Origin of the sequence: Flavobacterium sp. UGB4466 (assembly GCF_903469665.1) — a bacterium.
GTDB lineage: Bacteria > Bacteroidota > Bacteroidia > Flavobacteriales > Flavobacteriaceae > Flavobacterium > Flavobacterium lipolyticum.
Genome location: NZ_CAGKLC010000002.1, coordinates 57,672 through 115,342, shown reverse-complemented (window position 1 = coordinate 115,342; position 57,671 = coordinate 57,672). Strand labels below are relative to the sequence as shown.

47 protein-coding genes and 1 riboswitch (1 of these 48 only partly in view) are annotated in these 57,671 nt (G+C 35.6%); of the genes, 19 read left to right on the top strand and 28 right to left on the bottom strand.

Annotated features, from left to right (window positions below):
- The 5 genes from JO950_RS01205 to JO950_RS01185 form a co-directional block, all read right to left on the bottom strand.
- Positions 1-961, bottom strand: partial view of a HEPN domain-containing protein gene (locus JO950_RS01205; protein ID WP_202700683.1) — the 5' end (the start) only. 1,130 nt of this gene lie to the left of the window's left edge; 961 of the gene's 2,091 nt are visible here — the first part of the coding sequence; it begins with the start codon at positions 959-961; its stop codon lies off the left edge, out of view.
- Between the two features lie 85 nt (positions 962-1,046).
- Complete coding sequence (locus JO950_RS01200) at positions 1,047-2,291, bottom strand: sulfate adenylyltransferase subunit 1 (protein WP_202700682.1); 1,245 nt, start codon at positions 2,289-2,291, stop codon at positions 1,047-1,049.
- A 137-nt stretch (positions 2,292-2,428) separates the two neighbouring features.
- A complete protein-coding gene (cysD, locus tag JO950_RS01195) occupies positions 2,429-3,346 on the bottom strand; it encodes a sulfate adenylyltransferase subunit CysD (protein WP_202700681.1) in 918 nt (305 codons plus the stop codon).
- Between the two features lie 328 nt (positions 3,347-3,674).
- Positions 3,675-4,385, bottom strand: coding sequence for a phosphoadenylyl-sulfate reductase (locus JO950_RS01190; protein WP_070905880.1), 711 nt, complete (start codon positions 4,383-4,385; stop codon positions 3,675-3,677).
- Positions 4,386-4,412: 27 nt separating this feature from the next.
- Positions 4,413-5,315 (bottom strand): sulfite exporter TauE/SafE family protein, encoded by a 903-nt coding sequence (locus tag JO950_RS01185; protein ID WP_202700680.1) that lies wholly within the window; start codon positions 5,313-5,315, stop codon positions 4,413-4,415.
- Positions 5,316-5,625: 310 nt separating this feature from the next.
- Between JO950_RS01185 and JO950_RS01180 the strand changes: the two genes are divergently transcribed.
- Positions 5,626-6,408, top strand: a complete 783-nt coding sequence (locus JO950_RS01180) for a sulfite exporter TauE/SafE family protein (RefSeq protein ID WP_202700679.1) — start codon at positions 5,626-5,628, stop codon at positions 6,406-6,408.
- A gap of 106 nt (positions 6,409-6,514) precedes the next feature.
- Here the strand turns inward: JO950_RS01180 and JO950_RS01175 are convergent, their stop codons facing one another.
- From JO950_RS01175 to JO950_RS01125, 11 genes are all read right to left on the bottom strand, one after another.
- Entirely contained in the window at positions 6,515-6,925 is a 411-nt protein-coding gene (locus JO950_RS01175) for an Rrf2 family transcriptional regulator (protein WP_008466594.1), read from the bottom strand.
- Positions 6,926-7,132: 207 nt separating this feature from the next.
- Positions 7,133-7,660: an alpha/beta hydrolase gene (locus JO950_RS01170; RefSeq protein ID WP_202700678.1), complete on the bottom strand. Its 528-nt coding sequence runs from the start codon at positions 7,658-7,660 to the stop codon at positions 7,133-7,135.
- A gap of 67 nt (positions 7,661-7,727) precedes the next feature.
- A complete protein-coding gene (locus JO950_RS01165; protein ID WP_202700677.1) occupies positions 7,728-8,900 on the bottom strand; it encodes a PLP-dependent aspartate aminotransferase family protein in 1,173 nt (390 codons plus the stop codon).
- 290 nt (positions 8,901-9,190) lie between these two features.
- Positions 9,191-9,619 (bottom strand): OsmC family protein, encoded by a 429-nt coding sequence (locus JO950_RS01160; protein ID WP_202700676.1) that lies wholly within the window; start codon positions 9,617-9,619, stop codon positions 9,191-9,193.
- A gap of 218 nt (positions 9,620-9,837) precedes the next feature.
- Positions 9,838-12,252, bottom strand: a complete 2,415-nt coding sequence (gene thrA, locus JO950_RS01155; RefSeq protein WP_202700675.1) for a bifunctional aspartate kinase/homoserine dehydrogenase I — start codon at positions 12,250-12,252, stop codon at positions 9,838-9,840.
- Position 12,253: 1 nt separating this feature from the next.
- Positions 12,254-13,243, bottom strand: a complete 990-nt coding sequence (locus JO950_RS01150; protein WP_202700674.1) for an alpha/beta fold hydrolase — start codon at positions 13,241-13,243, stop codon at positions 12,254-12,256.
- Positions 13,244-13,314: 71 nt separating this feature from the next.
- Positions 13,315-13,423, bottom strand: a riboswitch (SAM riboswitch).
- Positions 13,424-13,611: 188 nt separating this feature from the next.
- Positions 13,612-13,812, bottom strand: coding sequence for a hypothetical protein (locus JO950_RS01145; RefSeq protein WP_026110069.1), 201 nt, complete (start codon positions 13,810-13,812; stop codon positions 13,612-13,614).
- Between the two features lie 603 nt (positions 13,813-14,415).
- Positions 14,416-15,504 (bottom strand): aspartate kinase, encoded by a 1,089-nt coding sequence (locus JO950_RS01140; RefSeq protein ID WP_202700673.1) that lies wholly within the window; start codon positions 15,502-15,504, stop codon positions 14,416-14,418.
- Positions 15,505-15,682: 178 nt separating this feature from the next.
- Entirely contained in the window at positions 15,683-16,987 is a 1,305-nt protein-coding gene (locus JO950_RS01135; protein ID WP_202700672.1) for an O-acetylhomoserine aminocarboxypropyltransferase/cysteine synthase family protein, read from the bottom strand.
- 70 nt (positions 16,988-17,057) lie between these two features.
- Complete coding sequence (locus tag JO950_RS01130) at positions 17,058-17,246, bottom strand: hypothetical protein (protein ID WP_202700671.1); 189 nt, start codon at positions 17,244-17,246, stop codon at positions 17,058-17,060.
- Between the two features lie 406 nt (positions 17,247-17,652).
- Positions 17,653-20,499 carry a TonB-dependent siderophore receptor gene (locus JO950_RS01125; RefSeq protein ID WP_202700670.1) on the bottom strand — a complete coding sequence of 949 codons (2,847 nt, stop codon included), beginning with the start codon at positions 20,497-20,499 and terminating at the stop codon, positions 17,653-17,655.
- 543 nt (positions 20,500-21,042) lie between these two features.
- Between JO950_RS01125 and metK the strand changes: the two genes are divergently transcribed.
- Positions 21,043-22,293, top strand: a complete 1,251-nt coding sequence (gene metK, locus JO950_RS01120; RefSeq protein WP_173966537.1) for a methionine adenosyltransferase — start codon at positions 21,043-21,045, stop codon at positions 22,291-22,293.
- 457 nt (positions 22,294-22,750) lie between these two features.
- Here metK and JO950_RS01115 read toward each other — a convergent pair whose 3' ends face one another.
- A complete protein-coding gene (locus tag JO950_RS01115; RefSeq protein WP_202700669.1) occupies positions 22,751-24,217 on the bottom strand; it encodes a M28 family metallopeptidase in 1,467 nt (488 codons plus the stop codon).
- A 288-nt stretch (positions 24,218-24,505) separates the two neighbouring features.
- Between JO950_RS01115 and JO950_RS01110 the strand changes: the two genes are divergently transcribed.
- Entirely contained in the window at positions 24,506-26,272 is a 1,767-nt protein-coding gene (locus tag JO950_RS01110; protein WP_202700668.1) for a DUF4153 domain-containing protein, read from the top strand.
- Positions 26,273-26,333: 61 nt separating this feature from the next.
- Here JO950_RS01110 and JO950_RS01105 read toward each other — a convergent pair whose 3' ends face one another.
- The 3 genes from JO950_RS01105 to JO950_RS01095 form a co-directional block, all read right to left on the bottom strand.
- Positions 26,334-28,559: a CDC27 family protein gene (locus JO950_RS01105; RefSeq protein ID WP_237732251.1), complete on the bottom strand. Its 2,226-nt coding sequence runs from the start codon at positions 28,557-28,559 to the stop codon at positions 26,334-26,336.
- A gap of 91 nt (positions 28,560-28,650) precedes the next feature.
- On the bottom strand, positions 28,651-31,338 hold the full coding sequence (locus tag JO950_RS01100) for a carboxypeptidase-like regulatory domain-containing protein (protein ID WP_202700667.1): 2,688 nt from the start codon (positions 31,336-31,338) through the stop codon (positions 28,651-28,653).
- Between the two features lie 30 nt (positions 31,339-31,368).
- Positions 31,369-32,268, bottom strand: a complete 900-nt coding sequence (locus JO950_RS01095) for a GLPGLI family protein (protein WP_202700666.1) — start codon at positions 32,266-32,268, stop codon at positions 31,369-31,371.
- A gap of 223 nt (positions 32,269-32,491) precedes the next feature.
- On the opposite strand from JO950_RS01095, the gene JO950_RS01090 reads away from it, so the two are divergent.
- The 4 genes from JO950_RS01090 (at position 32,492) to JO950_RS01075 (ending at position 34,770) form a co-directional block, all read left to right on the top strand.
- Positions 32,492-33,310 (top strand): hypothetical protein, encoded by an 819-nt coding sequence (locus JO950_RS01090; protein WP_202700665.1) that lies wholly within the window; start codon positions 32,492-32,494, stop codon positions 33,308-33,310.
- Entirely contained in the window at positions 33,310-33,924 is a 615-nt protein-coding gene (locus JO950_RS01085; protein WP_017498354.1) for a deoxynucleoside kinase, read from the top strand. The genes JO950_RS01090 and JO950_RS01085 overlap by 1 nt, the downstream gene beginning before the upstream one ends.
- A 175-nt stretch (positions 33,925-34,099) precedes the next feature.
- Positions 34,100-34,396: a type II toxin-antitoxin system HigB family toxin gene (locus JO950_RS01080; RefSeq protein ID WP_202700664.1), complete on the top strand. Its 297-nt coding sequence runs from the start codon at positions 34,100-34,102 to the stop codon at positions 34,394-34,396.
- A 5-nt stretch (positions 34,397-34,401) separates the two neighbouring features.
- Positions 34,402-34,770 carry a type II toxin-antitoxin system HigA family antitoxin gene (locus tag JO950_RS01075; RefSeq protein ID WP_202700663.1) on the top strand — a complete coding sequence of 123 codons (369 nt, stop codon included), beginning with the start codon at positions 34,402-34,404 and terminating at the stop codon, positions 34,768-34,770.
- Between the two features lie 238 nt (positions 34,771-35,008).
- Here JO950_RS01075 and JO950_RS01070 read toward each other — a convergent pair whose 3' ends face one another.
- The 6 genes from JO950_RS01070 to JO950_RS01045 form a co-directional block, all read right to left on the bottom strand.
- The gene (locus tag JO950_RS01070; RefSeq protein ID WP_202700662.1) at positions 35,009-37,561 is read right to left on the bottom strand and encodes a sodium-translocating pyrophosphatase; all 2,553 of its coding nucleotides are present in this window, start codon (positions 37,559-37,561) and stop codon (positions 35,009-35,011) included.
- A 122-nt stretch (positions 37,562-37,683) separates the two neighbouring features.
- Positions 37,684-38,214: an inorganic diphosphatase gene (locus tag JO950_RS01065; protein ID WP_017498356.1), complete on the bottom strand. Its 531-nt coding sequence runs from the start codon at positions 38,212-38,214 to the stop codon at positions 37,684-37,686.
- 110 nt (positions 38,215-38,324) lie between these two features.
- Positions 38,325-38,924, bottom strand: a complete 600-nt coding sequence (locus tag JO950_RS01060) for a DNA-3-methyladenine glycosylase (protein WP_202700661.1) — start codon at positions 38,922-38,924, stop codon at positions 38,325-38,327.
- Between the two features lie 47 nt (positions 38,925-38,971).
- On the bottom strand, positions 38,972-40,024 hold the full coding sequence (locus JO950_RS01055; protein WP_202700660.1) for an acyltransferase: 1,053 nt from the start codon (positions 40,022-40,024) through the stop codon (positions 38,972-38,974).
- 34 nt (positions 40,025-40,058) lie between these two features.
- Positions 40,059-42,560 (bottom strand): DUF5686 and carboxypeptidase-like regulatory domain-containing protein, encoded by a 2,502-nt coding sequence (locus JO950_RS01050; protein ID WP_202700659.1) that lies wholly within the window; start codon positions 42,558-42,560, stop codon positions 40,059-40,061.
- 67 nt (positions 42,561-42,627) lie between these two features.
- On the bottom strand, positions 42,628-43,605 hold the full coding sequence (locus tag JO950_RS01045) for a pyruvate dehydrogenase complex E1 component subunit beta (RefSeq protein ID WP_202700658.1): 978 nt from the start codon (positions 43,603-43,605) through the stop codon (positions 42,628-42,630).
- Between the two features lie 492 nt (positions 43,606-44,097).
- Between JO950_RS01045 and JO950_RS01040 the strand changes: the two genes are divergently transcribed.
- The 4 genes from JO950_RS01040 (at position 44,098) to JO950_RS01025 (ending at position 47,714) form a co-directional block, all read left to right on the top strand.
- On the top strand, positions 44,098-44,844 hold the full coding sequence (locus tag JO950_RS01040) for an electron transfer flavoprotein subunit beta/FixA family protein (RefSeq protein ID WP_017498361.1): 747 nt from the start codon (positions 44,098-44,100) through the stop codon (positions 44,842-44,844).
- A 145-nt stretch (positions 44,845-44,989) separates the two neighbouring features.
- Complete coding sequence (locus tag JO950_RS01035; protein ID WP_202700657.1) at positions 44,990-45,958, top strand: electron transfer flavoprotein subunit alpha/FixB family protein; 969 nt, start codon at positions 44,990-44,992, stop codon at positions 45,956-45,958.
- Between the two features lie 165 nt (positions 45,959-46,123).
- Complete coding sequence (locus JO950_RS01030) at positions 46,124-46,747, top strand: bifunctional nuclease family protein (protein WP_202700656.1); 624 nt, start codon at positions 46,124-46,126, stop codon at positions 46,745-46,747.
- A gap of 115 nt (positions 46,748-46,862) precedes the next feature.
- Positions 46,863-47,714 (top strand): thymidylate synthase, encoded by an 852-nt coding sequence (locus tag JO950_RS01025; protein WP_017498364.1) that lies wholly within the window; start codon positions 46,863-46,865, stop codon positions 47,712-47,714.
- 39 nt (positions 47,715-47,753) lie between these two features.
- Here the strand turns inward: JO950_RS01025 and JO950_RS01020 are convergent, their stop codons facing one another.
- Positions 47,754-48,050 carry an isoamylase early set domain-containing protein gene (locus tag JO950_RS01020; RefSeq protein ID WP_202700655.1) on the bottom strand — a complete coding sequence of 99 codons (297 nt, stop codon included), beginning with the start codon at positions 48,048-48,050 and terminating at the stop codon, positions 47,754-47,756.
- A gap of 236 nt (positions 48,051-48,286) precedes the next feature.
- Between JO950_RS01020 and JO950_RS01015 the strand changes: the two genes are divergently transcribed.
- The 4 genes from JO950_RS01015 to JO950_RS01000 all read left to right on the top strand — a co-directional run bounded on the left by JO950_RS01015 (position 48,287) and on the right by JO950_RS01000 (position 51,139).
- On the top strand, positions 48,287-48,631 hold the full coding sequence (locus tag JO950_RS01015; protein ID WP_202700654.1) for a 2TM domain-containing protein: 345 nt from the start codon (positions 48,287-48,289) through the stop codon (positions 48,629-48,631).
- An 11-nt stretch (positions 48,632-48,642) separates the two neighbouring features.
- Positions 48,643-49,125 carry a dihydrofolate reductase gene (locus tag JO950_RS01010; RefSeq protein WP_202700653.1) on the top strand — a complete coding sequence of 161 codons (483 nt, stop codon included), beginning with the start codon at positions 48,643-48,645 and terminating at the stop codon, positions 49,123-49,125.
- A gap of 570 nt (positions 49,126-49,695) precedes the next feature.
- Positions 49,696-50,427 (top strand): bifunctional demethylmenaquinone methyltransferase/2-methoxy-6-polyprenyl-1,4-benzoquinol methylase UbiE, encoded by a 732-nt coding sequence (gene ubiE, locus JO950_RS01005; protein WP_202700652.1) that lies wholly within the window; start codon positions 49,696-49,698, stop codon positions 50,425-50,427.
- Position 50,428: 1 nt separating this feature from the next.
- Complete coding sequence (locus JO950_RS01000) at positions 50,429-51,139, top strand: porin family protein (protein ID WP_202700651.1); 711 nt, start codon at positions 50,429-50,431, stop codon at positions 51,137-51,139.
- Positions 51,140-51,148: 9 nt separating this feature from the next.
- On the opposite strand, the gene JO950_RS00995 is transcribed toward JO950_RS01000, so the two are convergent.
- Positions 51,149-51,877, bottom strand: coding sequence for an RNA methyltransferase (locus tag JO950_RS00995; protein WP_202700650.1), 729 nt, complete (start codon positions 51,875-51,877; stop codon positions 51,149-51,151).
- 37 nt (positions 51,878-51,914) lie between these two features.
- Between JO950_RS00995 and JO950_RS00990 the strand changes: the two genes are divergently transcribed.
- The 4 genes from JO950_RS00990 to JO950_RS00975 all read left to right on the top strand — a co-directional run bounded on the left by JO950_RS00990 (position 51,915) and on the right by JO950_RS00975 (position 57,654).
- Positions 51,915-54,476, top strand: a complete 2,562-nt coding sequence (locus JO950_RS00990; RefSeq protein ID WP_202700649.1) for a BamA/TamA family outer membrane protein — start codon at positions 51,915-51,917, stop codon at positions 54,474-54,476.
- 59 nt (positions 54,477-54,535) lie between these two features.
- Entirely contained in the window at positions 54,536-55,603 is a 1,068-nt protein-coding gene (gene fbaA / locus JO950_RS00985) for a class II fructose-bisphosphate aldolase (protein ID WP_017498372.1), read from the top strand.
- 83 nt (positions 55,604-55,686) lie between these two features.
- Positions 55,687-56,541 (top strand): acetyl-CoA carboxylase, carboxyltransferase subunit beta, encoded by an 855-nt coding sequence (gene accD / locus JO950_RS00980; protein WP_070905905.1) that lies wholly within the window; start codon positions 55,687-55,689, stop codon positions 56,539-56,541.
- A gap of 714 nt (positions 56,542-57,255) precedes the next feature.
- Entirely contained in the window at positions 57,256-57,654 is a 399-nt protein-coding gene (locus JO950_RS00975; protein WP_202700648.1) for a helix-turn-helix domain-containing protein, read from the top strand.
- Positions 57,655-57,671: the final 17 nt, after the last annotated feature.

The window sequence follows — 57,671 nt, the reverse complement described above, 5'->3', positions numbered from 1 at the left end:
GAGCAATTACATTTGATTTTTTCCAGGCTTCGTATGCTGCCTGATCTTCAATGGCAACTTGTGGCACTTCTAATAACGGTTCCGGAATTGATCCGTCAAAAGCTGTGGTGTCAATTTCGTACGTTTCAAAAGCGATTGCTTTTTTCTCTTTTTCAACCAGATCAAGGAAAACATCTCTTCCCATTTCTTTGATCAGGAATTTCATACGGGCTTTCATTCTTTTAGCACGTTCACCGTATCGATCAAAAATACGAACGATTCCTTCTGCTGTTGGAATGATCTGATTTGCCGGAACGAATTCGGAAAGTAATTCGGCATGAGCAGGCTGAGAACCTAAACCTCCACCAAACATGATTTTGAAACCACGCTCACCATTTACAATTTTTGGAATAAATCCTAAATCATGTAAATAACTCAAAGCGGTATCTTCATCAGAGGACGAGAACGAAATTTTAAATTTACGTCCCATTTCCTGACAGATAGGGTTTCTTAAAAGATATTGAAATAGAGCATGTGCATAAGGCGAAACGTCAAACGGTTCGTTTACATCCACACCTGCCAATTCGCTTCCTGTAATATTTCGAACAGTGTTACCACAAGCTTCACGCAAAGTAACATCGTCTTTGGCCAGATTTGCCCAAAGTTCCGGAGTTCTGTCCAGACTTACATAGTGAATCTGAATGTCCTGACGTGTTGTAATGTGGAGACGCCCTGTAGAATATTCATCAGAAACTTTTGTAATACGGATCAATTGTTCGCTGGTTACTTTACCATAAGGCAATTTAATACGAATCATTTGAACACCTTCCTGACGTTGTCCATAGATTCCACGTGCTAAACGAAGACTACGAAAACGCTCATCATCAATTTTTCCTCCACGGAACAAATGAATCTTTTTTTCTAAATCGATAATCTCTTTCTGAACTACCGGATTTTCTATTTCTGTTCTAAAACTTTCCATTTCTCTTAGTTTGTAGTTTATTGTTGGTTGTTTATAGTTAGGTTGTTGACAGCAGAACTATCAACTAAAAACCACAAACTCTCAACTATCTGATGAATCCTACTCCTGCTGTTGTATTCGTTGCGGTATCAATTAAGATGAATGCACCGTTTGATTTATTGTCATTATAGGCATCAAAATATAAAGGCTTGCTTAATTTAATGCTTACTTCTCCTATCTCGTTAATTGCTAACTGTGATGCCGGTGTTGTTCCTGAATAATCTGTTGCAATTGTATTTTTAATACTTTCTACTTTTGCTAAAACCGAATTGGTATTGTGCTGAACGATATATTTTGTACCCGGAACCAGTTTTTTACTGTCCATCCAGCATACTGTTGTGTGTATTTCTTTTTCAATTTTTGGAAGCTCTGATGATTTTACAATCATATCACCTCTTGTCACATTGATATCATTTTCTAATTCGATGGTGATCGAAGAACCTGCAACGGCTTCATCAAATTGTTTGTCGAAAAAGTGAATTTTTGAAACTTTTGATTCTGTCAATGAAGGAAGTACTGTTACAGCATCTCCTACTTTTATTGAGTTTCCGTATAATTTACCGGCATAACCTCTAAAGTCGTGGTATTCTTCAGTCTTTGGACGAATAACGGTTTGAACCGGAAAACGTGCTTTCCCTGGCTCGTAAACATCATGAGAATGTAATCCTTCTAAATGCTCCAACACCGTTTGTCCATCGTACCACTTCATGTTTTCTGATTTGTCCACAACATTTCCTCCGTTGATGGCACTTAACGGAATGTAACTTACGTTTTGCTCCTTGAAAGTACTTTTGGCATTTAGAGCTTGGAAATCGGCTTTGATTTTATTGAAAACGTCTTCTGAATAATCCACTAAATCCATTTTATTGATCGCCACAATCACCTCTTTTACTCTCAATAAATTATTGATAAAAAAGTGACGGTACGTTTGTTCGATTACGCCTTTTCTCGCATCAATTAAGATAATGGAAACCTGAGAAGTTGAAGCTCCCGTTACCATATTTCTGGTATATTCTACGTGACCCGGAGTATCGGCAATAATGTAACTTTTCTTTGCAGTCGAGAAATAAATATGTGCCACATCAATTGTGATTCCTTGTTCTCTCTCCGCCACTAATCCGTCAGTTGCCAGTGAAAAATCAAGATAATCGTATCCTTTTTGCTTGCTGCTTTTCTCGATCGCTTCGATTTTATCTGTCGTCAATGATTTGGTATCGTACAGTAATCTTCCGATCAAAGTACTTTTCCCGTCATCTACACTTCCTGCTGTTGCTATTTTTAAAACGTCCATTCTATGTTATTTTGTTTCAGGTTTAAAAATTTAGTTTCAGGTTTCAAGTTGATTTCCTTTGAACTAAAGTTTCAAGCTGTATGTTTTTTTTTTGTTTTCTTGATTCTACTTTTTAATTATCAATTGTCAATTATCAATTAAAAATACCCTTGTTGTTTTCTCTTTTCCATTGCGGCCTCAGAACGTTTGTCGTCAATTCTGGCTCCTCTTTCAGAAATCGTAGAGCTTCTGATTTCTCCTACTACTTCTTCGATAGTTGCTGCATAAGATTCAACAGCTGCTGTACAGCTCATATCTCCAACGGTTCTAAAACGAACAATTCTTTCTTCGATTTGTTCGTCTTCTTCCTGGTACACAAAAGGAGAATGTGACCAGATCAAACCGTCTCTCAAAAAAACTTTTCTTTTATGTGAGAAATAAATAGATGGAATTTCGATATGTTCTTTCTCGATATAACTCCATACATCTAATTCTGTCCAATTTGAAATTGGGAAAACACGAACGTTTTGACCATTCTCTATTTTTCCGTTCAAAATGTCAAATAATTCCGGACGCTGATTTTTTTCATCCCATTGACCGAAATCGTCACGAACTGAAAAAATACGCTCTTTCGCTCTTGCCTTCTCTTCATCACGACGCGCTCCTCCGATACAGGCATCAAACTTAAATTCTTCAATTGCATCTAAAAGTGTGGTCGTCTGTAAACTGTTTCTACTGGAATATTTACCGGTTTCTTCTACCACTTTTCCTTCGTCGATAGCATCCTGAACATTACGTACGATTAATTCTAACCCTAACTCTTCTACCAATTTGTCTCTGAAAGCAATAGTTTCCGGAAAATTATGTCCGGTATCTACATGCAAAAGAGGAAACGGGATTTTGGCAGGGAAGAATGCTTTTTGTGCCAAACGCACTAAGGTTATCGAATCTTTTCCTCCAGAAAAAAGTAAAACCGGTTTATCAAACTGTGAAATTACTTCTCTGAAAATATATATTGCTTCGCTCTCTAAAGCGTTTGTTTTTAATACTGAACTCATTTTGTTTTTTTGTTTCAAGTTTAAAGTTTCAGGTTGTTGTTTATCGTGAGTTTCCTAAAACTTTCTACTATTATTCTTTACTTTCTTTACTCTCCATCGGGTTAAACTCCGACGATATATTCTAAATCTTCTTCTTCCATTCCCATCGGATTAAAATCCGACGCTACAATATGGGTCGTTCCTTCCTCTTCATCGGGTTGAAACCCGACGCTATAATACTGGGACGTTCCTTCGTCTTCATCGGGTTGAAACCCGACGCTACAATATGAGTCGTTCCTTCGGAACTCAAAAATCTATATTCTTTATTCTTTAATCTATTCTCTTGCCTCTAGCTTCTTTCTTCTACTTACTCTTTTTTAGCGCTATGCAATCCACATTCTTTATGACTGGATTCCCACCACCATCTTCCGGCTCTGATATCTTCACCCGGAAAAATTGCTCTCGTACAGGGTGCGCATCCGATGCTTACAAAACCTTGTTTGTGCAAAGCATTTTGAGGAACATTGTTTTCGGACAAATAAGTTTCAACCTCTTCTAATGTCCATTTCAGCAAGGGATTGAACTTTATAATTTCAAAACCCCCGTCGTATTCAAACAATTGTAAATCGTTTCTATTCTCGGATTGCTCTGCTCTTAAACCTGTAATCCAAACCGAATTTCCTGCTAAAGCTTTTCGTAACGGAACTACTTTTCGAATAAAACAGCATTCTTTTCTGTTCTCAACCGAATCATAAAAACTATTCGGCCCCTTTGACTGAAGTAAACTCTCTATGGCTGCTGCTTCCGGGAAATAAACCTCAATTGGCTTTTTGTATTTTTTTAATGTTTTATGAAAAACATCATAGGTTTCCTGAAATAATCTTCCGGTATCTAGTGTAAAAATGGCTATATCCTGATTGCTTTTGGCTATGAAATCAGTAATAACCTGATCTTCCTGTCCAAAAGATGTCGAAAAAATTACTTTTCCCGGATATTCATTTGCTAAGAAAGCCAATGTTTCGTCAAGTGAAAAATCTTTCGTTTTATCTAATAATGATTGTATAATCGTCGCACTCATATTCTCTTTCTTTCCTTCTAAAAAATGTTACAATAATTTAGATAATGTTTTTAAACTCAATAGTATAATTAAAACTCCAACTGCAATCATCATTGGTTTTCTTTTGATTTTATTTAAAAGATAAGCTCCCAATGGCGCTGCAATTACACCTCCTAAAATCAAACCTATAATAACCTGCCAACCGTGGATTCCACCAAAAAGCATAAAGGTTATACCGCTTGCGAATGAAATTGCAAATTCAGCTGCATTTACAGAACCTATAGTGTATCTCGGGTTTCTGCCTCTTCCTAATAATGTTGAAGTCACAATCGGCCCCCAGCCTCCGCCTCCAACAGAATCCATAAAACCTCCAAAGATGGCCAGAAATCCTAATTTTTTAGTTTTCTTTTTGATGATCTTTTTAACTAAAGCTTTTCGAATAATTATAATAGCCAAAACAATCATATAAACTGCAATAAAAGGCTTTATAATATCTCCGTTAATAACATCCGATAGTAAATAAGCTCCCATTATTGAACCTAAAACCCCTGGAATTAATAAATGTTTGACCAATTTTTTATTGATATTTCCAAATCGGTGGTGAGAAAGTGCCGATGCTCCCGTGGTAAACATTTCAGAAACGTGAACCGCTGTACTGCTAATAACCGGCGGAACTCCGTATGCTAATAAAAATGATGTAGAAGTTGCTCCATATCCCATTCCTAAAGTCCCATCCACCAACTGTGCAAAAACTCCAATGGCAAAAAATACTAAAAATTCCTGATTAAAACCGTCAACAAATGCATTCCATGAAAATTCCGAATGGTGATTGTAGATCAAAGTCGTCAACAAACCTATCAGTAAAACTGCCGGTACCAAAACCCACAATCTTTCTTTAATTGTGACATCAGCCTTAATTGCTGCGGTATTTATTTTAAGTTCCTTTTCCATTCCTTTGACTTGTTTTAGCTTTAAAACCTATTACCCTATCGGGTTAGTAGATTGAATGGCAAAATTACTACTTATTTCTAAATATCAAAACAATATTTGATTTTTTTACATCCTCCATATTTTAATAGTTACGAAAAGGAATCTATATCAATTTCCATCAATCGTCAAACGGCTAAAAAAAACATACGGAACTGTATTACAGAACTATAAGAGCGAAAATTTCTTCATTTTTAAAATATCACTTTTAAAGTCTACCACATCCATAGGATAATTATAAAAATGTTGTTATTTTTACGACAAATATTTATCCATGGATTTCCAAATAGGTCTTATAATTGCAGGTTTAGCAGTAGGTTTTATAGTGGGGTTAACAGGTGTTGGAGGCGGTTCTTTGATGACTCCAATTTTGTTGTGGTTTGGTATACCACCAACAACAGCGGTTGGTACCGATTTACTTTATGCTGCTTTTACTAAAGCCGGAGGAGTCTTCGTTCACAACAAAAAAGGCAACATCAACTGGAAAATCACGGGCTGGCTGACTCTCGGAAGTGTTCCTGCCGCTTTGATTACTTTATGGATTCTGAACAGTATCAAAACCGACATTGAAACTATAAATCATGTTATCAAATACAGTTTAGGCTGGGCATTGTTATTTACTTCAGTTGCTATTATCTTTAAAAAGAAACTTTTAGAATTCTCTCAAAAACATGCCGGAGATAAATTTCACAGCGAAAGTACTACTCAAAACACACTAACTATTGCTATAGGTGTTCTATTAGGCGCTACTGTAACTCTAACTTCAATTGGTGCGGGAGCTTTAGGAACTGTCACTTTATTTTTTCTTTATCCCTTACTGCCAACCCCTCGTTTAGTCGGGACTGAAATTGCGCATGCCGTTCCCTTGACACTAGTTGCCGGAATCGGACACGCTTCAATGGGAAATTTAGATCTTGTCTTACTAGGACAATTATTGATGGGCTCGCTTCCGGGAATTTATATGGGAAGTATGCTGAGTGGAAAAGTTCCGGATCAATTCCTTAGAAATGCGATTGCTGTAATGCTTTTTATGGCAGGATATAAATTAATTTTCTAAACGTATTATATTCTTTAAAATACAATCTGAATCTAAAAAGAAAAGACCATTTCATTAAAATATTGAAATGGTCTTTTTTATAGGAAATCGCAAAATAGAGATCTTATTAAAATGCAATATCTGCTAACGAGTTACTCTCCAGTATCTTAAGTGTATTATCTCTCACTTCGGTCATTAATCGGCGTGCAGCGCAGGTAGATTCATCATCGCAGTCGTCACATCTTTCATAAAAATTATGACTGGCACAAGGCAACAACGCAATTGGCCCTTCCAGAATACGATAGACTTTAGCCATACTGATATCTTTAGGATCCTTTATCAGATAATAACCTCCGCCTTTTCCTTTTTTAGCCCCAAGAAATCCTGAGTTCCTAAGCAACAGCAAAATACTTTCCAAAAACTTAATCGAAATATGTTCACTTTTCGCAATTTCAGCAATTTGTACTGGCTCATTGTTTTCACGTCTGGCCAGGTAGGTTAAAGCTTTGATTCCGTATTTTGTTTTCTTTGAAAGCACGTTTTATCTATTTTAATTGCTGATTGCCTATTTTAGACTTCTAACCTAAAACAACAATCGTCTTGTTTTTCTGCCACAAAAATAAACTTTTTAAATGAGAATAGTAATAGAACGAAAATTTAAATTCTACTAAATTAGTATAGTTTAAATAAAACCCAATAAAAAATGGCCTTTAACTGTTTTTTTTTCCAGTTAAGGGCCATCATCTTAATAAAATTTCAAAATATCATTGCAAACCAAGAACGCATTATTTTCCGTTCTGTATAGCTGATGATTCTCTTTTTTAATCATTTTATGGACCACATTCAATTCAAAAAACCATTGTGAATCCGGTCTGTTTGAATCTTCTTCTCCAAAATATAATTTTATACTACAATTTGGGGCTTCAGTTTCGTATCTCAATCTTGTTGAAGAAACAGCAAATAGACAAACAATCTTCAATCCTTGTAAAGAAGCTTTCCAGGCGATTGTTCCTCCAATGCTAAATCCTAAAACCGCTACTTTACCATTTTCTAATTTCAATAAAGCTTCAATTGCCCTATCTATTCCCCCACTAAGAAGCTGATTATGAACATCGCTTTCCACAAGGTTATCAGCATTAATACCAGCTAGTTCAAGCACATCGTAATACTGAATTTCAAATTCAGATTTTAATAAATCGACATAGATTTTTAACCACTCGGGATCTTTGCCTCCAAATAAATCTGATAAAATGATTAGTCTTTGTTTAGCCATATATAAAAGATACGATTTTAGATATCCGTTTTCAAAAATCTAATATCTAAAATCTGCAATCTAAAATTTAACTAAGCGCCTGCTTCAAATCGGCAATTACATCTTCAACCGTTTCTAAACCTACAGAAACACGCACAAGACCTTGTGTAATTCCGACTGCCAATTGATCTTCTTCAGACAGCTTGCTGTGTGTTGTTGAAGCAGGATGCGTTACGATCGATCTCGTATCGCCAATATTTGCCGATAGGGAACACAGTTTTATTTTATCTAAAAATTTTCTTCCTGCTTCAATTCCGCCTTTAATTTCAAAAGCGATAATATTTCCTCCCAATTTCATTTGCTTTTTGGCAATTTCATATTGTGGATGCGATTTCAGAAACGGATATTTTATACTATTCACATTTGGATGCGCCTCTAAAAACTCTGCTACTTTTAAAGCATTTTCACAGTGTTTTTCAACGCGAACGGCCAATGTCTCTAAACTTTTTGACAAAACCCACGCATTAAACGGAGACAAAGCCGGTCCCGTATTTCTGGAGAACAAGTAAATCTGCCTGATTAAATCTTCGCTTCCAACCGTAACTCCTCCTAAAACTCTTCCCTGACCATCAATCAATTTGGTTGCCGAATGCACTACCAAATGCGCTCCAAACTTTATAGGCTGTTGAAGGTAAGGCGTAGCAAAACAGTTATCGATAATTAAAATCAGGTTGTGCTTTTTAGCAAGGTCCCCCAATAATTGTAAATCAATCACATCAACACCCGGATTTGTAGGCGACTCAGCGTATAAAATTTTTGTATTCGGTTTAATGAAGCTTTCGATTGTTTCCGGCTTCGTTATATCAAAATAAGAGGTTTCGATGTTCCATTTTGGAAAATACGTCATAAACAAAGCATGTGTAGAACCAAAAACACTGCTCGCAGACACAATATGATCACCTGAATTCAATAAGGCCGCAAAAGTAGAATATACCGCTGCCATTCCGGTGGCAAAAGCATAGCCCGCCTCTGCACCTTCCATTTTACAAATTTTGTCCACAAACTCTGTGGTATTCGGATTGCTGAAACGGCTGTAAATGTTTCTTTCTTTTTCTTCTGTAAAAGAAGCTCGCATGTCTTCTGCATCTTCAAATACAAAACTTGATGATAAGTATAATGGCACCGAATGCTCTAAATACTGACTTCTTTCTAATTGTGTTCTAATGGCCTGTGTTTCAAAACCAAATTCTTCTGTGTTCATTTTTTTTGTTTTTCTTGTTTCAAGTTTCAAGTTTTCAGCATTATTTAAAACAAAAACTTAAAATTTAAACGGTATAACGTTATTAATTAATCTTCATTTTGAAAGTTATCTAATTCTCAAATTGGCTAAAACACGAATTACACTGATTAGCACAAATTCGCTTTCTTTTATAAAATTTCACAAAGATTCACAAAGCAAAACACAGCGTTTCGCCATAAGTTCAATGTGAATTTTGATTATATAAAAATGGTCCAAAAATTATCAAATTATCAAATTGACTAATTATCCAATTACTTTAATTCTTCGTCGTTCAATACAACTTTATATTTTATGGTAGCTGTAGGCTCAATTGTTTTAGAAACGGAGCAATATTTCTCAAAAGAAAGCTGGGCTGCGCGTTGTGCTTTTTCAGGGTTAATATCTCCCTCTAAATAAAAAACCACATTGATTTCTTTAAAAGGCTTTGCTTCACCAACTTGTACACGCTCTCCTTCTACCTCAGCGTTAAAGGAAGTGATTTCCTGACGTTGTTTTTTTAGGATCGAAATCATATCAATAGCACTGCATCCCGCAACCCCCATCAATACTAATTCCATTGGGCTTGGACCTAAATCACTTCCGCCAAATTCGGCTCTGCTGTCAACATCCACTATATGACCACGTTCGTTTTTAAGTTTAAAATGAAACGCGTCATTTACTCTGTTCAAAGTTACTTTCATTGTGTTGTTATTTTTTTTTTATTTTTTATTCTTTATAATCTTGTCATTTCGACTTAAGAAGACTCGAGCGATAGCGAACAGACGAAGTAAATCACATTAGATTGTCGACAAAGATTAGAATGTTTCGTTGCGGAGTTCCTGGTGTAATTTCTCCCTTCGGTCGAAATGACAAACTGGACCTATAAATCTGCAATCTCAAATCTACAATCTCAAATTCTTTACCCTTTATCTGACAATCTCAAAATATCACCAAATACTCCTCTCGCTGTTACCGCAGAGCCTGCACCTGCTCCCTGGATTACGATTGGACGGTCTCCGTAAGACTCTGTATAAATTTCAAAGAAAGAATCAGATCCTTTTAATCCGCCCAAAGCGGTATCAGAAGGCACTGAAACTAGCTTTACTTCCAAAATTCCTTTGTCGTTTTGCAAATCTCCCGACAATTCACCAATGTATCTCAATACGTGGTTTGGCTTTTGATCGGCTTTTATTTTTTCATAAATTGGATCAAACTCTTTTAATTTCGTTAAGAAATCACCAACGTTTCCTTCACGCAAATGTTCCGGAATTAAATTCTGAATCGAGATTTCTTCAAATTCATTCTGCAAGTCTAATTCTCTTGCCAGAATCAATAATTTTCTTCCCACATCATTTCCGCATAAATCTTCACGCGGATCCGGTTCTGTGTATCCATTATCAATCGCTTCCTGCAAAATCTCACTAAACGGAGCATCTTTTGCCGAAAAATTATTGAATAAATAACTTAGTGTTCCGGAGAACACTCCTTTTATTTTTGTGATGTTTTCTCCTGAAAGGTGTAATAATTTTATCGTATCAATTAATGGCAATCCGGCACCAACATTGGTTTCGTACAAATAATTCTTCTGATTTTCGGCTAAAGATTTTCTCAATTCTTTATAAAAACCATAACTGAGTGTATTCGCTACTTTGTTAGAAGAGATCAGATCGAAACTACTCTCCACCAACGGAATATAATTCTCAACAAATTTTGCACTGGCTGTATTATCAATCGCAATCAGGTTTTCTAAATGATGTTGATTCGCATAAGCAATAATATCTTGAATGGTATAGGCAAGTCCTTCCTTTTCAATGTCTGTTTTCCAGTTCGAACTTACTCCGTTTTTATCTAAAAGTACTTTTTTGGAATTCGCAATTGCAAAAACATTCAGTCTCACGTCTTTTCGTTTTTCGATAGCGTCAGTCGATTCTAAAATCTGATTGATTAAAGTTCCTCCCACTAGTCCGTGACCAATAATAGCAATATTGATTTTTTTGGAAACTCCAAAAATCTCTCCGTGAATTACGTTTAAGGCTTTATGAAGCTCTGATTTTTTAACAACCAGACTCACGTTTTTACCCGTAACGGTGTTATTGAACAAAATCGGAACAATTTTATTTTTGATTAATGCTGTGTATGGTTTATGAAAAGTACTCAAATCCTGACCGATAATCGAAATTACCGAAACATTATCGGTTACCGTAATTTGATTTACATCTTTAGAATAGAAGTCATTTTCGAACTCTTTTTCTAATTCAACCATTGCCAATGTAGCCTTATCGGTCGCCACCACAAGACCAATGCCTCGCTCTGAAGAACCCTGCGAGATAATACTCACACTGATATTATGATCGCCCATTACTTTAAAAATTCGGGCATCTACACCCGATTTCCCCAATAATCCGCGGCCTTCCAGATTCACCAGCGACACATTCTCTAAAACAGAAAGCGTTTTAATTCCTTCTTTGGCTGAATCAGAGGTAATTAAAGTCCCACGATTTTCGTGATTAAAGGTATTTAAAATACGAAGCGGGATATTTTTTTCCAGTAACGGAATGATTGTTTTCGCATGCAAAATGGTAGCGCCAAAATTGGCTAGTTCATTGGCTTCATTAAACGATAGAAATTCAATTTTTTTCGCATCGGCAACCAAATCAGGGTTTGCTGTGTAAATTCCGTCAACATGCGTAAAATTCTGCAATTCTTCAGCATTCAGGTAATTTGCAATTAGCGACGCGGTATAGTTACTGCCATTTCTACCTAAAGTAGTGGTATCGTTATTATTGTTAGACCCAATAAAACCGGTCACGATGTTAACCGTTGATCCGTTGTGTTCTTTAAAATAATTGATCACATTTTTCTTAGAGAGCTGCTCCAAAGGCTGTGCGTCACCAAATTTAGAATCGGTTTTCAACAATTCTCTTGAATCTACAAAATTTGCAGGAACACCTTTTTCGATTAAAATGGCCGTCAGCAATTTAGCCGAAAGTAATTCTCCTTTTGATAAAATCTGATCTTTAATTTTATTGCTGTAATCACCAATCAGGCTTACTCCTTCAAAAAGTTTCTCGAGCACATTAAATTCTTCCGATAAATCGACCTGAGGATAATCTGAAACCTGATACGCTTTAAAATTCTCAAATAAGGGTTTATAATTACCGTTTTTCGCAGCAATTTTTAAAATGTATTCTAACTCGTCTGTTGCATTTCCGCGGGCCGAAACCACAACAGCTATTTTTTCATTCTGCTGTACTTTATCCGTAATAATTGAAACTACTTTATTAAGTCCTTCTCCGTTTGATAACGATTTACCGCCAAATTTTAATATTTTCATTTTATTTTTCTATTGTTTCTGCCTTAAAAATATCGGCAAGTAAATGATCTAATTGTTTGTACTCGATTAAAAAAGCGTCATGTCCGTGAACCGAATCTATTTCGCTATAAGAAACATTGTCTTTGAACTTTTTTAATTCCTGAAAAGTCTCCCGATTTTCTTTGGGTATAAAAAACAAATCCGAATTGATTCCGATAATATGAATCGCAGCGTCTGTTTTGGATAACAAAGTCTCGAAATCCTCTCTGTTTCTGGTGATGTCTATGGTTTTAAGCAATTGGTTCATCAATTTATACGAAGCCAATTGATATCTTTTCTGTAGTTTTTCACCATGATGGGCCAACCAGCTTTCAATGTTAAAAACAGGACGGTTGGTATTGATGGTACGTTGAAATTTCTCTTTAAATGATTCCGGAGACCTGTAACACAACATAGCATGAATTCTGGCATCTTCGATAGGTTTTGAAGAATTGTTCAAAATTTGCTCTTGTAAATAGCAATTGGCGATCATCCAGTCGGTCGACTTCCAATCCGTTGCAATGGGAATCAGGTTTTGAGTAATGTTAGGTTCTAATGCAAGGATTTCCCAGGCGATGCCTCCTCCAACAGAACCACCAATAATAGTATGTAGTTGGCTAATATTTAGAAGTTCTAAACCTTTTATAAAAATACGGGCAATATCTCTGGTAGTGAAATCCTGATAATTTTCGATAATAAAAGAATCATTCCCGTTTCCTGGTACATTAAAAGCCAGTACGGTAAATTTATGGGTATCGATTGTTTTCTCTTCCCCAATAAGGTCATTCCACCAGCCGTTTGCTCCGGTGACCTCTGCATTTCCTGTCAAAGCATGATTAACGAGAACAATAGGCGCACTATACAATGGTAAACCGGAAAGTGTAAAACTTAAGGGTAATGATGAGTAGGACACACCACTTTCGGTGATGAATTCCTGAATTATAATGGGACTTGGTATATTTTCCAATTTCAAATCTTTTTAATTTTGATTTGTATGTGGAAATATTAGAAAGAAAGTCTAGAGTGAAACCAGAAAATTTCTTGTTGTTATCTTTCCACGTTTAGGGGTGGTAGAATGCAGCACCTTCTTCGATTTAACGAAGGGTTGCTAAGGATTCATCGGGTCTAATCCCTCGTCCTTTCTTTATAACATTTCAATACGTTTTTGAACTTAAAGGTGCAAATTAACTACTAATTTCTCAAACAAACAAATTTTATCGAAACTGATTCCTCAATTTCTTAAACATAATTCAAACAAAAACTAGTGTACGCAAAAAATTACCGAACAATTTGCCCAGTAAAATTAAGCAGGTTTCCCTCTATTTTATGATGCTTTTAGATTTAAATAAAAAGCGTTTCATTTTCTTTTGAATACATCAAAAACAATAATGAATCCGGATTTTTTTTCTCCGCTTTTTTATTTGTTTCAGTCACCCCGAATCTTGAATCGGTCAATTCATTTGTTGGCGGTGCATTGTTTCTTTTAGCTCTAATGTTTTTCAATGTTGAAAAAGTCTTTGTTAGGTAGTTTATTGTGCTCATGACATTTAAGTTTATGTTAGTTTGCGTGTTATTATCTTTATTTTATGTTTATTTCTTTGTTATCGTAACCAAATGGAATAAAAAAACCCTTTTGGATTTGTAATACCAAAAGGGTTCAAGTTTTTTACAACTCATATATACTTTTAGTATCAACAGACGCATACACAAATACGTGCGACGTTAAACATCTTGTTCATCTGTAGGGACTTATTCATCTGGGACTTAATTACTATTTTAAAAAATTCTTGCATTTTTTCTATTTTAATAAACTTCTTTAAACTTTAGAAATATTTCTATTTTACTCTTCTTTAAATCAACAGAGTACAAAACTTTTGCCTCAATCGATGTAACTTTCATTCAGAATACTAAATTATTTCTTCTTTAGTTTTGAAGTCTTACAAATTTGCGAATATTTTATCAATTATGCAAGTGAGACTCAATAAATTAATCCCAAAAAACGTTAAAAAGCGACCTTTTTAGGTTAAAAAACATCTTACAAAATTAACATATCAATATTTAAAAGATAAATCTTACAAAAAATAACTTAAAAAACTTTCCTGTTTCATTATATCAAAGAACAACTTACTAGTATTTCGACACCACTTACAACCAGACTGCCTCTTTATTTTTGATCTTTTCAGCTACTTTCAAAATATCTGTAATTACCCCCCTTGAAATGGCTTGCTTACAGGCCGAAGCACTTTGAATCACAATTGGAACAGCTGCATACGATTGTGTATAAATTTCGAAAATAGTATCTGATCCTTTCAGCTGACCTATTGCTGAAGTAATAGGTTCTGAAACCAGTTTGACTTCTAATGTGTTTTTTACAACATCAAATTCTCCCACGTATCGCAGTACATGATCATCTGCCTGACTAATTTTAGCAATCTTAAACGATCGATCAATTGCTTCTTTATTCAGAATGCCGTTTTGCTCCAGATGCTCTTCATTAATAAGGGAATTAATTTTTATATCTGACAGCTCAAAATCTTTTCCAATTTCTCTCGTGAGAATCAGTAATTTTCTGGCTGTATCATTTCCGGATAAATCTTCTTTAAAGGTGGAACGCATTAAACCGAGTAAACTCGCATCTTTTAATAAAGAAGAGAAGGTGGCTTCTTCGGCAGCAAAGCGATTAAAAACATAACTCAGATTATCTGAAAAAACACCACGAATCTTTGTGATTTTTTCGCCTGAATAATACAAGTCTCTCAAAGTTTGTAAAACCGGGAATCCGGTATCTACTGAGGTTTCATACAAAAACTCTTTGTCGTACTTTTTAAGGTTTGACCTGATCTCTTTGTATAAATCAATCGGCAATGTATTGGCTTTTTTATTTACCGCTACAATATTAAACCCGTTTTCGATCAATGTATTGTAGTGATGTATTAATTCATCGCTCGCAGTGGCATCTACAGCGATTAAATTTTCAAATTCATTTTCTTTGGCAAATTCAATAATATCCTGAACCTTAAAAGGAACGGCCAATTCCAGAAAATTGGTTTCCCAAGCATATCCTACGCCTTCTTTCTCGAAAAAAGCTACAGTTGAATTGGTGATAATTGGAAAGTGAAAATCGATATTCTTACTTTTGAGAAAAAACTCCTGACTTTCAATAATTTGATTGATCAAAGTACTCCCTATATTTCCAATTCCAAAAAGGATGATATTTATTTTAAGCTTTGACATAATTTTACTTTTTAATTTTTAAACCTTATAACTATTTTAAGTACACTGTAGCACTCTACATTAAACCTCAACACCTATAAGGTTTAAAACTTTTATACTGATTTGCTTTTTATAAAAAATCACCTCTAGCAGAACTCACGCTGCTAAAGGCAATTTTTCAAACAAAAAACAAAAAAACCTAGTTTTTATTAATGCTGTATTGTGACTCGGTCACGCTTGCAAAAACTGTTTGCAAGTCAGCAATTAAATCTTCTATATCTTCCAATCCAACGGAAAGTCGAACCAGATCTTTTGAAACTCCCGTTTCTAATTGTTCGGCATCAGACAATTGCTGATGCGTTGTACTTGCAGGATGAATGATTAATGACTTGGTATCACCAATGTTGGCCAGAAGCGAGAAGAGCTGGGTTTCATCTACCACTTTTTTGGCTGCTTCAAAACCTCCTTTTAATCCAAAGGTAACAACACCACTTTGCCCTTTTGGCAAGTACTGCTGTGACAAGTCATAATACTTATTGTTTTTTAAGCCCGGATAGTTCACCCAGGCTACTTCTTCCTGTTTTTCTAACCAGGAAGCCAAAGCCAAAGCATTTTCGCTGTGTTTTTGAATTCGAATTGGCAGGGTTTCTAATCCCTGAATGATCTGGAAAGCATTAAACGGACTCAAAGCTGCTCCAAAATCACGTAATCCTTCGATTCTGGCTTTAGCAATGAAAGCGGCATTTCCTAAAGCTTCGTGATACACTAAACCATGATATCCCGGTGAAGGCTCTGTGAACTCAGGAAATTTACCATTCGCCCAGTCAAAAGTTCCGGCGTCGATAATGGCCCCTCCTAATGAGGTTCCGTTTCCTGAAATATATTTGGTAAGGGAGTGAATGACAATATCTGCTCCGTAAGCAATCGGATTTAATAAATAAGGAGTAGCTACTGTATTGTCTACAATAAAAGGAACCTTAAATTTTTTAGCCTCCACTGCAATCGCTTTCAGATCGAGTACATCTAATTTTGGGTTTCCTAAAGATTCAACAAAAAATGCCCGTGTGTTTTCTTTGGCAGCTTTAGTGAAATTTTCGGGTTTTGAAGGATCTACAAAGGTAGTTGTGATCCCTAAACGCGGTAAAGTTACGCTCAATAAATTATACGTTCCTCCGTACAAACTATTAGAAGCCACTATATGATCTCCTGCTTTTAGCAAAGTCAATAAAGATGTGGAAATTGCAGAGGCTCCTGAGGCTGTAACTACTGCCCCAATTCCACCTTCAAGCGCCGCAAGGCGTTGTTCCAAAACATCATTTGTAGGGTTGTTTAATCGGGTGTAAATGAATCCGGCTTCAGCAAGACCAAATAAATTAGCTGCATGATCTGAATTGTTAAAAACATACGATGATGTCTGGTAAATTGGAACTGCTCTGGTTCCTGCATTTTTAGTAACATCGTGTCCCGCGTGTAGCGCATTTGTGGCAAATTTTTGTGTGCTCATGATTTCTTAGTTTTAGGTATTGTTTATAGCTTTTGGTTTATTCTTTAATTATTACAGTCGTTTTTATATCTCAAATAAAAAGATCTTCTTCTTCGTGCAGGTACATTTGGAAAAGCAGAGAATTTGATTCACTCGAATAAAGCTCTCCTTTTATTTTAGCGGTATTCACTTTTCTATTTTTAACTGCAGCTGTAAATCGTTTATAATCGGTTTTCAATCGGTATAAAATCTCTCTTACTATAATATGTAGTGTTTTCATGATACTTGTTTTAGTTTTGGAATTAAAAAAGCCCTTTCGGATGGCGACCAAAAGGGCTTATAGTTCTAACTATAACAAAGATTTACTCTTTCACTTTTGGTAACAGCAATTTGGGATGCACATTTGCATCATCTCACAACACATCATCATACTATTTGCTATTGTTTTCATTTTTATTTGATTTAAAATTAATGCTTTTTTAATTCGACTAATTCTATAGAGTAAATGTAATAAGTATTTTCCTAACTACCAAATTAAATATCAATATTTAATGTAAAATTTTTATTACTCCTTGTAAATGCAGGCTTTACGCTAGAAAAAACAGCCACAGATTAAGGGATTAATATGATTATCAGATCAACGTAAATCCGTTTAATCCTTATAATCTGTGGCCAATATTATGGTCTTAGAACTTAAAACTCAATCTGGCGAAACCAAATCTTCCGTTTAATCCAAATTGTGATACTGCTCTGGAATAAGCAAACTGATTGGCGTTGCTTAAATCTGTACTTGGTGCAGGCGACAAGGTTGGCGTTGTATTGGTAAAGGCAGGTGTTGCCGGATTATTTCGGTCCGGATAAACATCTCCTATATTATTAAACCCAACGGTGAATCTGAATTTCTCGTTAATCTGATATCCGAAAGACAAATCGGTAACCAATTTTGCGCTGTATTCAGGATGTTCGTAAACAGAAGATGATCCGTCTAAATTTACATCAGTCGCTCCCGGGTCTGTCACTGCTCCGAAATAACTGTTTCTCAAATAAATGTCCAGTTTTTTGATACTAAACGTAGTCATCAAATTGGCTTTCAATTTTGGAATGGCTTCTTCTAAATAAATTCGGCTTGACTCCGGAAAGAATGAATATTTAAAAGGCTCTCCACCTGCATTGATAATGGATTGAGGAACATTTAATTCTCCCACTCTTTTGGTAGTATTATAACTCAATGCAAAATCATTTCTGATGGTGAAATCGGGGATAACATTGTATTTATGCGAAATTACAACATCAATACCTTTGGTCTCCGAGTTGATTCCGTTGGTCCAGAACGAAGCTCTTTCCACACCTTTTAAATCAAAGGCCTGTTGAAATAAGGTTAAAGCATCTTTTTGTTGCGGCGACGTTGCTGCATTGATCTGTGCATCTGTTGGTCTTGCATACTGCCCGGTTAATACCACTCTGTCGTCGATTCTGGTAAAATAAGCATCTGTTGCAATAGTAATATTGGCTTCAGGAATCTTGAATGTAAATCCGGTACTGATACTTTTTGATTTCTCTGGTTTTAAATTTTCAACCCCAATACTTTTGGCAGCCTGTGAATCATTTGTAAAATATCCAACCTGATATGGCGAACCGTTTATGAACTGAGTGGAACTGCTTTCAAAATATTTTTGCTGTAAGGAAGGAGCTCTAAAACCTGTTTGTCCTGAAATCCTCCAGTTGATATTGCCTGTTAATTTCAAAAGAGATGCCAGTTTAAAGGTAACGGTACTTCCAAAATCAGAATAGTTCTCGTAACGCGCTGCTCCGTTTAGAAGCCAGTTTTCTGTTGCATTTAATTCTAAATCTACATAAGCTGCGCCACTTTTTCTGTCCTTAACTTTAGCATCTGAAGGCTGAAACCCTGAGAATCCTTGTGCTCCGGCTCCACGTTTATTCCCGAAAAAGTCGGTTACGATTAAAGGTGAATTGCTTGGTAAAATTCCAGGAACCAAATTTCCGTTGGTATCATACAATCCGTAAGAAGCTTCTTCTCCCTGTTGAATCTGGTACTTTTCATATCTGAATTCTCCACCAAAGGCAACGTTCAGGCCGTTTAAAACATCGTACTTCTTACTTAAATCCAAGTTGGTTGTACTTTGCAAGAACGAAACTTTACCGGCATAAAAACTTGAAGCCGAATTGGTTCCCAAAGTAGCATTAATAGTATTGTTCACATCATATTTAAAAGAGTTTGTCCCGAGGTTTGTACTAATATCGGTGTCAAAACCGAATAATTCTGTTGTAGCTCCAACTGCTGCAGAAGCATCTAAGATTGAAGATTCTATTTCCGGTAAAAATCCATTTTGGTATACCTGTGTAAAAGTTCCTGAACCGTTTGGAAGCCTGTTAAAAGCATACGATCTACCATTTCTATACGAGAGACCTCCAAATGAATATAGAGATGTTGTTTCTGTTAACGGATACTTTGTATTGTAATATAATTGTCCAGATGCTAATTCAGACTGGCCCACACTCATATTATAGTCGCTTCTTTCCTGACCTCTGTACGCCAACTCATTGTTGGTTACATCAAAATTCAAAGCAGTCTGCATTTGCGCAATAGTACCTGCCGAAGCGATAGCACTTTGCTGTGCCGGTGTAAAGTAACCCACTTGTGGTGCATACTGTTTCAGCGAATTCAAAATTTGCGCTGAATTTGAGGTATTATTAATATTACTGAAAAATGAATTAATGTTCACACCGTTCTGAGCTGCTCTGTTCTCGACAGCATTGTAGGCATTAAAAATTGCGTTGCTTCTAATTCCCGCGCGGCTTGTTGCCTGTCTGGTCACAGCACTACCGGTAACATTTAAAAAACTACCTGCTTTACCCAAAGAGGTCCCGTAATTTAAATCAACTTGCAGATTCTGCCCGTCGGCTCCTCCTTTAAAATTATTCGATCCCGAAGATAAGTTAGTACCATACTGTATGTCTCCTGAAAGATAGTTGGCATTCTTTTTCAATACGATATTAATAACTCCCGCAATCGCATCTGAGCCGTACTGAGCGGCTGCACCGTCGCGTAAAACCTCGATTCTTTCAATGGCAAATGAAGGTATAGCATTTAAATCTGTTCCTACCGATCCTCTTCCCGGCGATCCATTAATGTTGACTAATGAACTTGTATGTCTTCGTTTTCCGTTTACCAAAATCAAAACCTGATCCGGCCCTAAACCTCTTAACTGTGCCGGATCAACGTGATCTGTCGCATCTGCCGTAGAAGTTGCATTACTGGTAAAAGAAGGTGCCACATAATTTAAAATTTGAGTTACGCTGGTTTGCGGCGCTCCTTTTGTTATTTCTGAAATATTAAAAACGTCAACCGGAACCGGTACATCTGTTTTTACTCTGTTTTTACTGCGCGACCCTACAATGGTCACTTCGGTCAATTCATTATTTTTTAAACTGTCCTGTTCTTTTTTATTCTCCTGCGCATAAATGCCTGAAAAGGTCAAAAGACTTAAAGCTACTACTACATTCTTTTTCATTACTTTTTTCTGGTTTTATATTGTTTTCTGACTTAAAAAATGATTTACAATCCGGTTTCTTTTTGGTACAAAAAAACCCCTGCGAGCGGCAGAGGTTCTATATGTATATTTCTTAAAAAAAACTACAACAGTGTCTCTGCGGAAGGCTCCGGCATCATACATGACATATTGCAAATCGTTAATTTCATCTTTTGTTTTATTTTGATGGGGCAAATTTGCGAACTATTTTCCAATCAGCCAAACAAAAACCAAAATAATTTCTATTACCCTATCAAAATAGTATGATATGTTAAATTTCTGCTTCTAAAATCAAAAAAATGAAAAGTTTAATTTGCAAATCAAAATGGTTTTATACCTTTGCACGCGAATACAAGAGGAAAAATTTGAACTGATTGCAACCTCTTCATAATGAAACGGTTCGTTATGGGTACTGAAACATTACTTTCGGTAGTAAAAAATGCTAAAGCAGAAATTCTCCTTTAGCCCTTTTTAGCAATTATTTTTTCTCGCTTAATTTTAATTTAATAAATTATATAAATTATTATGGCTTATTTATTTACGTCAGAATCTGTTAGTGAAGGGCATCCAGACAAAGTTGCAGATCAAATTTCGGATGCATTAATTGATAACTTTTTGGCATTTGATGCTGACTCAAAAGTAGCTTGTGAAACTCTGGTTACTACAGGTCAGGTAATTTTAGCTGGTGAAGTAAAATCGAATACTTATCTTGATGTGCAGCAAATTGCCCGCGAAGTAATCCGTAAAATTGGATATACTAAAAGCGAATATATGTTTGAGGCAAATTCTTGCGGGATTCTTTCAGCAATTCATGAGCAATCAGCAGATATTAATCAAGGTGTTGACAGGGCTAAGCCGGAAGAGCAAGGTGCTGGAGACCAGGGAATGATGTTTGGTTACGCTACAAACGAAACCGAAAACTTCATGCCATTGGCACTTGATTTGTCTCATAAATTATTACAGGAGTTAGCTATCTTAAGACGTGAAAATAAGGAAATCACTTATTTACGTCCTGATGCAAAATCACAGGTAACTTTAGAGTACAGTGACGATAATAAACCAACTCGTATTGATGCGATCGTAATCTCAACTCAACACGATGATTTTGACGAAGAAGCTACAATGCTGGCTAAAATCAAAAAAGATATTATCGAAATTTTGATTCCAAGAATCATTGCTAAAAATCCAGCTCACGCGCATTTATTCAATGATAAAATCAACTACCATATCAATCCAACAGGGAAATTCGTTATTGGAGGACCTCACGGAGATACTGGTTTAACAGGAAGAAAAATTATTGTGGATACTTACGGTGGAAAAGGTGCTCACGGTGGTGGTGCATTCTCTGGAAAAGATCCAAGTAAAGTAGACAGAAGTGCAGCTTATGCAACACGTCATATCGCTAAAAACTTAGTAGCAGCAGGTGTTGCTGACGAGATTTTAGTACAAGTTTCTTATGCAATTGGAGTTGCTGAACCAATGGGTATTTTTATTGATACTTACGGAACTTCTAAAGTAAACTTAACCAACGGTGAAATCGCTAAGAAAGTAGAAGCTATCTTTGATATGCGTCCTTACTTTATCGAGCAGCGTTTGAAATTGAGAAACCCTATTTACAGTGAAACTGCCGCTTACGGACACATGGGACGTAAACCGGAAACTGTAACTAAAACTTTCTCTGCTCCGGGTGGAAACGAAAAAACAGTTACTGTGGAATTGTTTACCTGGGAAAAACTTGATTTTGTTGACCAGGTAAAAGCGGCTTTCGGATTATAGATCTTAGATTATCAGACTAAATAGATTATCAGACTAAATAGATTATTAGACTAGCTTGGATTTTTTTAGATTGTTAGACAATAACTATTTATTCTTAAACATAAAAAAACCGGTTTCTATTTTTAGAAATCGGTTTTTTTATGTTACTCCCTGATGGCCTGCATTATTCGGCGAAATCCAGATTTTATTTCAACACGGATGACGCGGATTTACTTCGTAAAAACGCAGATAAAAACGGATTTTATTTTTGAAAACTATCGAATTAGTTGACAAAAAAAAGGCTTTCTAAAATTTAAGAAAGCCTTTTTTGTTATGCCTATTTTTGAATTGGACTATGATATAAATTGTATCGCATGTTTTTAAATTACTTCCCAGTAAAAAAGTATAAAAATCCGTTTTTATCCGCGTTTTCGCGATAGCGAATCCGCGTCTAAAACTCAACACAAACCACTATTTCCTAACGCTCCAATTTCACATTAGGCAATGTTTTCGGACGACCTGCATCATTTGATAAAATCCAGCCTGTACGGTACATCCACTCGGTCATTTTGCGCAATTTTACAAAATCAATGTTTTCAGACTCGTCCATTGGTGTATGATATTGACTGTGTAAAACACTGGTATAAAAAACAGATGGGATTCCTCTTCTTGCATAAGGCAAATGGTCGGAACGGAAATAAAAATACTCCGGATGTTCCGGTCTGTCCCAAAGTTTATCCAGATCAAATTTAGGGCCTTCATCGTTTGCTTTTTTGGCAATTGCAACCAGATCAGATGAATTTTCATGAGGAGAACTGGAACCTAAAAGAGCCGCCTGATTGACATTATTTCTTCCAATCATATCTCCGTTTAATACAGCAACAATATCTTTTTCAGGAACTGTAGTGTGCGAAGCATACCATCTTGAACCTAATAATCCTCTTTCTTCTGAACCATGAAAAACAAATAAAGAAGTTCTTTTACCAGGCTGCTTTTTATACGCTCTTGCAATCGCTAACATGGCCACACAGGTACTGGCATTATCATCGGCTCCGTTGTAAATAGAGTCCTGTCCGTATTTTTGTCTTACCCCATCGTGATCCTGATGTCCGCTAAAAAGAACATATTCGTTTTTCAGTTTAGGATCTGTTCCTTCAATTTTACCTACAACATTCACCGAAGGATATTTATACGTTTCTGAAATTACTTCAGTTGATAAAAGATCTTTGGTGTTTTTTAGATATTCCAATTGATCGCTGTGCACCCAAAAAACGGGCATTGTAGCACCAATTTTATCTCGAAAACCTTCAATTCCATAAATTCCTCTTGTCATTTGCGGTTCCACCTGAGACCAGCTTTGCTCTGCTAACTCATCGGCAACCATAATCAGAGCCGTTGCGCCCTTTTTTACCACAAGATCATAATATTTGTTTCGAACCAAACCCGGGTAACGTCTGTCGAAAAGCGAAATATCGTCAGCAATGCCTTCTTTGGAAGCTAGTAATACAACTGCTTTTCCTTTGATATCGGCTTTTTCAATTGCTTCTTTAGTGGCTGCACCCAAATAAACCAATGGTGCGTCTACTTTAATGTTCGTCGTTTCTGCTACGAGAACATCTTTCCACAGTTTATATTCTTTTTGTCCAATTTTAAACTTTGTATTGGGTGTCACCTGATGCCTGTACAAATCAAAAAACTGAAAATAAGTTCCGTCATCACCTGCCGGTGCCATTCCGGCCTCTTTGGCTTTATTGGCGAGCCACATCGATACTTTTAATTCATCTAAAGTTCCAGCTTCACGACCGTTAAAATGATCTCCGGCCATCTGGTACATATCGGTTTTTAAATCTTTATCTGTAATTGCTGAAACTAAAGGTTTCTTAACTGCCTGCGAAAAAACTACTCCTCCGTAAGCAATCAAAACGAGGATCATTTTATTTTTCATACGTTTTAAATTTAGTATTCCAAACTTAGTGATTTAAAGAGAATAAAAAGCGGCTCAGGCTCTTAAACATTATCGAAATGCAAAATCAGCAAAATGGCAGTATTCTTTTTTTAGCATTGCGATTTTTATTTGTTTATCTCTTACAATTTACCTTCCTTAGTACAAAATAATACCGATTATGTATTCCATATAGTCTAATCAAAATCAGACTATTTTCATACTATATCGGCATTATACCAGAAAATGATAGCATCAATAATCCTTCAATTGGTATAACTGATAAAAAAAATGAGTAAACTCCCATCGTTACAAAACGTTCTGAACGCAACGCTAAAAACAATTCTTCGATTTCCTTTAGAAATTTTAACCGCCATTTTAGGAACTGTCTTTGCCATAATTCTTAGCGAAGGAAATTATAACAGTCCCAACAAAGAATTCTATGAAAAAGCTTTAATGAGCTGCTCTTTGAGTCTCGTTTTATTTCTCTCTGTCAGTTTGTTTTTTCTAGCTGCTAAAAAAAATAACTTCCTGCGTTTTGCCCTTAGTATTGGCTTAGGAAGTCTTGTTTTTCTCTTTGTCAATACTTTTCACAAGTATACTACAGATGTCGAAATACAGCAGTTTATGGTTCTGAATATTGTATTTCATTTATTGGTTTCATTTGCCGGTTTCCTGCCAAGAGCTTACAATCAGGATGAGTTTTGGGAATTCAACAAACAGCTTTTCCTAAGAATTTTAACGGCAGGTTTGTACAGTATAGTGCTTTATTCGGGTTTGGCATTGGCAATTTTAGCGATTGACAAGCTTTTTAATATTGACTTTTACGATCGCATTTACATGCATGTCTTTTTTGTGATTGCCGGGGTTTTTAATACCACGTTCTTTTTAAGCGGTGTTCCGGAAACGAATAACAGCACGGCTCCCCTGGTTTTAAATTACCCGAAAGGACTTAAAAACTTCACTCAATTTGTGTTGTTGCCCCTGATTAGTCTGTATCTGGTGATTTTAATTTGTTATGAAGCAAAAATTCTGCTGACACTTTCACTGCCTGTCGGCTGGGTTTCCTATCTCGTTTTGGTGTTTGCTATTTTCGGAATCCTTTCTTTTTTATTGGTTCATCCCATTGCAACTGAAACGGCTAATCTCTGGATGCGAACTTTTAACCGCTGGTTTTATTTTTTATTAATTCCGTTATTAGTATTGCTTTTTTGGGCTATTTTGTACCGAATCAATCTGTATGGTTTTACACATGAACGCTATTATGTACTGTTAATGTCGGTATGGTTATCCCTTGTTGTGGGATATTTTCTCATTCAAAAGCATCCTAAAATAAAGTTCATTCCAATAAGTTTATGTCTCGCAGGCTTGTTTTCTATAGCCGGACCACAAAGCGCCAATTCGATTTCGAAATACAGTCAGCTGGCCCGTTTTGAAAGTTATGTACAAAATAAAACCGCTAAAAAACTGAGTTTCGAACAACAACAGGATTTAAGCAGTATTGTTTCATTTTTAGAGCGCAATTATGGGGTTGAAATTATGGTTCCGTATGCCAAAACCAAGCTGGAAACCCTCCTTAAAAAAGAGAAAGATCCAAGCGATTATGAAATCATGGAAGCTTTAGGTTATGAATATCAGTCAGAATATGCCAGAGAAGAACAAATCAATGATTCGTTTTACTTTTATTACCAACAAAACAAGGTGCTGAACATTCACGGATATGACTTTTCAGTTGACCTTTCCAGTGACAACCCTTATGAATGTCATGATTGTGTAAAAATTGAGAATAAAAGCTATTCTCTTACCTCTACGGTAGAAGATTACGGATTAAATTTAGAGATTAACAAGGAAAGCATTCCATTAAAAATTACTGATTTTATTAATACAAGTCCTGATTTTAGACGAGATCACGATTATGATAAAAAAGTAACTCAGGAGGTGCAAACTTCAAAATATAAAATTCTGATTACGTACCTCAGCGCCAGTGGCAAAATTAAAGACAATAAGAAAACCGTAAATCGTTATATGATAAACGTGCTTGTACAAATAAAAAACTAAAAAAATACCCCCGACAGTTCCTGAAAACTGTCGGGGTATTACTTTACGAAACACTTCTATTTTAATAGGTTCCGTTTTGCATTTTTGTTAGTGTCTCTCTGATCTCCACTGCTGTTTGTTCTTCAACTTCACTGTTCAGATATTTAGCAGCCAAAATTTGTGTCTCGATTGCTTTGTTTTTTTGTCCGTCTTTATAATACAACTGCGCCAGGGTATCCAAGTAATAAGGATTGTTCTTTGTAACGGCAAGGCTATACTCAGACCATCCTATTGCTGATTTTAAAAAATCGGTATTTCCAGGTCTTGATACTACTGTCCATGCCGCTGAATTACAAAGATTAGAATGGTATTCCTTAAACCAGTTCCAACCATTGAAACCATATTCAGAATCAGTCCCTAATGCCCCAAACATCTGATCCAATCTTTCAATTACATTTCCTTTATCTCCCAGATTTGTAGTAAAATAAGCATTGAATTCTTTCAAATAAGCTCCATTAGAGCCATCGTTGTCAGCTGTTTCAGCTAAATAAGCTAAATAATTCTGATAGGTCTCAAAATTTCCTTTTCCGGCTGCAATTAGTTTTTTGTAGACCGAGATTGTTTTGTCCTGGTTACCTGCAACGGAAGCTTCATTTGACACGATATTCTTGTTTTGCTGTAAAGCTCCTGCAATTTCTTGATTTAGACTTCCCATATTGTGTTTCTCTCCTTCTTTTTCATTGTATACTAAACGCTCCGCATCAATAGCATCATAATGTTTGATTAAATAATCGATTGAAAGAAAATCAGTATCATTTAAAACTTTATCTTCTTTCGAAACTTGTTTAGAGAATCCCTGATTTTTGATTTCTTTCAAAATAGTCTCCACCAGATACATATTTGGTTTCGTATCTTTTTGATGTGTCTCAATTAGTTTTTTCCATACCGGAGTCACTTCTTTTAGATCCACCTTAGTATTGGCAAATTTAAAGTCCTCTTGATTGGTTTGGTCGTATATTGTATAATAATTTCCAAAATCATAAGATAGAACTGATTTTCGGAATGCTGCAATTAAATCTTCGTCACTTGCTTTTTTATTTTTTACCACTTTGCCGAGCGAATAATAAGTATCTGCAATTTTTAGTTGTCTGGCAAAATCCGAGTAGATATCAAAAAGTGCTTCTTTTTCCAACAATGTGGATTTTGCACTTGCTAAAACGTCCCCATTCTCATTTAAGACAATCAAACTTTTATCATCCGTAATTTTAACTGATTTCAGCCATTTTTTATCATTGGCATTGGCCAGATAAAAATTAAAAGAATCATTTTCTGCGCTATAAGCAGTAGCCATATGAACGCCCAAAAGAGATTCCTGTTTTTCAATAAAAGTATCAAAATCCTTTTTTGCAGAAGGATTTTTAGTATCAACTGCCACAACCAAGAATTTAGTTTTATCAGCTGCAGTTGCCGCGAGAGCACTTTTAAGATTGTCTTGAATTTTGAATTTAAAATCATAAATTTCAGGAACATATACAGAATCAGCCGCTGTAGCAGCAGAATCGACTACTACGGCATACTCTTCACTCTCTGCAATATCTTTCCCCGGATAAGTCCAATTTACAATACTCTTAATTTCCAGCGGAACTACTTTTGACGTTTTTTCAGGCTGGGCATTTTTTTGGTTAACAAAAACTAACGGATCCTTTCCGGACTTCTCCGAAACCATAAGTTCATTTGTATTTTTATTAAAGAAACCGGAAATATTCAAATTCCCAAAAAGATCGGGTTGGTAGTTGATCGTTACCTCTGAGACTTCTTTTGGCAAAGCAAATTTCGAAACTTTACTTTCTCCCTTATAATCTTCGAAAACCAAATACAGGTAATCTGCACGGTCAATTTCAAATTCAGCATCAGGATTGGCACTTTCTACATTTTCCTGGCTCCAAATATCTGATAATCGTTGGTACTTAATCTCATTCGATCCGTTTTGCGAACCAATAAAAAAGGAATAATAAGACGGATTAATAAATTTAATTTTAACTTTTTTGGCCTTTTTATCATTTTTAAAAACAAGATCAAAGCCACTTTCCGGCTTGTCAATTGAAGTAAATGATACCGAATCTCCCTTTATCTGATAATCGCCGGAATAAAAAACCAATTCGTATTTGTTATTCTCTAATAAATTCAGTTTGATCTTCTGACCTTTATTGGTAGAAAGATAAGTTCCTTTTTCAAGCGTTTTTGTTTGAGAAAAAGAAGTAAAAACGAAACAAAAAAACATTAAAAAACTCCAGGTAAAATTGCGCATGTTCAAAATTTTGGTTGTTAATATCGCGCGTAAAGATACCGTATTCTAATTAAAATCGAGTACTGAAAGTCCGTACTTTGTACTCAAAATACTATAAATTATATTTCATCGAAAAGATGATGTAACGGGCTTGTACCGTATATTGGGAAACCCTTGTAGAAAACTGTGAGAAGCTGTCGTCATTAAGGTACTTTGTATTTAAGAGGTTAGTAGCTGCAATTTTATACTCCCATTTGCTGTCCTTTTTTTGATAAATTAAACTGGCACTTAAAAAATCATATTCGTTATCCACCGTTTTGTTGCCGTTGTAATAATGGTAAAATTCATATTCCGAAACAAACGAGAAACTTTTCAGGAAGTAATAATCCAATCTGGCAAAAGGCTTATCCGTATAAAACGTTGATCCACTGTATTTGTTAATTAGTGCATTATATCCAAATTCGATGTTCGGAAAGTTTTTATAGTTTGTTGAAGCTCTTACGGTATAACTTTGACTAAAACTTTCGGTAGTTGCCAGTACGTTGTTCTGAATGTTATTGAATTTTGACCAATTGAAACTGGCGTTAACAGAAGCTTTATAGTTTTTCAGGAAAGAACGTCCGTAATTCCCCATTCCGGTAAAAGTTTCGTCGGCCAGGTTCGAATTATATGGCGATGAAGACTGGTTTATCCCTTCAAAATTTGCTTTTGTTTTGATAGCATCTACTTTTTTAGTATAGGTCGCATTGGCAAAAATATTCTCGAAATTGAACATGTTGTATTTGAAATAACGTAGTGAATGCACTTGCGATGTGGCATTCTCCAGATAACGGTTTCCTCTGAACAAACTGCTGTAATCGGACAAAACGTAGCCCGAAGCCAATTGATTGATATCGGTAAAATCGTTAGATAAAGAGAAATTATAAGTTAACGTTTCTGATTTTTTGATTTGATACAAGGCAAAAAAATCAGGCAATACTTTCATAAAGTTTTGCGAATAGCCGGTTCCTGATTGTGTATTTTTCATGTTGTAAGTATGCACACTGACTCCAGGGGTCAATGTAAATTTACCGGCAAGTATTTTATAGTGAAATCCCAGAAATGCATCATTAAAATTGTACTGTACCTGATTGTTATTCGTGGGATCATTCAGATCATTTTTAGTTCCATTGTCCAAAATCTGAAAAATATGAGAATTAAAATCCTGATACGAAAATGTATTTCCGAGCGTAATATTGATGTTACTTTTGGGTGTCACCATATAGTAGTAATCCAATTTAGCATCGATTTTATTGGTTTTTACGAACCGCTCCTGGTTCAAATCGTTTCTGTTTTGTCCGGAAATATAACCAGCCAGATCAAAGGGCTGCGTACGTAAGTTGGCATTGTAAAACGGATTTTCATCCTGATACAAATGCTGCATTTCAAAAGCGAAGATGTTTTTATCGCTCTGAGTGTAATAGAGACTCAAATCCTGATTTACCGAAGTTGGATCCTGTCTTTTATTGGTCAAAATGGTTTCCAAAGCCGAAATGTTACTCACAACTGATTCACGCAGCAGACTGGTATCTTCATTTTGTTTGGATAATTTGGTTAAGATATCGTAATCAAACTGGAATTTTTCGTTGGGTTTATAACTCGAACTGAGTTTAAAAAGTCCCAAATTATTTTTTTGATGCGTTAATTCATCCCTTTTTTGTTCGTTTCCGGAATCTAAAATAGTTGTTTTCGATTTGGTTTCGAGATCAGTTTTCGAAGTAGATAATATCCCAAAACCGCTGATGTTCCATTTTTTTGTAACGGTATAAGCAAAGTTTGTTGCCCCAAATTTCGTTTCAATTTCTTTAGCGCGATTGTTTCTCAAAATCGAAATTCCCAAATCATTAGACGAAACATTAAAATTGCTTCCTCCTTTTTTCATCATATTCTTAAATCCTCCTGTGAATTTAAAATAATCCTGTGCTGTAAGTGGCAACTCCCCAATATTATTAAAATTGGTAATGAGATTGATACTGTATTCCGGGCTGTAGTAAAACAATTTCGGATTGATGATATAACGGCTGTCAAGTTCTGCAACGCCAATCCCGGCGGTCACATCGCCAAACCAAAAGTTCTTTTTACCTTCCTTAAGTTTGATATTCATCGCGACATTGTCCTGATCGTTTTCCAGACCTTTTAGTGCTTTGACTTCATTGTAATTTCTCAGAACCTGAATTTTATCAATGGCATCGGCCGGAATATTTTTAACCCCGAGTTTCGTATCCCCATCAAAAAAGTCTTTTCCTTCGACCATTAATTTACTGACTTTTTTGCCTTCGACTTCAATCTCTCCATCGGCATTTACCTCAACACCCGGCAGTTTTTTCAATACATCTTCCAGCTTTTTTTCGGTTCCGGATTTAAAAGAATCGGCATTGTAAACGATAGTATCGCCTTTAATCGACACCGGCATTTCACGCACTATCTCAACACCCTCTAATTCAATTCCGGCATCGTCCATCACTATATTCTGGGCGATATTCGCGGTTTGGGTTGAAATCGCAATTTCTTTTGATTTCATCCCGAGGTAACTTATCTTGATGGAATAAGAAGTATTAGGCTTCAATGTCAGCTGAAACTTTCCTTTGTCATTGGTAATTCCGTACGAATCCATAGCTTTTGTAGCCGTATTAACCGCCATCACATTGGCCATTTCCAATGGATTCTTTTTTTCGTCCTGAATAAAACCATCAAAACGTACAGTTTGGGCAACACAAAGAGACGTCATTAAAAAAATAACGAAAACAAATATATTTTTCATTGGAAAAAGCTAAAAATGATGTGCTATAAATTAACGTCTTATCAATACCGGACCACCTCCCGGACCGCCTTCACGACCGCGGTTCATTTCTCTCAACTCTTCCATTTTTTTTATGACCGTTTCGTCATAGTCCTTCTGCGAAATCACCTTCCCTTTTTTTGAAGGTTTGATTTCAATTTTATCTTTGGCATTCAATACAATTTTAGAACATAGAATAGTAGTTCTTCCATCATTTACTTCAAGTATTAAACCCGGTAATCCCCAATAATTCTCAGGTCCCTGATTTACCGGAATCTCCGGCGAGTACCAGGCAGTTATAATAATCTCTTTGGGCATTTCGAAATTATCCGCAAAATTGGTCTTCGTTTCTCCGGAAGCCTTACCGCTATCGTCTTTTTTCTCCTCTTTGTTTTTAGGTCTGAGATTCCTAAAATCTGTTTTGCTGGCTTCTTTTACTGCTGTGGCTTTATAACAAGTGTATCCACCAATTTGTTTCGTTTCAGATTCCATTTTCCAGTTTAACTTCGGCAGGGAATCTATTACCAGAAATTCTTTACCCATAAATTCCTTATCTACCGTGTAGGTTTTGGCTTTGACATCTTTATAAAAAGTTCCTCCACCGCCCATAAAGGAATTCACCATAACCCTCATTCCACCTCCTTGTTGCCCTGGGGTTTCCAATTTTTCTTCTTCCTTATAAATAGAAGCCGATTTATCAAAATTCAGAACAAATGTTTTTTCGAGCATTTTCTTCATTCGCTCTTCCATGTTCTTTTGCATTTCGGGTGTAATTTCACGATTCGCACGTATTTCTCCCATTTTTGGAGCCTGTGTTTTCGATTCGTAAACGGCCATTCCCTGAAAATCTTTCTGAGCCTGCATCTGTGTGATTACAAGCATCAACGACATATAATAGATTGCTTTTTTCATTGTGTTATCTTTAAAAGTGAATTTGGTCTAATAAACTTATACTCAAATGTATTGTTTATTTTAAAATGCAAAAAATTAAATAGATCAACTCCCTTAAGATATAGATAAAATCAATTATTTATCAGACCATTACAATTCCGAAAGCGGCAAAATCTAAATAACAGCGTTTTGCGCCATTTCTACTGTAGTTTTTTGTAATTTGGCTCTTAGAAACGTAAACATCATGAACAGAGCAACACATCCTTTTCTTTTATCCTTTCTTTTTGTGATCTGTTCTTTCTCAACTGTCTTTTCGCAAAACCTAAAAATAAAGGCAGTCCCAGTCTCTCATTTTGCTAATAATATCGATCAGTTTTTAGGCTATGATTCGTTTGGATACTATTATCAAATCAAAAATAATGTCTTCTCCAAAATCAAAGAAAAAGAGGTTTTCGAATATAAAAATGTTTCTCTCGGAACGATCACGAAAGTCGACTTACAGAATCCGCTTAAAATAGTTTTGTTTTACGAAAACTTCAATACAGTGGTTTTACTCGACAATCAACTGAATAAAATTACTGAAATTAATTTTTCGTTTAGCAACACCCCAATTATCGTTTCGGCAATTGGAATGTCAGCGCAAAATCAATTGTGGATTTACAATTCTTTAAATCAGCAAATTGGTCTTTTTGATTATCTGAATAATGAATATAAAACGGTTTCTACACCATTAACAGAACCTATAAAATATTACCTGACCGATTTCAATACTTTTTATTGGATTGACAAAAAAAACAATTGGTTCTCGTGTACCATTTTCGGAAAAATAACGGCTTTGGGCAAAATCCCCGAATATGATGCTGTCGAAATTATGAACCATCATCAATATCTTTTCAGCAAGGCTAATTTGTTGTATTTTAAAGATATTACAAGTCCGGAATCCAATGCATTTTCTGAAATTGAGATTTTAGAAAAATCCTTCGACAAATTCTATTACAAAGACCAAATTTTATCTATTTTTACAGCTAAAGAAATCACAAATTATAAAATCGTAACACCGTAATGCACATAGCGATAGCAGGAAATATAGGAGCCGGAAAAACTACTTTAACTAAATTGTTGGCGAAACATTTTAAATGGGAGCCTCATTACGAAGATGTAGTTGACAATCCGTATTTAGATGATTTTTACCATCAAATGGAGCGTTGGTCGTTCAATCTTCAGATTTATTTTCTAAACAGTCGTTTCCGCCAGATATTACAAATTCGCGAAAGCGGAAAGAAAATTATTCAGGACAGAACCATTTATGAAGATGCCCATATTTTTGCTCCCAACCTGTATTCTATGGGATTGATGACAAGTCGTGACTTCGAAAATTACACTTCTCTTTTTGAATTAATGGAGTCATTAGTAAAAGCTCCTGATTTGTTAATTTACCTGAGAAGCTCTATCCCAAATCTGGTAGGACAGATTCACAAACGCGGACGTGATTACGAAAATTCTATTTCAATTGACTATTTAAGTCGTCTGAACGAAAGATATGAAGCGTGGATACAAACATACACTAAAGGAAAATTATTGATTATTGATGTTGACAATATTAATTTCGTAGATAATCCGGAAGACTTAGGAAACATCATTAACAGAATTGATGCTGAATTAAACGGACTGTTCTAGAAACACGAATTTCACAAATTTACACCAATGAAAATGCCTCTAAATATTTAGAGGCATTTTTTGTTATTTAAAGTTTTAATACTCCTTTTACTTGTAAACAATAACCTACTTTTGTTTCGTTTTTTAAAAACTTTTCCCGAATTGGGAAAAAACACTTATCTTTGTCTAATCCATTATGAGAATAATAGCCAAAAGAACCTTGCAAAATTTTTGGGAATGTTTCCCAAATGCAAAACAACAGTTGTTATCATGGTATCAAATCTTTGATAAAAATAATTTTGATAATTCGAATACTATAAAAGCAATCTTCGGTTCTGCAGATTTTGTTGGCCATAATAAAGTCGTTTTTAATATTTGTGGAAATCATTATCGCTTAATTGTAAAAATTAATTATGAAACTCAAATTGTCTACATTCTATTTGTGGGTACCCACCGTGATTATGACAAGCTTGACGATATTAAAAACTTATAAGTAATATGGAAATACGACCTATTAAAACGGAACACGATTATGATCTTGCTTTAGAACGTGTAAATGCTATTTTTGATGCGAAACCCAATACGGATGAAGGTGATGAATTAGATATCTTGGTTACACTCATAGAAAAATACGAACAAATAAATTATCCCATTCCGGAACCTGACCCAATTGAAGCCATTAAATTTATGATGGAACAAAATGGAATTACAGACGCCGATTTAGGGGTTATTTTAAACAGTCGCTCAAGAGTATCCGAAATTTTTAAACGAAAAAGAGCCCTAACCTTAAACCAAATCAGGATTTTAACAGAAGTACTTCATATTCCGGCTTCAACCTTAATTAAAGAATATGCTTTAAATCCATAAAAAAATGCCTCTAAATATTTAGAGGCATTTTTTTATGGATTTATATGTTTCGAACCTACGGTTCTTTGTTTTGTGTGTTTATTTCGAAACCGGATTAAAATCCGGTTCTACAAAATAGGTCGAGCCGATGGCTCTTTTTTTCGGAAATACTCATCGAAAAATACGAAGAAATACATTATCCGATTCCGAAACCTAATTTATCCTAACAGGTTTTAAAAAACTATTAGGATAAATATACTTATTTCACAGCTTCAATTTTGGCTTTTACTTCGGCTTCTGTTCCTTCAAAAACTTCTGTAGTGGTTTTACCGTTTTCGGTTTTGGTTACAGTTCCCACTGTAACACCATTAACCGTAGACAGGTTTACTTCTACTCTTTTTTTACTGTATTGGGTAGTATCAAAACGATCTGTTTTTTGATGAACGTATTTTCCATTAGCATCATAATGCGCCAGACATTTTGCTGTTTCTTCGGCAGAACATCCTTTTTCTTTGCACATTTGGGCACATTCTTCTTTAGTCATCTTCGAGAAATCTCCACATTTAGAATCTCCTGCAACGTGGATTTCCATTTTTTTGCAGCAGGAACCTTTTTCCATCATTCCCGAAGACGAATGTCCTTCTCCTAAAATAGGTGCAATTACCAAACCGATCAAACAAGTCAGTTTAATCAAGATATTCATAGAAGGACCTGATGTGTCTTTAAATGGATCTCCAACGGTATCTCCCGTTACCGCTGCTTTGTGCGCATCCGATCCTTTGTACGTCATTTCGCCATTGATTAAAACTCCGGCTTCAAATGATTTTTTCGCATTATCCCAGGCACCACCGGCATTATTTTGAAAAACTGCCCAAAGTACTCCGGAAACCGTCACTCCCGCCATATATCCTCCTAACATCTCAGCAATTAACTGATTGTTGTCTGCATAAACCAGTTTACCTAATAATACAATTGCAATTGGGAAACCAATCGTTAAAATCCCAGGCAGCATCATTTCGCGTAAAGCGGCTTTCGTTGAGATTTCAACGCATTTACCGTATTCAGGTTTTCCAGTTCCTTCCATAATCCCCGGAATCTCTTTAAACTGTCGACGTACTTCATACACCATATCCATCGCCGCTTTTCCAACAGAATTCATCGCCAATGCCGAGAAAACAACAGGAATCATTCCCCCCACAAACAACATGGCTAAAACCGGTGCTTTAAAAATATTGATTCCGTCAATTCCGGTAAAAGTTACATAAGCTGCAAATAATGCCAAAGACGTTAAAGCTGCTGAGGCAATAGCAAAACCTTTTCCGGTTGCAGCGGTTGTATTTCCTACTGAATCTAAAATATCGGTTCTGGTTCGTACTTCTTTAGGCAATTCACTCATTTCAGCTATTCCTCCTGCATTGTCGGAGATTGGGCCAAAAGCATCGATCGCCAATTGCATGGCTGTAGTAGCCATCATTGCTGAAGCCGCCAAAGCTACCCCGTAAAATCCTGCTAACGCATAGGAAATCCAGATTGCTACCGCAAACAATAAAACGGTTGGAAAAGTCGAAATCATTCCGGTTGCCAAACCTGCAATTACATTTGTTCCCGCGCCTGTTGATGATTTTTGTACAATGGCCAAAACCGGTTTTGTCCCTAATCCCGTGTAATACTCCGTAACGGATGAAATTGCTCCACCCACTACTAAACCGACCAAAGTGGCATAGAAAACTCGCATAGAAGATATCTGCTGCGATCCTTCTCCGAAGAATTCCATCGTCATTACTTCCGGTAACATGTGCTGTACTAAAAAGAAACAGGCAATTGCTGTAAGAACAATAGAAACCCAGTTTCCTATATTTAATGCTTTTTGTACCTGCGCTTCTTTGGCATTATCATCTGTTATTTTTACCAGTGTAGTTCCGATAATCGAGAATAAAATTCCGAAACCGGCAATAGCCATTGGAAGCAAAATTGGTCCGATTCCTCCAAAAGCATCCGCGATATTGCCTCCCATATCTTTAATCACATAGTTCCCTAAAACCATTGCCGCCAGAACTGTCGCTACATACGAACCAAACAAATCGGCTCCCATACCGGCAACATCTCCTACGTTATCTCCTACGTTATCGGCAATTGTAGCCGGATTACGAGGGTCATCTTCCGGAATTCCGGCTTCTACTTTACCCACTAAATCAGCGCCCACATCGGCAGCTTTGGTGTAAATTCCTCCACCTACTCTCGCAAACAAAGCAATAGATTCGGCACCAAGTGAAAAACCTGCCAGTGTTTCCAGAACAATAGTCATCGTTTCGGTATCTTTCCATACGCCACCTGATAATATATTAAAGAAGATAATAAAGAAACCTGTAAGTCCTAACACGGCTAAACCTGCAACACCAAGTCCCATTACGGTTCCTCCGCCAAACGAAACTTTCAAAGCCTGCGGTAAACTCGTACGGGCAGCCTGCGTGGTTCTAACATTTGTTTTTGTTGCTATTTTCATCCCGATATTACCGGCATAAGCCGAAAATAAGGCTCCAAATATAAAAGCGACTACTATTAATAAATGCGTTTTAACTCCCGGAATAAAAGTAATTCCGGCCAATGCAATACTGGCAATAATTACAAAAATGGTCAATAATTTATATTCTGCTTTTAAAAAGGCGAGGGCTCCCTCGTAAATGTGATCTGAAATCTCTTTCATTTTTCCGTCGCCCGCATCTTGTTTTAAAACCCAAGCCCTTTTTATTCCCATGAAAAGTAATCCTAAAATTGCCATAACGATTGGCAAATAAATCATAAATGCATTCATAATCTAGTAATGGTTTTTTGGTTAATAGTTAAAAGTCAATAAACTAACTCAAACGAATTTAAACAAAAAAGCAATACTCCTGACGGTAGTATTGCTTTTTTTATAATTGGGCGGCTTATAAATTATTTAATGCTAAATAATCCTTCCGGTTTGTTTTCAATATCATCAAAACGTTTTGTACACTCTGCAATAATAGCATAAGCTTCGTTTACGTCTCCCCATCCTTCTACATCCACTTTTTTGTTTTCAAGATCTTTGTATACCTGAAAGAAGTGCTCGATTTCTTTTACTAAGTGTCCGTTGATATCGGAAAGATCATTTAATGAATTCCAGATTGGGTCAGAAACTGGTACACAAATAATTTTTTCGTCTGGTCCTTTATCATCTGCCATATGGAAAACACCAATTGGTTTTACTTCCATAACACATCCAGGGAAAGTTGGTTCGTTTACTAAAACCAATACATCAAGAGGATCACCATCAAGAGCTAAAGTTTCCGGAATAAATCCGTAATCAGCCGGGTACATCATTGAAGAGAATAACATTCTGTCGAAACGCATTCTTTTAATTTCAAAATCGTACTCGTATTTATTTCTGCTTCCTCTTGGTATTTCGATTAACACATCGAAAGTTGTTAGTTTGTCTGCGGTCATTTTTGTTTTTTATTATTTCTATAATTTCGACTGCAAAAGTAACTAAAGAATCCCTTTTTACAATAAAAAACTGCATTTATCTCCTCACTTTTCTTTTAAAAAACAGGGAGTTAATACGTAATCTTTCTATTTCTTTTGTTTAGATAATAATGCCAAAGTAAATAGGTGGCATAAGACCGATACGGACTCCATTGTTCCGCGTGAATTTCCATTTCCTTTTTGTCGTGAATATTCAATAATTCTTTAATGGTGTTGACAACTGCAATATCTCCCAACGGAATCAAATCGGGTTCCTGAAGACAGAACATCAGATAAATATCAATCGTCCAGTTTCCGATTCCTTTCAGTTTAATAAGCTCTTCACGAACTTCTTTTGCCGATTTTGTAGCCAGACTTTCGATGTCCAGTTCTTTACTCAAAACGGCTTCTGCCAATATCTTAATGTATTTCGTCTTTTGACGGCTCACTCCTAAATTCCGAAACTCTTCATCCGATAACTCCACCATATTTTCAGGGCTACAGGCCCTATAAGCCTTTATCTTTAAAAACGTAGCTTTTGCGGAATCTATCGAAACCTGCTGCTCTAAAATAAGCAATACCAGAGTCTCAAAACCTTGCGGGCGTTTTGGAATTGGTGGCAATCCGTATTTGTCGATAATTTCCAGAAAGACAGGGTTTCTGGCAGATAGAAAATCGATAGCTTCCTGCATAACTTTGTTTTAAGAATACTCAAAATTAAACAAAATTACGGGAATCATTACCCTGAAATGTATTGCCCGTAAGGAAGTTTATTCACCGCATAAATAATAACAGAAGAAAGGAACAAACACAATAACGTTGTAATAGGAATAGCCAAAACCGGATTTATAAAATCATAATCGATTCCTGAAGACACCAGAAACCGCAAAACCAAAATATGAACCAGATAAATACCGTAACTATATTTATTGATAAAACCAATCACCCGTACCAGTACCGGATTTGTAATTTGTGAATTTTTAAAGAAAATAAACAATCCAATAGAGACCAGCATCACATTAAAAGTCAGATAGCCATAGAAATATTCATTAAAACAATCTTCTGCTATCGACAGAAAATAAGTCCCGAAAATGGTGATAATGGCTCCAAAAGAAAGCAAGAGTACAGAAATCTGTTTGAGTCTTCGGGCATCGTATTGAAATGACTTGACCGACAAATAATAGCCCAAAACCAGATAGCCTAAAAAACCTGTAAAATAGGTCAGGTCCACATTGATTCTGAACTTAGAAAAAATAGGCTGATTGATCATTAGAGCAAAAATCCAAATGGCCAGAAAATACAATATCTCTTTTTCATTGGCATTCTGAATCCACTTGCTGAGAATCGGGATAAAAAGATAAATCCCAATAACCATATAAATATACCATAAATGAAAGGAACTCCCTCCGATAATAAGTGTAAAGGCACGCTTAAAAATATCGACAAATGCTTTTTCAGATTCTAACAAAAATTCGCTTCTGACCGTTAACAGAACATAAAAAAGACTCCAGAATAAGAAAGGTAAAATAATTCTCGAGAACTTTTTTCTCAGAAAATCATTCAGTTCGTATTTTTTGTTCAGCATTAATGCTCCGGTAAGCATCAAAAAAACCGGTACACAAAAACGGACAAGACCGTCGTAAACATTACCTGTCCACCAGGTAAAATTGGATATATGACCGTACTGATAGAGAATATCACAGGCTACATGCACTACGATCACGCTGATGGTGGCTAAAACTCTAAGATTATTTGTCCAATTTAGATTCTTACTTTCTATAGTTATACTCATAGAAACTAAATTAAGAAAAAATCTGACAATTTATCTAAAAATAAAAACCAAATGAACCTTTTATCGCAAATTTGCTTGCATCCGGCATATTGAGGTAATTCCCTCTCCAGGAGAAGTCAAGACGAAATACTTTGAATATATTTCCAATTCCGGCATTGTATTCCCAATACACATTTTCGGGTGCATTATAAGGTAAGCCCGAAGCATTAATGGCACGATTGGCATCCGAAATGGTTCCATGTACCGCTCTCACTCCTACAAATTCTCTCCAGTTTAATTTTCTCATGAATGGAATTCTTGCAAACAGCCTTCCTCCAAAATCATGATTCCATTGTAAAGTAGTATACTGATCGGTTACAAACTCGTAGAAATTTAAGTTACTGAATGTGTTCTCGATAGTAAAATAAGTCTGGTTTCCGGGTATTACACTCATTAATCCCAGCGGAATTGTACCAAAGGTTTTTCCTGTTTCAATGATAATATTGGATCTTCCTAACGGGCCAATGATAATAGGCTGCTTATAAAACAATTGAACTTTTTGATAAGCAAAATCACTGTTTAAAACCCCTTTTAAACCATAGCTAAAATTAATAAAGAAATGACTAAAAGGACTGTCAACAATATTTCGCTCTACTCCAAAACCGATAGTTTTACGATTAGGCATAAACTCAAACTGAATGTTCGCTTCTGACTGTGTTACCTTATTGGCTATTACACCAGCCGGATTTGCCGCTGTTGGCAAAGTAGTATAATAGTCTAAACTAAAAGTAGGAGAAGCCGATTCTAAAGTTCTATAGGAAACTCCAGCCTGAACAACAAAATTCTTAAGAGGCTCCATTTCAAGGGAAACATTGCTCAGATTTATGTTCGTCAATTTTCCATTACTTCCTGTGGTAAATAAGGCGGAAGAAGCAAAACTTCGTCCTAAAATATCATTGGTAGTCGTTAAACTTGCACCAATTTGTTCGATATCGCGCCTGTTTCCTCCAGAGATAATGACACGGTTTTTCTTGTCCACCATCCATTTTCCGGAAACTCCGTATTTGAATTTATTATCGTCAAAACCATATGCTGTATAGGCTTGTATACGCCAAGGGTCGTTCGGTCCAAAATATGTCCTTCCTCCTGCACGCAATCGCAATCCTTCAACTTCATTATAACCGAATGTTGAAAAGATAGGTCCAAAATCGAAATTCTTAAACTCAACATAACCACTTCCCAGAATAGAAACTAAGCTATAGAGTTGCTTGAATCTTTTGACAGTTTGCAACGTGTCGAGCATTTTATAAATACCCGCCTCATCCTTATTGAGTTTTTCAAAACGGTTTTCATTCCAAAACTCATCCGATTTCGTATAGACAGAATTATCAATAAAATTAACTTCCTGCTTATAAAAACTTTCCGGTTTCTGAAGATTGAATTTATGATCTTTATATAATGTGGTTCGCTTTCCGTAAACCCCTTTTGATTTTTCCTTTTTGTTCAAAGCAAAATCAGACATCATATAATCACGGGTCAGAAGAAATACAGAATCATTCTCAACCTCAAATTCCTGTTCGATATAAATGTCTTTTACCCAGTTAATATTGGCACTTTTAGTAACGGCCATATTAATTTTTTTGATCGCAAAAGTGGTATCATTTACCCAAAAATCCCCTTTAAAAGTCAGTTCATTTTTACGTCTTGGATAAAAAACGATATTATAACACCATTTTTTATCGACATATGCACTGTCTTTTAAAACATAATTGTAGACGTCAATTCCGGTTCTGGAAAGCGGACTTGTAAAGCTCTTATCGAAAAATTTAAGGTGATTGTCGTAAATATTATAATCGGAGTACAGATCTTTTACAAAAGACAAAATCTGCTGATTACCATTAAACCCTGAAGTTTTATTTCCGGTCAGATTCTCCTTTGTTTTCTTTAATTTATTATCTCCGTACACATCATAAAGAGATTCACTAATAAAAATTGGCAGATACGTTTTCCCGGTAACTTCTGATGTATCAACATGCTGGAACACAAACTCCATTCCTTTGAAGAGTTTATTCTTCATAAAAGCACTATCAATCGTGTTCATATCAAACTCGACTTTTTCATACTTCTGCATTTGATACTGACTGAATTGGTACAGTCCGTTCTTGCGTTTACGTTCCCAGATTTTTCTCAGAATATCCAGCGCAGGATTGTTTTTCTTAGAGGTTTTTCCGGTAAAAATAACGACTTCATTCAGTGCTTCAGCTTCGCTTAAAACGATCTTAAAGTCATAGTTTACGGCTTTTTCCAGCGTAACCTCCCGATCTGAAAATCCTGCCGAACTTACTAATAAGGTCGTGTAAGTATTAGGCGATTCGAGATAAAAACGTCCGTCTTCATTCGAAACAATTCCCGTATTCGATCCTTTAAAAACAACATTGGCAAACGGAATCGGCTGATTCGATTTGTCTAAAACAATTCCACTCACTTTAGTTTGTGCAGCAACGCCACCCACTAGTGCGAGTACAAAAAATAAGCTGAGTAAAATTATTCTTTTCATAATCCTGCAAAAAAAAACTTCATCAATTAACATGACTGATGAAGTTTTATAAGTATCGTTTAATTTACTATTTGTACATTACTTTCTTTACTGCTTTTACTACATCACCAGCATTTGGCAACCAATCTTTTAGTAAAACAGGAGAATATGGTGCAGGTGCATCGGCAGTCGTAATACGCTGAATTGGCGCATCAAGAAAATCGAATGCTTGTTCCTGAACGATATAAGTAATCTCAGATGAAATACTTGCAAATGGCCAAGCCTCTTCTAAAACTACTAAACGGTTTGTTTTTCTTACAGAAGCAAGAATAGTTTCTTTATCCATTGGACGAACTGTTCTTAAATCGATAATCTCACAAGAGATTCCTTCTTTAGCCAATTCATCAGCAGCGATAAAAGCTTCTTTGATAATTTTACCAAAAGAAACAATTGTAACGTCTTTTCCTTCACGTTTAATATCGGCAACTCCTAATGGAATTGTATATTCTCCGTCCGGCACCTCACCTTTGTCGCCATACATTTGCTCAGATTCCATAAAAATTACTGGGTCATTATCACGAATAGCAGATTTTAAAAGTCCTTTTGCATCATAAGGAGTTGAAGGCACAACCACTTTAAGTCCCGGAGTATTAGCAAACCAGTTTTCTAAAGCTTGAGAGTGAGTTGCTCCTAATTGACCTGCAGAAGCAGTTGGTCCACGAAAAACGATAGGCACATTAAATTGTCCACCTGTCATTTGACGCATTTTAGCAGCATTATTTATAATTTGATCAATACCTACTAAACAAAAGTTGAAAGTCATATACTCAACAATAGGACGACAGCCATTCATTGCTGATCCTACTGCAATTCCTGTAAAACCAAGCTCAGCAATTGGAGTATCGATTACTCTTTTTTCACCAAACTCAGCAAGCATTCCTTTTGAAGCTTTGTAAGCTCCGTTGTATTCTGCAACTTCTTCGCCCATTAAATATATGGATTCATCGTGACGCATTTCTTCGCTCATCGCTTCACAAATGGCCTCTCTAAATTGTATTGTTCTCATATTTATATTGTATGTTGAATTTTCTGAAGAGCAAAAATAAATATTTTAAATCACTTAAAAGCATAAATTGAATTTAAAATCACACGAACTTCCGTCTCTCCTGCGCTTTTAACTTTTTCAAATTTATTGTGATAATTACGAAATCGATGTAATTAACGTTTTTTCACTTAAAAACTTTTTTTCAGCCCAACTTCCCTCTCTAATGTCAGACTTCACTTCAGTAAAATTCCTACTAACTAACGTAACAATCGAAATTATAGTATAATCCACAACAAATTTAACAGTTCGAGCAACCCCTGTTTTACAAAATCCCTAAGAATCAGGAAACATCAATGCATTATCACTATTCAATAACGACGAACGGCTTTCCTTATTCCATAATCTGCGAAAACGTAATAGTTTTTAAAAAATATTATGCATGCATAGTATATTATTTCGATTTTAATTTCTAAATTTGTGGAAGCGTTTTATAATTTATCAAAATATATACTTATGAAAATATTAGTTTGCATCAGCCATGTGCCTGATACTACTTCAAAAATTAACTTCTCCAATGGTGACTCAGAATTCGATACCAATGGCGTTCAATATGTAATTAATCCTAATGACGAGTTTGGTCTTACACGTGCAATCTGGTTTCAGGAGCAACAAGGTGCAACAGTAACTGTTGTAAATGTTGGAGGACCTGATACAGAGCCTACTTTACGTAAAGCTTTGGCAATTGGTGCAAACGAAGCAATTCGTGTAAATGCCAACCCAACTGATGGTTTTTTTGTTGCAAAACAATTGGCTGAAGTAATTAAAAATGGTGGTTATGATTTAGTAATTGCCGGAAAAGAATCTTTAGATTATAATGGTGGAATGGTTCCTGGAATGATTGCAGGAATTTTAGGTTCTAACTTTTTAAATTCTTGTACTTCGATCACTGTTGAAGGCAGTAATGTAAAAGCAGTTCGTGAAATCGATGGTGGAAAAGAAACTGTAAGCACTACTTTACCTTTAATCATTGGTGGTCAAAAAGGTCTTGTTGAAGAAAAAGACTTACGTATTCCAAACATGAGAGGAATCATGACAGCAAGAACAAAAGCGTTAACTATTCTTGAACCAGTTGATGCTCCGGTAAACACAAAAGCGGTAAAATTTGAAAAACCAGCTCCTAAATCAGCAGTAAAATTAGTTTCTCCTGATAATTTAGATGAATTAATCAATTTATTACACAACGAGGCTAAGGTGATCTAAGATTGTAGACTTTAGACTTTAGATTTTAGATTGCAATACTAAATCTAAAACCAACAATTGATTCACTTCAAAATCTAAAATCAATAATCATTTTAGATTTCAATTCTAAAAATCTGAAATCTAAAATCTAAAATCTAAAATTATTATGTCAATATTAATATATGCAGAATCTGCAGAAGGAAAATTTAAAAAAGTAGCTTTTGAACTAGCTTCTTACGCTAAAAAAGTAGCCGAAACTTTAGGAACAACTGTTACCGCTTTAACCGTAAACATTAGTGACGTTAGCGAATTATCAAAATACGGAGTTGATAAAGTATTAAAAGTAAACAACGATAAATTAGCCGGTTTTACCGCTAAGGCTTATGCCGATGTGATCAAACAAGCCGCTGAAAAAGAAGCTACAAAAGTAGTTTTACTTTCTTCTACAACAGACAGTATTTACCTTTCTTCATTAGTAGCTGTAGCTTTAAACGCTGGTTTCGCTTCAAATGTGGTTGGATTGCCGGTTAGCACTTCTCCTTTTCAGGTAAAAAGAAATGCTTTCTCTAACAAAGCTTTCAATATTACTGAAATCACTACAGAGGTAAAAGTTCTTGGTCTTGCTAAAAACTCTTACGGAATTTTCGAAAGTGCAGGATCTGCAACCGAAGAAGATTTCAACCCAACAATTGGAGACAACGATTTTGGAGTAAAAGTAGAATCTGTAGAAAAAGTAACCGGAAAAGTTTCTATCGCCGATGCTGATGTCGTAGTTTCAGGCGGACGTGGACTAAAAGGCCCTGAAAACTGGGGATTAGTTGAAGATCTTGCTTCTGTATTAGGCGCCGCAACAGCTTGTTCTAAACCGGTTTCTGACTTAGGATGGAGACCTCACAGCGAGCACGTTGGACAAACCGGAAAACCGGTTGCCACTAATTTATACATTGCAATAGGAATTTCTGGTGCTATTCAGCACATTGCAGGTATCAACTCATCAAAAGTAAAAGTGGTAATCAACAACGATCCTGAAGCTCCTTTCTTTAAAGTAGCTGATTACGGAGTAGTTGGAGATGCTTTCGAAATTGTACCGCAATTAATTGAGAAATTAAAAGCTTTTAAAGCACAACATTCTTAATTTAAAAATTCTCTTTAAAAATATAGCTACCTAAAAACAAGATAATCGTATCTTTGTTTTAGGTAGCTTTTTTGTTCCATATTTTTTGATTAAAATTGCACCTTTATTTTTCAATCAAAAAAAGTATCAAAATGAGGCAATAATTGCCCTTTTTTACCCATATATATGAGTCTAGTAAAATTATCTATAAAAGGAATTTCATACAGTCAAACTCAAAATGGCGCTTATGCCTTAATTTTGAATGAAGTTGATGGCGAAAGAAAATTGCCTATCGTTATTGGTGCTTTTGAAGCACAATCGATTGCTATTGCTCTGGAAAAAGAAATTAAACCTCCGCGTCCCTTAACGCACGATTTGTTCAGAAACTTCGCTGAAAGATTTGATATAGTCGTAAAACAAGTAATTATTCACAAACTTGTGGATGGTGTTTTTTATTCCAGTTTAATCTGCGAAAGAGACAAAATCGAAGAAATTATCGATGCCAGAACTTCTGACGCCATTGCATTGGCTTTGCGATTTAATGCTCCGATTTTTACTTACAAAAACATTCTGGACAAAGCGGGAATTTATTTAAAATCGAATACGGCAGAAACCGATCAGGGATCTCAGGAAATCGACGATGTACTTTCGAATCCGGAAACTTTTGGACGTGAAGAGGAAAGCAATCAATCCGGAGATATTTATTCCAAACATAGCTTACAGGAACTAAACGAACTTTTAGACCAGGCTGTTTCTCAGGAAGATTACGAAAAAGCAGCTAAAATTCGAGACGAAATTTCGAAAAGATAATTTAAGGCTATAAGCCGTAGGCATTAGGCCGTAAGCTTTAAAGCCCGAAACATAAAAAACAAGCTATAAGTTTTTAGGATAAAGCCTAAACTTAAAGCCTAAAGCTTAAAGCACCATGAAGCAATACTTAGATTTGGTACGACACGTTTTAGACAACGGTTGCCAAAAAGGAGACAGAACAGGAACGGGAACCAAAAGTGTTTTTGGCTACCAAATGCGATTTGATTTAAGTGAAGGTTTCCCAATGGTTACCACCAAAAAACTACACCTAAAATCAATCATATATGAATTGCTTTGGTTCTTAAAAGGTGATACCAACGTAAAGTACCTTCAGGAAAACGGTGTAAAAATTTGGGATGCCTGGGCAGACTCTAATGGCGATTTAGGCCCTGTTTACGGACATCAATGGCGCAATTGGAACAGCGAAGAAATTGATCAGATCTCTGAATTAATTACTGAGTTAAAAACAAATCCAAACAGCCGAAGAATGCTGGTTTCAGCATGGAATCCTTCGGTCCTGCCGGATACTAAAAAATCATTTGAAGAAAATGTAGCCAACAACAAAGCAGCTTTACCTCCTTGCCATGCTTTCTTTCAATTTTATGTCACAAGTCCTGACACCGAAAAAGGAGAAACAAAAGGAAAACTTTCCTGCCAACTGTACCAGCGAAGTGCCGATATATTTTTGGGAGTTCCGTTTAACATCGCCTCTTATGCTTTATTAACCTTGATGATTGCACAGGTTTGCGACTTGGAACCCGGAGAATTCATTCACACATTTGGAGATGCCCACATTTACAACAATCATTTTGAGCAATTAGAACTGCAACTTACACGTGAGCCGAAACCGTTACCTAAGATGGTTTTAAATCCGGAGATTAAAAACATTTTCGACTTTGATTACAATGACTTCACACTTTTAGATTACGAACCGCATGCCGGCATAAAAGGAAGTGTTGCTGTATAAAACATAAAAAAATCCGCTTAAAATTTTAAGCGGATTTTTTTATACTACCAACACGCTGTTTTCGCTTCCGGCATAATCATTCCACTTATACGAATCCGCCTCCGGATCGTTTTCATACACTCCGTCCACTACGTATTTAAATTCGTAAATCGCGTCTTTCACCAAATCGTAAGTAGCTTTAAAAGTTCCATTTTTCAATTTACTTAAAACTCCTTCCTCGGGATTCCAATTGTTAAAATCCCCAACAACCGCCGCCGAATTTGCATCTTTTGCATCTATTGTAAAGGTGACTTTACACACGGGTTTCGTTTTTACAAACTGTTTCTTTAAAGACATAACTATTTAATTTTTAGATTCATAGACTAAATTACATAAATTCATCTGAACTCACCTCACCTCTGTAATCGTTTTATGATTATATCAAAAACACTCCTTATTTTTTTTACTATCGATAAATAAATCCATATAAAATTTTGGATTTCAAAGCGTTAAATCACTTTAATAGAAATATTCCCCAATCTAAATGGATCATTACAAAATAAATTTTAACTTTATGACCTCATTTATATCTTATGGAAAAGGAAGTACACGAACAATACGAGTATGCCAGAAGAAGAATCAGACAAAAGAAGGTTCTTTATTTTCATTTTGTGCTTTTTATTCTAGGGAGTTTATTTTTATTTATCGCCAATCGATTCTTTGGCCTTGGAGCCACCAACGGGCAAGACTGGTGTATTTGGGCCATAACAATCTGGCTTTTTATCTTCATTTTACATTTTATAAAAGTATACATCACAGACCGGTTCATGAACAAAAAATGGGAAAGAGAACAAATTGACCGGCTTGTTGCTTTACAACAGAAAAGAATTAGTCAGTTAGAATCGAAAGTAAATGAAGATTCTGAAAATAAAATTTAGTTTAGAATACCATGATTATAATGATAGCGGCTGTTGCCGAAAATAACGAACTGGGAAAAAACAATGAATTAGTTTGGCATCTACCGAATGATTTTAAAAGATTTAAATCGCTCACTACCAACCATCATATTATTATGGGGAGAAAAACTTTCGAAAGTTTCCCAAAACCTTTACCCAACAGAGTACATGTTGTAATAACTCGTCAAAATGATTACCATCCGGAAGGCTGTATTGTTGTTGATTCTATCGAAAAAGCGATAGCCGTATGCCCTAAAGACGAAGACTCTTATATTATTGGAGGGGGCGAAATCTACAATCTTGGTTTACCTTATACCGATATTATCGAAGTTACCAAAGTACATCATACTTTTGAAGCAGATGCTTTCTTTCCTAAAATCAATGAAAATGAATGGCAGCTTGTTGAATCGGAAGAGAATTTTAAAGACGAGAAGCACCTCTATGATTATACGTACGAAACTTATATCCGAAAATAAAAAAACATCCTCTTTTGGAGGATGTTTTTCAAAAACAATTGACCTTCTAAATGGACTCACTCAGGAAATAGCTTTGATAAAATAACAAATATTAAAAATAACATTTGAAATAATTAAATAACACTGTTTGTTGAGATATAATCTCAAGGGACGCCTTTAATAACAAATACCACTAAGATATTAAAGGCAAATTTCCAAAAACAAATTTAATCCTAAGAACGTATTTCACACTTTTAAAAAATAGAGTATTGACCCCAAAAACAATACCTCTTTAACTACTTTCCTGACAAACTTAAGCACAAGTGCAAAAATAATACTCAGTTACTTTGAGCCATTTATAACGATCAATCTTTTAAACTTCATCATTATTACTGTGACAAAAGTGCATATAAATCCATGGTTCCACAATACCCACTTTTAGTGATTTTTTCAAAATAACCATTTTTGGTGATGCTAAAAAAATTTGATATCCAACATCAATCCCCCCTACTTTTAAAACAATTAAAACACAAAATAAAAAACCCAATTACAGTTAAGACAGATTGTATTATATTTGCGTAAATTAAAATAATGTCTGAAAAAATAACTCCATATAAAGACTCTTCTTTAGGTAAAAAAGAGCAGGTTGCCCAAATGTTTGACAACATCTCCGGCAACTATGATAATTTAAATCGTGTGATCTCATTTGGAATTGACACCAAGTGGCGGAAAAAAGTGCTCAAAATTGTTTCGGATACAAAACCAAAAATCATTCTTGATATTGCAACCGGAACCGGTGATCTTGCCATATTAATGTCGCAGACCAATGCTGAAAAAATTATAGGTTTAGATATTTCAGCCGGAATGCTTGAGGTAGGAAAGAAAAAAGTTCAGGCAAAAGGGTTATCTAATACTATAGATTTAGTTTTGGGAGATTCTGAAAAAATTCCTTTTGACGACAATCATTTCGATGCCATAACAGTTGGATTTGGTGTTCGAAATTTTGAAAACCTGGAAAAAGGATTTGCAGAAATTCTAAGGGTTTTAAAACCAAATGGTGTTTTTGTAATTCTGGAAACCTCGGTTCCGGACAAAACACCATACAAACAAGGCTATAAATTTTACAGCAAAAACATCCTTCCCATTATTGGAAAACTCTTTTCTAAAGACAATTCAGCTTATGGTTATTTATCTGAATCTGCTGCAGTTTTCCCTTACGGAGAAGCTCTGAACAATATTTTAAGAAAAATTGGGTTTATAGATGTTGTAGCAATGCCTCAAACTTTTGGTGTTGCAACCATTTATTCTGCCTCTAAAAAATAGTATGAAAAAAATTGTAGTCTTACTTCTATTAGTCTTATCGACGCAAGGATATTCGCAATTTGCTAAAAGCATGTTCAGCAAAGATCCTATCATTAATCTTGAAAACTGGCAAAAACAACGCCTGTATTTCGGTTATTACCTTGGGTTTAATAGTTTTGACTTTAAGTTTGACTACAAATCTCCCGGTCCCGATGTTCAAACAAAAAAGACTACCGGTTTTAATGTTGGTGTTGTAGCAGATTTAAGATTACAAGAATATATTAATCTTCGTTTTGAACCAGGATTGTACTATACCAAACGTGACTTGCATTACCCAAATTTGCCTTTGCAAAAAGACTACCTTAGGGAAGTAAACAGTACGTATATCCACTTTCCTTTACTCTTAAAATTCTCGGCATTGCGTACCGGAAACATTCGTCCTTATTTAGTTGGCGGAATGTCTTCGACACTTAACCTATCCAGCAATGCTAAATCAAAAGACGACAACTTCGAAGGGAAATTCAGAGTAAAACAATGGACTGCCGCTTATGAGCTAGGTTTTGGAATAGACATTTTCTCTGAGTATTTCATCTTCTCTCCTTCTATTCGAGGAATGTTTGGAATTTCAGACGAGTTAATTCGCGATAATCCGGCAAACGGACCTAGCCCTTGGACTGACAATATCGATTCTATGAAATCAAGAGCTATTTTAATAAATTTTACTTTTCATTAAAACAAATACTTAACTATTTCGTTTAAACTCACTAAGAATAATTGCTGTTGCGGTAGCTACATTTAAACTTTCTGTTTTTTGCAGCTCTCCAAATCTTGGAATGGTAAGTCGGCTTGTAACCATTTTTTCAATTTCCGGTGAAATCCCGTTGGCTTCATTACCCATGATAATGATTCCATCCTGAGGAAGATCGGTTTTATAGATGTTTTCGCCATCCATAAAAGTTCCAAATACAGCTAATTTTGTTTGAGCTATAAACGTTTCGAGATCAACATAATTAACATTTACTCTGGTAATAGACCCCATGGTTGCCTGCACCACCTTTGGATTGTAAATATCGACGGTTTCTTTTGAGCAAACAATTTGCTTGATCCCAAACCAGTCACAAAGGCGCAAAATGGTTCCTAAATTTCCGGGATCACGAATATCGTCTAAAGCCAAAATTAAGCCCGAATCGATTATTTTATTTTCGGCAGGAATTTTAAAAACAGCCAAACAGGAATTAGGAGTAGATAAAGCACTTATTTTTTTAAGTTCCTGCTCATAAATTAAAGTTCGCTTTGAAGAATGAACCTCTTCAAAATCATTTAGAGTCGTGTATAAATGCTCTAGTTCAAAATTGGATTGCAACAATTCTTGAATTACTTTTACTCCCTCGGCGAAAAACAATTGATTTGCAAAACGTTGCTTTTTTTGATGTAACCCTGAGATAAGCTTTATTTGGTTTTTACTAACCATAAAATAATGTACTTTTGAATTAAATATTTAAGAACACTTGAAAAAGAATTCCACAAAAATAATAGCATTTATCCTAATAGCAATATTTATTTGCGCTTGTAATGCTGTAAAAAGAGTTCCTGATGGAAAAAACCTTCTTGTTAAAAATACTATTCTTGTAAATGGCAAGTCAACTAACGACGAAACTGCCTTCAATCAAATGTACCAAAAACCAAATGGTACCCTATTAGGATATCGTCTTCGTTTGAATTTATACAACCTTGCCAATTTAAATCCGGACTCAACCTATAAAGCTAAATTCAAAAACAATCCGGGTTTGTACGAACGCCAGTCAAAACTTTTATCTGCGAAACAAGTAGATCGTCTGGGACAATCCTTTATGTACAAAGGTATTCATGAATTTCTAAAAAGCACCGGTGAAGCTCCGGTAATTATTGATACTGCGAAAACAAAGAAAACACTCCTTCGTCTAAAATATTATTATTTCAACAGTGGTTATTTTAAAGTTGCAACAGATTATAATATTGACAGTGTTGGAAGAAAAAAAGCGAAGATAAACTACAATATTACAACCGGACCTGCTTATACTTTAGACACTATCAAAACGAAAATAATGACTCCTGCGTTAGACTCGTTATACAAAGTTAATCCTGACCCTTCGGTTTTAAAATCAGGAAAACAATACAAAACCGTAGATTTTGAAGAAGAAAAAAATCGTCTTACCACTTACTTTAGAAACCACGGAGCCTATTATTTCCAGCCTACTTATGTGACTTTTGATATTGATACTATTGGCAAAAAAGACAAAGCCAATGTAACTTTGATTGTAAACAACAATAACATCCAGGGAAGAGATTCAAGCAGAACAGAGCCTTTTAAACTGTACAAAATTAGTGATGTCAACATCTACACTGATTATTCTGCAACAAATGCAAAAAATAAAATCACAGACAGCACCACCTACAACAACTTTAATCTATACAGTTATAAAAAACTAAAATACAGACCACGAGCCATTACCGATGCGGTTTTCATCACCAAGGGAAGTACTTTTTCAGACACCAGAACTACTCTTTCCTCAAGATATCTGAACAATCTGAAAATTTTCAATTATCCGTCTATTCAGTATACAGTCGACAAACGCGACTCAACTGCGCAGTCCTTAATTGCTAATGTCTATCTTACTCCAAGAAAAAAATACAGCTTTGGAGCTACTTTTGACGTTACACATTCTAACATTCAGGATTTTGGTATTGGAGCAAGTATTTCCGAAACTATTCGTAACGTTTTTAACAGAGCCGAAACTTTGGAAATTTCTACGCGATTAAATTTAGGGTCATCCAGAGATATGGCGAACCCCAACAACAATTTCTTCAACGTTTCTGAATATGGTCTCGATTTGAAACTAAATTTCCCAAGGATCTTATTGCCTTTTGGAACAGAAAAAATTATTCCAAAAAGAATGATTCCTTCCACCAGCGTTGCTGCAGGTTTCTCTAAACAAAGAAATATTGGACTGGACAAAGAAAATTTCACAGGAGGAATCGCTTACAACTGGTCTCCTAAACGAGGGAATACGGCAAAATTTGAACTCCTTAATGCACAATTCGTACGAAATTTAAATCCGGATAACTACTTTAACGTTTATAGAACATCTTATAGAGAATTAAACAATATTGGTACGATATACAATAAAAATGAGGATTATTATAACAGTCCGGACGATCGAAACCTAAGCATTCCCAAAGGGACTACCGGGTTTACCAATGATGTGTTGTCCCCCAATTCTAGCTTAATCCTTACGGATCAGGCCTATAAAGATGTAAAAAGCATCGAAGAAAGAAGAATTCGTCTGACCGAGAATGACTTTATTCTGGCCACCAGCTATACTTTTACCAAAACCACAAAAAAAGATCTTGCCGATAATACATTCTATCAGTTTAAAACCAAAATAGAATCAGCCGGTACTTTGTTATCTGCTATTTCAAACATTGGGAACTTTCAAAAAAATGACAAAGGCAATTATGAAATTTTTAATCTGGAATATTCAGAATACATCAAAACTGAATTTGATTATATCAAACACTGGGATTTTGGAAAAGAAAAAGTACTGGCCGTAAGAACCTTTTTCGGAATTGCGGTTCCATTTGGAAATTCAAACTACATCCCGTTTTCACGAAGTTATTATGCAGGAGGTTCAAACGACAACCGCGCATGGCAGCCCTATTCTTTGGGTCCCGGAAGCACAAATGCCGCAAATGATTTCAACGAGGCCAATATGAAAATTGCCATGAGTGCCGAGCTTCGTTTTAAAATTTTTGGCGCCGTTAAAGGAGCCATCTTTGCAGATGCCGGAAATATCTGGAATGTGCTCGATAATGTGATTGATGAGAAAGCAAAATTCTCTAGCGTAAACGATTTAGCTGAAATTGCACTAGGTACAGGATTTGGTTTACGATACGATTTAAGCTTTTTTGTTATCCGTTTAGATATGGGCTTTAAGACCTATAACCCAGCACATGAGAAGGGAGATCGCTGGTTTAAAGAATACAATTTTGGGCACTCGGTTTTAAATTTTGGAATAAATTATCCATTCTAATGCTAATTAATTCTTATTTTTGCAACCTAAAAACTAAAAACAACTAAAAAAAAATTACAATGGCACACAATATTAAACCGGGAGTAGCTACGGGAGATCAGGTTCAGGAGATCTTTAATTATGCGAAAGAAAAAGGATTTGCATTACCTGCAGTAAATGTTACTGGTTCAAGTACAATCAATGGAGTTCTTGAAACTGCAGCAAAATTAAATGCACCGGTTATCATTCAATTTTCAAACGGTGGAGCACAGTTTAACGCTGGAAAAGGACTATCTAATGCAGGTGAAAAAGCAGCAATCGCTGGTGGAATCGCCGGAGCAAAACATATTCATACTTTAGCAGAAGCTTACGGAGCAACCGTAATTCTTCATACTGACCACTGTGCAAAAAAATTATTACCTTGGATTGATGGTTTATTAGATGCTTCTGAAAAACATTTTGCAGAAACAGGAAAACCATTATACAGTTCTCACATGATTGACTTATCTGAGGAGCCAATCGAAGAAAACATCGAAATCTGCAAAGAATATTTGGCAAGAATGAGTAAAATGGGAATGACATTAGAAATCGAACTTGGTATTACAGGTGGTGAAGAAGATGGTGTTGACAACTCTGACGTTGACAGTTCAAAATTATATACTCAGCCAGAAGAAGTTGCTTATGCTTATGAAGAATTATCTAAAATAAGCCCTAAATTTACAATTGCTGCTGCTTTTGGAAACGTTCACGGTGTTTACAAACCAGGAAACGTAAAATTAACTCCGAAAATCTTAAAAAACTCTCAGGATTTCGTTCAAAACAAATTCAACACGGGTCATAATCCGGTAGATTTTGTTTTCCACGGAGGTTCAGGTTCTACTCTTGAAGAAATCAGAGAAGCAATTGGATACGGAGTAATCAAAATGAATATCGATACCGATTTACAATTTGCATACACAGAAGGAATACGTGATTATATGGTTAAAAACATTGACTATTTAAAAACTCAAATTGGTAACCCGGAAGGTGCTGATGTTCCAAACAAAAAATATTATGACCCAAGAAAATGGGTACGTGAAAGCGAAGTAACGTTCAATACAAGACTTGAGCAAGCTTTTGCAGACTTAAATAACGTAAATACACTATAAATTTTAGATTTCTGATTTTAGATTTTAGATTTTTCAAAGTCTAAAATCTAAAATCTAAAATCTAAAATCTAAAATCTAAAATAATGGCTTGGTTTAAAAGACAGGAAAAAGGGATTACGACCGCTACAGAAGATAAGATGGACGTTCCGAAAGGATTGTGGTACAAATCTCCAACAGGAAAAATTATTGATGCTGACGAATTAGCCCGAAACTTATTTGTAAGTCCTGAAGATGATTTTCATGTTCGAATTGGAAGCGCAACCTATTTTGAAATTTTATTTGACAATAATGAGTTTGTTGAATTAGATAAAAACATGACTTCTAAAGATCCTCTGCATTTTGTGGATACAAAAAAATATGCAGAACGACTGAAAGACGTTATGGAAAAAACTCACCTAAAAGACGCTGTGCGTACCGGAGTGGGAAAATCTAAAGGAAAAGAACTTGTAATTTGCTGTATGGATTTCGCCTTTATCGGTGGATCTATGGGAGCTGTTGTAGGTGAAAAAATTGCCAGAGGTATTGATCACGCTATCAAAAACAAACTACCTTTTGTAATGATTTCTAAATCTGGTGGAGCTCGTATGATGGAAGCTGCTTATTCTTTAATGCAATTAGCAAAAACATCTGTGAAATTAGCGCAATTAGCAGAAGCTAAATTACCTTATATCTCTCTTTGTACAGATCCAACAACCGGAGGAACAACTGCATCCTATGCCATGTTAGGAGATATCAACATTTCTGAGCCAGGCGCGTTGATTGGTTTCGCCGGTCCGCGTGTAGTTCGTGACACAACTGGTAAGGATTTACCGGAAGGTTTCCAAACTGCCGAGTTCTTATTAGAGCACGGTTTCCTTGACTTTATCACGCCAAGAAAAGAATTGAAAGACAAAATCAACTTGTATATCGATTTGATTCAGAATAACGAAATTAGATAGTTTTTAAACTTCTAAAACGATTAAATCCCAAGAAATTGCTTCTTGGGATTTTTTTATTTTTATAACCAACAAAATATGCCGTTCCTACCGACATTTCATTCCTGCGGAATTTTTATCGGCGTGCAAAAACCAATCCTAACTTCGACGCGATAAACTACCGACGTTTCATTCCTACGGAATTTTTATCGATGCGCAAAACCCAATCCTAACTTCAACGCGATAAACTACCGACATTTCATTCCTACGGAATTTTTATTGATGCGCAAAACCCAATCCTAACTTCAACACGATAAACTACCGACATTTCATTCCTACGGAATTTTTATTGATGCGCAAAACCCAATCCTAACTTCAACACGATAAACTACCGACATTTCATTCCTACGGAATTTTTATCGGCGTGCAAAAACACAATCCTAACTTCAACACGATAAACTACCGACGTTTCATTCCTACGGAATTTTTATCAATGTGTAACTTCAACATGATAAATCATATTCTTACCGACATTTCATTCCTACGGAATTTTTATAACTAACAATTTTAAGAACAACTAATTAATACTTGTCTGAAAAATTGTATTTTTGCTTTACATACATCAATCTATTATAATAGCTTTAACCCAAACGAACTATTAAAAATGTATCTCACAATAATTGATGTGTTTTTTACCAAATTCCATTTTTATTAAAGCTTTTTAAATATCTTTGAATTATGAGTACAGCAACAAAACCAAATCACATAGGACGAAAAATTAGTCGTATTCGTGAACTTAAAGACATGAAACAGGAAGCTTTGGCTCAGGCTTTAGGAACCTCTCAGCAAACTGTATCCACAATAGAAAACAGCGAAACCATAGACGATGCAAAACTCGCAGAAGTAGCCAAAGCTCTTGGCGTAAGTGTTGAGGCTATAAAAAACTTTAACGAAGAAAATATGATTAGTTATTTCAATAATTTTTACGACAACAGCTGTAATGGAGCAAATGGAATGTTTCATGCAAATTATTGCAATTTCAATCCATTAGATAAAGTCATTGAACTCTACGAACGTATGCTTCAGGCTGAAAAAGAAAAAGTCGAATATTTAGAGAAAGTACTGAAAGAAAAATAAGCCCTTTCAAAAATATA

Coding starts and splice junctions, on each gene's coding strand:
- JO950_RS01115 (WP_202700669.1), bottom strand. CDS start 24,217: ATGAAAAATAAAATGATCCTCGTTTTGATTGCTTACGGAGGAGTAGTT.
- JO950_RS01180 (WP_202700679.1), top strand. CDS start 5,626: ATGGATTTCCAAATAGGTCTTATAATTGCAGGTTTAGCAGTAGGTTTT.
- JO950_RS01055 (WP_202700660.1), bottom strand. CDS start 40,024: ATGAGTATAACTATAGAAAGTAAGAATCTAAATTGGACAAATAATCTT.
- JO950_RS01075 (WP_202700663.1), top strand. CDS start 34,402: ATGGAAATACGACCTATTAAAACGGAACACGATTATGATCTTGCTTTA.
- JO950_RS01040 (WP_017498361.1), top strand. CDS start 44,098: ATGAAAATATTAGTTTGCATCAGCCATGTGCCTGATACTACTTCAAAA.
- JO950_RS01035 (WP_202700657.1), top strand. CDS start 44,990: ATGTCAATATTAATATATGCAGAATCTGCAGAAGGAAAATTTAAAAAA.
- JO950_RS01125 (WP_202700670.1), bottom strand. CDS start 20,499: ATGAAAAAGAATGTAGTAGTAGCTTTAAGTCTTTTGACCTTTTCAGGC.
- JO950_RS01145 (WP_026110069.1), bottom strand. CDS start 13,812: ATGAGCACAATAAACTACCTAACAAAGACTTTTTCAACATTGAAAAAC.
- JO950_RS01105 (WP_237732251.1), bottom strand. CDS start 28,559: ATGCGCAATTTTACCTGGAGTTTTTTAATGTTTTTTTGTTTCGTTTTT.
- thrA (WP_202700675.1), bottom strand. CDS start 12,252: ATGAAAATATTAAAATTTGGCGGTAAATCGTTATCAAACGGAGAAGGA.
- JO950_RS01025 (WP_017498364.1), top strand. CDS start 46,863: ATGAAGCAATACTTAGATTTGGTACGACACGTTTTAGACAACGGTTGC.
- JO950_RS01090 (WP_202700665.1), top strand. CDS start 32,492: ATGAACAGAGCAACACATCCTTTTCTTTTATCCTTTCTTTTTGTGATC.
- JO950_RS01085 (WP_017498354.1), top strand. CDS start 33,310: ATGCACATAGCGATAGCAGGAAATATAGGAGCCGGAAAAACTACTTTA.
- JO950_RS01130 (WP_202700671.1), bottom strand. CDS start 17,246: ATGAAAACACTACATATTATAGTAAGAGAGATTTTATACCGATTGAAA.
- JO950_RS01045 (WP_202700658.1), bottom strand. CDS start 43,605: ATGAGAACAATACAATTTAGAGAGGCCATTTGTGAAGCGATGAGCGAA.
- JO950_RS01020 (WP_202700655.1), bottom strand. CDS start 48,050: ATGTCTTTAAAGAAACAGTTTGTAAAAACGAAACCCGTGTGTAAAGTC.
- JO950_RS01185 (WP_202700680.1), bottom strand. CDS start 5,315: ATGGAAAAGGAACTTAAAATAAATACCGCAGCAATTAAGGCTGATGTC.
- JO950_RS00995 (WP_202700650.1), bottom strand. CDS start 51,877: ATGGTTAGTAAAAACCAAATAAAGCTTATCTCAGGGTTACATCAAAAA.
- JO950_RS01190 (WP_070905880.1), bottom strand. CDS start 4,385: ATGAGTGCGACGATTATACAATCATTATTAGATAAAACGAAAGATTTT.
- JO950_RS01100 (WP_202700667.1), bottom strand. CDS start 31,338: ATGAAAAATATATTTGTTTTCGTTATTTTTTTAATGACGTCTCTTTGT.
- JO950_RS00975 (WP_202700648.1), top strand. CDS start 57,256: ATGAGTACAGCAACAAAACCAAATCACATAGGACGAAAAATTAGTCGT.
- ubiE (WP_202700652.1), top strand. CDS start 49,696: ATGTCTGAAAAAATAACTCCATATAAAGACTCTTCTTTAGGTAAAAAA.
- JO950_RS01160 (WP_202700676.1), bottom strand. CDS start 9,619: ATGAAAGTAACTTTGAACAGAGTAAATGACGCGTTTCATTTTAAACTT.
- JO950_RS01135 (WP_202700672.1), bottom strand. CDS start 16,987: ATGAGCACACAAAAATTTGCCACAAATGCGCTACACGCGGGACACGAT.
- JO950_RS01140 (WP_202700673.1), bottom strand. CDS start 15,504: ATGTCAAAGCTTAAAATAAATATCATCCTTTTTGGAATTGGAAATATA.
- JO950_RS01165 (WP_202700677.1), bottom strand. CDS start 8,900: ATGAACACAGAAGAATTTGGTTTTGAAACACAGGCCATTAGAACACAA.
- JO950_RS01060 (WP_202700661.1), bottom strand. CDS start 38,924: ATGCAGGAAGCTATCGATTTTCTATCTGCCAGAAACCCTGTCTTTCTG.
- JO950_RS01095 (WP_202700666.1), bottom strand. CDS start 32,268: ATGAAAAAAGCAATCTATTATATGTCGTTGATGCTTGTAATCACACAG.
- JO950_RS01015 (WP_202700654.1), top strand. CDS start 48,287: ATGGAAAAGGAAGTACACGAACAATACGAGTATGCCAGAAGAAGAATC.
- JO950_RS01065 (WP_017498356.1), bottom strand. CDS start 38,214: ATGACCGCAGACAAACTAACAACTTTCGATGTGTTAATCGAAATACCA.
- fbaA (WP_017498372.1), top strand. CDS start 54,536: ATGGCACACAATATTAAACCGGGAGTAGCTACGGGAGATCAGGTTCAG.
- JO950_RS01170 (WP_202700678.1), bottom strand. CDS start 7,660: ATGGCTAAACAAAGACTAATCATTTTATCAGATTTATTTGGAGGCAAA.
- JO950_RS01010 (WP_202700653.1), top strand. CDS start 48,643: ATGATTATAATGATAGCGGCTGTTGCCGAAAATAACGAACTGGGAAAA.
- JO950_RS01050 (WP_202700659.1), bottom strand. CDS start 42,560: ATGAAAAGAATAATTTTACTCAGCTTATTTTTTGTACTCGCACTAGTG.
- JO950_RS01030 (WP_202700656.1), top strand. CDS start 46,124: ATGAGTCTAGTAAAATTATCTATAAAAGGAATTTCATACAGTCAAACT.
- JO950_RS01200 (WP_202700682.1), bottom strand. CDS start 2,291: ATGGACGTTTTAAAAATAGCAACAGCAGGAAGTGTAGATGACGGGAAA.
- metK (WP_173966537.1), top strand. CDS start 21,043: ATGGCTTATTTATTTACGTCAGAATCTGTTAGTGAAGGGCATCCAGAC.
- JO950_RS01080 (WP_202700664.1), top strand. CDS start 34,100: ATGAGAATAATAGCCAAAAGAACCTTGCAAAATTTTTGGGAATGTTTC.
- JO950_RS01070 (WP_202700662.1), bottom strand. CDS start 37,561: ATGAATGCATTTATGATTTATTTGCCAATCGTTATGGCAATTTTAGGA.
- JO950_RS01000 (WP_202700651.1), top strand. CDS start 50,429: ATGAAAAAAATTGTAGTCTTACTTCTATTAGTCTTATCGACGCAAGGA.
- JO950_RS01110 (WP_202700668.1), top strand. CDS start 24,506: ATGAGTAAACTCCCATCGTTACAAAACGTTCTGAACGCAACGCTAAAA.
- accD (WP_070905905.1), top strand. CDS start 55,687: ATGGCTTGGTTTAAAAGACAGGAAAAAGGGATTACGACCGCTACAGAA.